This is a genomic window from Kitasatospora sp. NPDC022785, from assembly GCF_055561295.1.
Genome location: NZ_JBVHHB010000018.1, coordinates 134,216 through 188,930, shown reverse-complemented (window position 1 = coordinate 188,930; position 54,715 = coordinate 134,216). Strand labels below are relative to the sequence as shown.

The following is a 54,715-nucleotide window of genomic DNA, read 5'->3' as shown; positions in this document are numbered from 1 at the left end:
CGGCCCCCGGTCTCCCGGGCTCCTCGGCGCTCGCTGCGGGACATACATTAGCGCACTCGGGGGGGTGGTCCGCCAATCGCTTTCCCCGGCCGCCCCGGCGCCCCCGCCCGGCGTGCCCGGCGCGCGCCCGGCACAGCGCACGGGGATGCTGGGGGCACGGACGGTTCGCCGCCCCGAAGGACGGGTAGGGCAATGCGGCAGAGGCCGCCAGGAGAGGGTGGAATCCGATCATGTGGAAGCTGTCGTTGATCGTCGGACTCGCGGCGGGCTACGTGCTGGGCTCGCGGGCCGGACGCCAGCGGTACGAACAGATCGCCAGGGTCACCCGGCAGGTCGCCCAGAACCCCAAGGTGCAGACCGCCGCCGACAAGGCCAAGCAGCAGGCCGGCGCCGCCGCCGTGAAGGCGGCCGACGCCGTTGCGGGCAAGGTCGGGGACCGGCTGCCGAACGCGGTCACCGACCGGGTGTCGTACTTCAACCGCCCCCGGGTGGAGGACGACAGCTGGGGTACCTTCCGGCCGTGACCGGGCGGTGACGGCCGGGCGTCCGCGACGGCTCCGGAGCGGTACCGAACGGGCAACACTTGCCCGGACGGACCGCGCCCGGACGCCCGCTGAGGCATGATCTCGACATGGCCATCGTCGCGGGGATAGACAGCTCGACCGGTCGCACCAGGATCGTCGCGTGCGACACCGAGACCGGCGCGGTGCTGCGGTCCGGCAAGGCCCCGCACCCCTCGCCGGAGGGCCAGGACACCCGGGCCGGCGAGGCCGACCCGCAGATCTGGCTGCACTCGCTCGGCGACGCGGCCGCCGGCGGCCTGCTGGAGGGCGTCCGGGCGATCGGCGTCAGCGCGCAGCAGCACGGCATGATCGGCCTGGACGCCGGCGGCGTGCTGGTGCGGCCCGCGATCCTCTGGAACGACCCGCGCTCCAGCGGCGCCGCGGCCGCCCTCCTGGACGCGCTCGGCGGCCCGGCCGCCTGGACGGCCGCGATCGGCGCCGTCCCCGGCCCGACGTACACCATCGCCAAGCTGCGCTGGCTGGCCGAGTTCGAGCCGGCCAACGCCCGCCGGGTGGCCGAGGTGCTGCTGCCGCACGACTGGCTGGTCTGGCAGCTGCTGGGCCACCCCAAACGGCGTACCACCGACCGGGGCGACGCCTCCGGCACCGGCTACTGGTCGCCGATCACCGGCGAGTACCGGCAGGACCTGGTCGAGCTGGCGCTCGGGCACGAGCTGAAGCTGCCGCACGTGCTCGGTCCGGCCGAGCCCGCCGGACACACCCCCGAGGGGCTGCTGATCTCGGCCGGCACCGGCGACAACATGGCCGCCGCGCTCGGTCTCGGCCTCGAACCCGGCGACGCGGCGGTCTCGCTCGGCAGCTCCGGGACGATCTTCGCCGTGCACGAGCAGGCCGTGGTGGACGCCACCGGGCTGGTCTCCTCCTTCGCCGACGCCACCGGCCGCCACCTGCCGATGGTCGCCACCCTGAACGCCGCCCAGGTGCTCCGCTCCACCGCCGCCCTGCTCGGCCAGGACCTGGAGGGCCTGAGCGAGCTGGCCCTGCAGTCCTCCCCCGGCGCGTACGGGATGGTGCTGCTGCCCTACCTGGACGGCGAGCGGACGCCCGCGCTGCCGCACGCGGCCGGCACGCTGACCGGGATGCGGGCCGAGTCGATGACCCCCCAGCACCTGGCACGGGCCGCCGTCGAGGGCATGCTCTGCAACCTCGCGGACGCGCTGGACGTGCTGCGGGCCCGGGGCGTCGAGGTGAGGCGGGTCTTCCTGCTCGGCGCGGCCGGACGGCTGCCGGCCGTCCGGCAGATCGCCCCGCTGCTGTTCGGCGTCCCCGTGGTGGTGCCGCCGCCCGGCGCCCACGCGGCGCGCGGCGCGGCCCGGCAGGCCGCCTGGGCGCTGGCCGGCACCCCCGAGCCGCCGCGCTGGGAGCTGCCGGAGACGGTCACCGTCACACCGGACGCCGAACAGGACCTGCCGGTCGGCGCGGCGGTACGCCAGCAGTACCGGGCCGCCCGGGAGCAGATCCATCCCGAGACGGCCGGCTGAGACGGGCCGCGGGGTGGCGAGGGCGAGGCTCGTGAAGATGCGTCACCCCACGCCCGGTGGCAGCGTGGAAGGCGACGCGGCTACCGGACCGAAGGGCGGCAGGATCCCATGGCTCTGCACAAGGGAGCCGGCGACGATCGCCGGCTGACCGTAAGCCCGTTCGTCGGCACCGCCGACCCGCTGGGCGCGATGGAGCTGGCGCCGCCGCTGCACCGGCTCGGCGACGGTCCGGTACCGGCCGACACCGCCTACCAGCTGATCCACGACGAACTGATGCTGGACGGCAACGCCAAGCTCAACCTGGCGACCTTCGTCACCACGTCGATGGAGATCCAGGCCACCCGGCTGATGACCGAGTGCCTCGACAAGAACATGATCGACAAGGACGAGTACCCGCAGACCGCGGAGCTGGAGCGGCGCTGTGTGGCCATCCTCGCCGACCTCTGGCACGCCCCCGACCCGGACGGCGCGGTCGGCTGCTCCACCACCGGCTCCAGCGAGGCCTGCATGCTGGCCGGCCTCGCGCTCAAGCGCCGCTGGATGAGCCGCAACGCCGAGCGCTACGCGGCCGGTGCCCGGCCCAACCTGGTGATGGGCATCAACGTGCAGGTCTGCTGGGAGAAGTTCTGCAACTTCTGGGAGGTCGAGGCGCGCACCGCCCCGATGGAGGGCGAGCGCTACCACCTCGGCGCCGAGCAGGCCGTGGCCCTCTGCGACGAGAACACCATCGGCGTGGTCGGCATCCTCGGCTCCACCTTCGACGGCTCCTACGAGCCGGTGGCGGAGATCTGCGCGGCGCTCGACGAGCTCCAGCAGCGGACCGGCCTGGACGTCCCGGTCCATGTGGACGGCGCCTCCGGCGCCATGGTGGCGCCCTTCCTCGACCCCGAGCTGCTCTGGGACTTCCGGCTGCCGCGGGTCGCCTCCATCAACACCTCGGGGCACAAGTACGGCCTGGTCTACCCGGGCGTCGGCTGGGCGCTCTGGCGCGACCGCGAGGCGCTGCCCGAGGAGCTCGTCTTCCGGGTCAACTACCTGGGCGGCGAGATGCCGACCTTCGCGCTCAACTTCTCCCGCCCGGGCGCCGAGGTGATCGCGCAGTACTACACCTTCCTGCGGCTCGGCCGGGACGGCTACCGGGCCGTCCAGGGGGCCTCCCGGGAGGTGGCCATCTACCTGGCCGGGCAGATCGAGGCGCTCGGCTGCTTCCGGCTGCTGACCCGCGGCGAGGATCTCCCGGTCTTCGCCTTCACCACCACCGACGACGTCCCGTTCGACGTGTTCGACGTGTCGCGGCGGCTGCGCGAGCGCGGCTGGCAGGTGCCCGCGTACACCTTCCCGGAGAACCGGGAGGACCTCTCGGTGCTACGGGTGGTCTGCCGCAACGGCTTCTCCCGGGACCTCGCCGACCTGCTGCTCAACGACCTCACCCGGCTGCTGCCGGAGCTGCGGCGCCAGCCCGGCCCGCTGAAGGACCTCGGGGTACCGCCCCGCATGGGCTTCCACCACTGAGCGTTCCCCGGGCGCGTTCCCCCCGGGCACCGCGCGGCGGCGGACAGGGGAAGTGATCGCGGCGGGGAGGGCGGCATGATGCGCCCTCCCCGCCGCGCGTCCCTGCGCTCGGGGCAGCCTCCCCCCGCGAGGCTGCCGCGAGCGGTGTGGGGGATTCGGGACGTCAGGAGCCGGCCTCGGAATCGGTGCCCGGACGAAGGATCCCTGCGCCCGAAACGGACCGGCCTGAGAACTCTGCACGATGGACCTGTGGATGTTCGAGCGGCCACCGGGGGTGTGAGACACTTCCGTCCGTCTCAGCGCCATGACCTGGGGTTTGAGACGGCAGGCCGGTGAGGTTGGAGACGCGGAGACGCCCCCAGGCCCCGGGCCGGTGCCCAACTCGGCCCTGTCCTCGATCCCGCGTTCCCCGTTTCTGATGTTGGGAAGGCCGCATGGCATCCGCTTGGAAGCAACTCCCGGACGAACTGTCCGACCCCGCCCGACGCCTGACGGAGGAACTTCGCGCCGTCAAGGACGCGACCGGGCTCTCACTGTCCGAGCTGGCGGCCCGGACCCACTACAGCCGCGCCTCCTGGGAGCGCTGGCTCAACGGCAAACGGGTCGTCACCGACCAGGCGCTGGACGCGCTGATCGGGGCGGTGGAGTGCGACGGCCCCGCGCTGCGGGCGCTCTGGGCCGGGGCGACGGCACCGGAGGGCACCGCGGATGTCGCTGCGGAGGGCACCGCGGATGTCGCTGCGGAGGGCGCCGCGGAGGGCAGCGCGGAGGCCGCCACGGAGGGCAGCGCGGAGGACACCGCCCCACCGGTGGCCGGGCTCGTGGTCGTGTCTGCCGCCGAGCCCGTGGTGGAGTCTGCCGCGGACCCTCTGGCAGAGGCTGTCGCAGGCGCGGTGGAGGGCTGGGAGCCCGCCACGGCCGCGCCGTGGTGGCGGCGGCCGGCGGCGCTGGCGGCCGGCGCCCTGGTGACGGTGGCGCTGCTGGTGCTGGCCGGGGTCCGGTACACGCACGGCTCCGGGCAGGAGCCTGCCGCCCTCGCGCAGCCCGCCACGCCCACGACCGCGACCACCAGCCCGGCTGCCAAGCCCGCCCTGCCCGGCTCCGCGTGCCAGGCCATCGGCTGCTCGCACAAGGACCCCAAGGCCACCGGCTGCGGTAGCGACGCCCGGACGCTCCAGACCAGCAACATGGGCAAGGTGGTCATCTACCTGCGCTACAGCCAGAAGTGCCAGGCCGCATGGGCCGCCATCACCGAGGGCGAGCCCGGCGACTACTCCACCGTCACCAGCAGCACCGGCGAGACGGAGACGGCGCTGATCCACTGGGGGTACGACAACTACTCGCTGATGGTGAACGCGGCGGACCCGGCCGCGACCTTCCAGGTCTGCGGGCACCAGCCGGCCGGGGACGCCTGCACGCTCGGCGCCTCCGACCTGGCCCACCTGGTCGCCTCCACCCCGATCCCGATCGGCCCGGCCTCGCCGCCGGCGACCCCGAGCGCCACCGCGTCCTAGTCCAGGCAGGACTCCCTAGTCCAGGTAGCCACGGAGTTGCCCGGCGAAGGCGTGGTCGCGGAGTTTGACCAGGGTCTTGGACTCGATCTGGCGGATCCGCTCCCTGGTCACCCCGAACAGCACGCCGATCTCCTCCAGCGTGCGGGGGCGACCGTCGTCCAGGCCGTATCGGAGGTGGACGACCTGGCGTTCCCGCTCGCCGAGCGTCGCCAGTACCGCGTCCAGGTGCTGGCGCAGCAACAGGAAGGTGGCCGACTCGGCGGGCGAGGCGGCGTCGGCGTCCTCGATCAGGTCGCCGAGCGCCACGTCGTCCTCCTCGCCGACCGGGGTGTGCAGCGAGATCGGCTCCTGGGCCAGCCGGATCAGCTCCCGCACCCGCGCCTCGGTCAGCTCCAGTACGACGCCGATCTCGGCCGGGGTCGGTTCGGTCCCGCGCTCCTGGAGCAGCGCGCGCTGCACCCGGACCACCCGGTTGATCAGCTCGACCACGTGCACCGGCACCCGGATCGTCCTCGCCTGGTCGGCCAGGGCGCGGCTCATCGCCTGGCGGATCCACCAGGTGGCGTAGGTGGAGAACTTGTAGCCGCGCGTGTAGTCGAACTTCTCCACCGCCCGGATCAGGCCGAGGTTGCCCTCCTGGACCAGGTCCAGCAGGGTCAGCCCGCGGCCGATGTAGCGCTTGGCGACGGAGACCACCAGACGCAGGTTGGCCTCGATCAGCCGCCGTTTGGCGATCCGGCCGATCACCACCAGGGTGTCCAGCTCGACGGCCAGCGGGTCGGGGGGCGGCGGCACGCGGTTCAGCCGCTCCTCGGCGAAGAGACCGGCCTCGATCCGGCGGGCCAGCTCCACCTCCTCGGCGGCGTTCAGCAGCCGGATCCGGCCGATCTCGCGCAGGTACTGGCGGAGCAGGTCCGCCGCGGGGCCGGTCGCGCCGACGGGGCCCGGGTCGGCGTCGAGGTCGGGTTCGGCGTCATCGGGCGCCGCCTCGGCTTCGGGATCGGTGTCGGGTTCGGTGTCGGCTTCGGCGTCGGATGCGGCTTCAGGTTCGGTGTCGGTTTGGGTTTCGGGGGCCTCGGGGTGGCCCTCCGGGAGGCCCTGCGCGGGCACCCGGGCACCGCCCGGCGGCGGAGAGCCGGCCCGGCCGTGGTCGTCGTGGGGGGCGAGCGGGTCGGTGGTCGGGCGGGTGGTCGCGGCAAGGCCTTGGTCCACGGGCATCCCCTCGGGGCGGGCGCGACTCTGGCGGACCCGCGCTGTACGGAGCTGGGACGCCCTCCAGTGTGGGGTACGCCACACTCCGCGGCCGAGACTCGTGCGCGGACTTTCTCCGACCGGGTGTGGCGGCCCGGTCTCCGGGCGGGCGGGGCGGCCGCGTCTCCAGCCGGGGCGGCGGCGCGACTACAGCGCCGCGGCGCCGCGGCTGCGCAGCTGCTGACCGTACTGCTGGAGCTGCCACAACTCGGTCTGCACCGCGTGCAGCTCCTCCGCCGAGGCCCGGGTGCCCAGCCGCTGGAGGTGGCCACGGACCTCGTTGACCCGCCGCTCCACGGCCAGCAGCCGTAGCTTGACCAGGAACTCCCCCGCGTAGACCGCGTCCGCCTTGCGGCGCGACCGCACCGGCTCCACGGTCAGCTCGGTCACCAGCGACCGCACCTGGTCGTCCGGGGCCGCCTCGCGCACCGCGCTGGTGAAGTCGGCGAGGGTGACCCCGTACGCCGCCCCGCCGGCCTGGCCGATCGCGCGGCGCACGGCGGTGTACGGCGGGGTCGGGAACTCGTCCTCGCCGTAGTGGTCGAAGGCCGGGGCGACCAGGTCCGGGTGCTGGAGTGCCAGCTTGAGCAGCTCGCGCTCCACGAACTGTGCCGGGTCGCGCGGGTTGAGGCGGAAGAGCGGGGTGACGGACCTCGTCGGCTGCGGCTGCTCGGGGCGCCGCTGCTGGCCGTTGGCCCGCGGGTTCTGCTGGCGCTCGCGGTCCCAGCGGGCCAGCTGGGAGATCCGGCGGACCACGAACTGCTCGTCCAGGATGCCGAGCATGCCGGCCAGCCGGACGGCGTACTCGTGCTGGATCGAGCGGTCCTTGATCTTGGCGACGATCGGCGCCGCCTCCTCCAGCGCCGCCGAGCGGCCCTCCGGGGTCTCCACCCGGTGCCGGGCGACGGCCGAACGCAGCGCGAACTCGAACAGCGGGACCGGGTTGTCGATCAGCTCGCGGACCGCGTCGTCGCCCTTGGCCAGGCGCAGATCACACGGGTCCATGCCGCCGGGGCTGACCGCGATGGAGGTCTTGGCGGCGAACTTCTGGTCGTCCTCGAAGGCGCGCAGGGCGGCCTTCTGTCCGGCCGCGTCGCCGTCGAAGGTGAAGACGGTCTCGCCGCGGTACTGGGAGGTGTCCATCAGCAACCGGCGGATGATCTTGATGTGGTCCTCGGCGAACGCGGTCCCGCAGGTGGCCACCGCCGTGGTGACGCCCGCGAGATGGCAGGCCATCACATCGGTGTAGCCCTCGACCACCACCGCCCGGCCCGACTTGGCGATCTCCTTCTTCGCCAGGTCGATGCCGTACAGCACGTGGGACTTCTTGTAGATCGGCGTCTCGGGCGTGTTCAGGTACTTCGGGCCGTTGTCGTCCTCGCGCAGGCGGCGGGCGCCGAAGCCGACCGCCTCGCCGGCGATGTCGCGGATCGGCCAGACCAGCCGGCCCCGGAAGCGGTCGATCAGGCCCCCGCGCTGGCCCTGCGAGGCCAGACCACCGAGCAGGATCTCCTTGTCGCTGAAGCCCTTGCCCCGCAGGTAGCGGACCAGGTGCTCCCAGCCGGCCGGGGCGTAGCCGACGCCGAAGGTCTGCGCCGCCTGCTCGTCGAAGCCGCGCTCGGCCAGGAAGCGTCGGCCGATCTCCGCCTCCGGCGAGGCGAGCTGCTCCTGGTAGTAGGCGGCGGCCACCTTGTGCGCCTCGACCAGGCGGGTGCGCTCGCCCTGCTGGTGGCGGGGGCTGTAGCCGCCCTCCTCGTAGCGGAGCGTGATGTTGGCCTGGGCGGCCATCCGCTCGACGGCCTCGGCGAAGGTGAAGTGCTCGATCTTCATCAGGAAGGCGATGGTGTCGCCGTTCTCCTGGCAGCCGAAGCAGTGGAAGACGCCCTTGGCGGGGTTCACGTAGAAGGAGGCGGACTTCTCGTCGTGGAAGGGGCAGACGCCCTTGTACTCGCCACCGCCACCGTTGGTGAGCTGAACGTAGTCGCCGACCACCACGTCGATGGGCAGTGCGCTGCGCACCGCCTGTACGTCTTCGTCCCTGATCCGCCCGGCCACCCCGGAAGTCTACTGGGGTGGCGCGGGTTACCGGCTGCGCCGGGGCGAGCGGGGCGGCCCGGGTGGAGTGGGAGGCGGGACCGGGGCGGCTTTCCGGCCGTGGGCTTTCCGGCCGGGCCGGGCATCGCGCGGCCCGGCGCGGCGGCAGCGCGGGGGGCTACGTCCAGGCCGCTCCGACCAGCTTGCCGTGCAGGGCGGTGGCCGAGGCGTCGGTGAGGGTGGCGATCTGGTCGATCACCGCGCGGAGGGCGGCGCGGTCGTCGTCCGCCTCCCGGTAGAGCGCGGCGAAGACCGGGTCCAGACCCTCGGGGGCGCGCTGGTTGAGCACGTACGCCAGCTCGGCGATCACGATCCGCTGGCGCGCCCGCAGCTGGGCCTGCTCGTCGCGCTGCATCACGAACCGGACGGCGACCGCCTTCAGCACCGCGCACTCCAGCCGGACGTCCCGCGGCACCACCAGCTCGGCCGCGTACCGGGTGAGCCGGCCGGGGCCGTAGCGAGCGCGGGTGGCCTGCTCGGCGGCCAGGCAGAAGCGGCCGATCAGCTGGCTGGTGAGGTCCTTGAGGGCGGCCCGGGACCGGGCCGAGCCGTCGTAGGAGCGGGGCCACCACTCCTGGGCGAGCAGCCGGTCCAGGGCGTCGGCCAGCTCCTCGGGCTCGGCGTCCCGGGCGTAGCGCTCGGCGACCTTGAACAGCTCGGCACGCTCGCTCGGGGCGCGCAACACGTCCGGGTCGATGTGGCCGGCCTGGAGGCCGTCCTCGACGTCGTGGGTGGAGTAGGCGACGTCGTCGGCCCAGTCCATGACGGTGGCCTCGAAGCACTTGCGCCCGGCCGGGGAGCCGGCCCGCAGCCAGCGGAAGACCGGCAGGTCGTCGGCGTAGACGCCGTACTTCGGCGAGACCGGGTCGAGGGGGTGGGAGCCGTGCGTCCAGGGGTACTTGGTGGCGGCGTCGAGGGCGGCGCGGCTCAGGTTGAGGCCGACGCTGCGGCCGGGCCAGGGGGCCAGCCGGGCGGGCTGCTCGTCCTGCGGGGCGAAGCGCTTGGGCTCCAGGCGGGTGAGGATGCGCAGTGACTGCGCGTTGCCCTCGAAACCGCCGCAGGCCTCGGCGGCCTGGTCGAGCGCCTCCTCGCCGGTGTGGCCGAACGGCGGGTGGCCGATGTCGTGGGCCAGGCAGGCGGTCTCGACGAGGTCCGGGTCACAGCCCAGGGCGGCACCCAACTCCCGGCCCACCTGGGCGCATTCGAGGGAGTGGGTGAGACGGGTGCGGGGGAAGTCGCTGCGCATCGGGGCGACCACCTGGGTGGTGCCGGCCAGCCGGCGCAGGGCGGCGGAGTGGAGCACGCGGGCGCGATCGCGCTGGAACGCCGTCCGGCCGGGGCGCTTGTCCGGTTCGGGCACCCAGCGGGCCTCGGCGGCGTGGTCGTACAGGGTCGGGGCGGCGGTGAGGCGGTGCGCGGTGTCGTCCATCCATCTCCTTGCGTAGTCGTCCGCTTCCGTCACGTGACATACGATCAGTCACCTGTCCTCGGACAGCGGTCAGGGCTTGGCCGTCATGAGGCTCCCGGAGCCGAGTGAGAAGCCTCTCCGTCTCTCGGAGAGGAGGAGTCACATGCCAATTACGGTACGCCGCCCCTCTGACACGCGAGGCGTGCCGCGCTTGAGAGGCACTGTGTGGATCGATGCATCCACGACCGCGTGCCAGCGGCCTACCGGCCGGCGGCACGGTCCGTGCCAGCGGGACAGGCCAGGCGGGGCGATTCGGAGCGCGGGACCGGACACGCCCGTACGCCGGCTCCCCTGGCGGGCCGAGGGGGAGCCGGCGGGTCGGCCGCCCATGGGCGGCGGGGGGGTCAGACGATCGGACGGCCGCTCGCGGTGGTGGCGGGGACCGCCTCGTTGAGGTCCCAGTGCTCGGCGATCAGGCCGCCTTCGAGGCGGAAGACGTCGATGACGGCCCGGCCCTCGTCGCCCGGGGCGGCGGTGAACAGCGAGTGTGCGAAGACCAGGTCACCGTCGGCGGCCAGGCGGCGCAGCTCGAAGCGGAGCTCGGGCAGCTGGGCGCGCAGGCCGTCGACGAAGGCCGTGAGCGCCGCCCGGCCGTCGGGGAGGTTGGGGTTGTGCTGGGCGAGGTCCTCGGCGAGGTAGCGGTCGGCCAGGTCGGTCCGGCCCTGGTTCCAGACGGTCTCCAGGTAGTCCCGGACCAGCGCGCGGGCGGCGCTGAGGTCGGTCGCGGTGGCGAGGTCGGTCGCGGCGCTGAGGTCGGTGGCGGCGGGATCGGTGATGGCGTTCATGGGACGGCTCCTGTTCAGGGCTGGGTGGTACGGGACTTGACGGTGACGGCGGTGACGGGCCTGCTGCGGCCCGGGCCACGGACCGAGAGCAGGTGGGCCAGGCCGGCCAGGGCGAGCGCGGCGAGACCGACGGCGGGCAGCGCGCGGGCGCCGAGGGCGGACAGCAGCGCACCGGCGAGCAGGCTGCCGAGGCTGATGCCGACGTAGAGCATCGAGGCGTTGAGGGCGAGCAGCACGCCGCGCTGGCCGGGGCGGAGAGCGATCAGCCGGGCCTGCTGCGGGGCCTGGTAGAGCTGGCCAAAGAAGGCCCAGACGGCGAAGAGCAGCAGCGCCGCGGCCAGGCCGCGCGGGGCTGCGAGCAGTCCGAGGAAGGCCGCGGCCAGGCCGGCCAGGGTCACCGTGACGGTGACCGCGCCGCCGAGCCGCGCGGAGAGCCGGACGCCGCATGCGTTGCCCAGGACGCCTACCGCGCCGAAGGCGAACAGCACCCCCGTCACGGCGCCCGGTCCGACCGCGAAACGGGCGGCGAGGTAGGCGCCGGCGACCCCGTAGACGGTGAACTGGGCGGCCATGCAGAACAGCGTGGTGAGTACGGTCGCCGCGGCGCCCGGGGTGGCCAGCACGGCCCGGTAGGCGGCGGTGGTCGGCGGCTCCCCCGCCGGAACGGCCGGGACCAGGGCGGCCACCAGGGCCAGCGCCAGCAGGCTCGCGCCCGCCACCCCCGCCAGCGCCCAGCGCCAGCCGACGGCCTCGCCGAGGTAGGAGCTGAGCGGCACTCCGGCGACCGCCGCCACCGTCATACCGGCGAACACGGTGGCCAGCGCCCGGGACCGGCGCTCCTCGGGGACGATCAGCGAGCCCACCGCCGAGGAGGCCGGGCCGAACACGGCGCCACCGAGCCCGGCCACCACGCGGGATGCGGCCAGCACCCCGTAGGAGGGGGCGAGGGCGCCGATCACACCGCCGGCCGTGAGCAGCGCCAGGCCGACCAGGAGCGCCGTCCGGCGGTCCAGCCGGCCGAGCAGGGCGGGGGCGAAGGGCGCGGCCAGCGCGAAGCTCAGCGCGAACACGCTGACCAGGACGCCGACGCTGCCGGGCCCGGTGTGCAGGTCGTGGCCGATCGGCGTGCCGAGGCCGACCACGGCCAGCGAGCTGGTGCCGAGGGTGAAGTAGCCGAGCGAGAGCGCCAGCAGCGCGGCTGCGGCGCGACCGGGGCTTCCAGGCTGCCCAAGCCCGTCGGACCGCCGGGACCTCTCGGATGTCTCGGATGTCTCGGATGCTTCGGATGCCTGGGCTCGCTCGGATAACTCGGGGTGGGTACGCATCGGATCCCCCTTTCCAATACGGTCCGTTGCGTATTGCTATTCCAATACGAGACGCACCGTATGTCAACCCCTTAGGGTGGGCGCCATGACTGGACGACCACGCGACCCCGCCGTCGACGCCGCCATCCGCGCGGCCGTCACCGAGATCGTCGAACGCGACGGCTACCGGGGCCTGAGCATGGAAGGCATCGCGGCACTGAGCGGCGTCTCCAAGCAGACCGTGTACCGCCGTTACCGCAGCAAGGGCGAGGTGGTGCTGGACACCCTCGGCAGCTTCGCCGCGACCGAACTGCCGACGCCGGACACCGGCTCACTGCTCGGTGACCTCACCGTCCTGCTCACCGCGACGTTCGAGGCGCAGCGGACGGTCAGCGGCACGCTGAACCGGGCCCTGGCCGCGGAGGCACTGCAGGACCCGGAGTTCGGCGCCCTGCTCTGGGAGCGGTTGATCGCGGTACGGCGGACGGCCGTACGCGAGTTGCTGGCACGGGGCCGGGAGCGCGGGGAGGTCGTCCACCCGGATGACGACCACCTGATCGACCTCGTGTTCGGCCCGATGTGGTACCGGCTGCTGTTCGACGTTCCGTCACTGACCTGGGACTACGCCGCCGAATTGGCGCGCAGCGTCACCCTGGTGGCCCGGAGCGGCGCGGGGCGTTCGGGGCGTTGAACGCGCCGGGCTGAAACGGCCGGGAGCGGAAGAGTCCGGAGCCGAGAGGCCCGAGGCCCGGGGCGGTCAGCCGCGGACGGCCTTGAGGACGGCGGCGGCCACGCCCTCCTGCCCCTTGGCGTTGGGGTGGATCGCCGCCAGGCCCGACGCCGGGAAGGGCGGCTCCACCCAGCGGTCGGCCGCGCCGGCGCACATGTCGTGGCCGGCCGAGGGGGCGGCGGCGTCCACGAAGACCGCGCCGGCCGACTCCGCGCGGCCCTTGAGCATCGCGTTCAGCTGCTGTTCCTTCTCCGCCAGGAACCCCAGGTCGGCCGCGGCGACGGTACTGCCGAGCACCGGCACACAACTCGCCGGGTCGGCGGGCAGCAGCGCCGGGTAGCCGACCACGTACACCCGGGCCTGCGGGGAACGGCGCTTGACCTCCTGGAGCACCCGGCCCAGCCGCTCGCCGGCCGCGTCGACCTTGCGCTGCACCTGGTCGCCGGCGCCGCCGGGGGTGGAATAGTGCTCCCGGCACGGCGCCTCGGCCCGGGTCGAGCCGATCAGGCCCTTCACCGCGTCGGCCAGGTTCTCCTTGGCGCACTGGCCGACGACCTCCATGAACCCGGCGTCATTGCCGCCGATCCCGACCGTGACCAGCCGGGTGGCCGGGGAGAGTGCGTCCAACTGGGGCGGGTTGGCCCCGCCGTCGGTCTGCTGGGAGTCCGTCAGGTCGCCGGTGCGGGCACCGCTGCAGCTGACGTCGCGGAACTGGCCGTCCGCCAGTCCCAGCGACTTGGCCACCAGAGACGGGTAGTTGACCGCCGAGCGGGCGCAGCCCTTCGGCTCCCCCACCTGCGGGGCGATCTTCAGGCCCGAGGTGTAGGAGTCCCCGAGGGCGACGTACGGGCCGGCGGGTGTCGGGGTCGGGGTGGGCGTCGGGGTGGCCCGCACCGGGCGCGGGGCGTCCGAGGCAGCGGCGCCGGAGCCGTTCACTCCGCCCCCGCCGCTGCAACCGGCCAGCAGCACCGCCAGCCCGGTGGCAAGAACAGCGGCCCGCCCGGCCGCCGGACGAGCGGCCGAACGTGGACGAGCAGCCCAACGTGCGGGCACCGGCATGGAATCCCCCCGGGGGTCGGAACGGCGACGTCTCTCCCTGCGGCGGCCCGTCCCCCGGGCACCTCACTCGCCAACGAACGGGCGGTGTCGGATGACTCCCGCCCGTCCGGTGATTCTTGCAGCCCGAGGCGCGCCCGGCATGCGTCCCGCCCGGGGCCGTACCCGTTCCGCCCGGGGCCGCGCCCGTCCTACTCGGGGCCGCGCTCGTGCTCGGCGAGGAACTGCTCGAAGCGCCGGCCCAGTTCGTCCGCCGACGGCAGGTCGACCGGCTCGGCCAGCAGGCTCTCCCGGCCCTCGGCGCCCGCCACCGCGTCGTACTGGCCCTCCATACCGCGGATCGCCGAGCGCATCTCCCCGTCCCCCTGGGCCAGCTGCTCCTCGATGTCTGCGTAGACCTCGCCGACCCGCTCGCGCAGCCGGGTGCCCGGCAGCACCAGGCCGGTGGCCGACTGCACCGCCTCCAGGATCAGTACCGCAGCCGCCGGGTACTCCGAGCGCGCCACGTAGTGCGGCACGTGCACGGCGAAACCCAGCACGTCGTGCCCGGCCTCCGCGAGCCGGTACTCCAGCAGCGCCTGTGCGCTGCCGGGCACCTGGGCCTGCTCGAACCACTGCGGGTACCCGGCCGCGAGGTCCAGCCGGTTGCCGTGCGGCGTCAGGCCGACCGGGCGGGTGTGCGGCACGCCCATCGGGATGCCGTGGAAGTCCAGGGTCAGCCGGACCTCGAACTGCTCGACCAGCCCGCGCACGGCCGCGGAGAAGCGCTCCCACTCGACGTCCGGCTCGGGCCCGGTGAGCAGCAGGAATGGCGCGCCGGCCGCGTCGTGGACGAGCTGGAGCAGGATCTCCGGCGGGTCGTAGGAGGACCAGTGCTCACGGTCGAAGACCATCGCCGGGCGGCGGGCCCGGTAGTCCACCAGGCGGTCGTGGTCGAAGCGGGCCACCACCTGCGGCGAACCCTGCTCCAACAGGTGGGCCACCACCTGGCCGCCGGCCTCACCGGCATCCATGAAGCCCTCGAAGTGGTGGAGCAGCACCAAACCGGCGCCGGTGTCGGCCAACGCGGCGTTCGCCGCGGCCACGGCGGCCACGCCCTGCTGATCCAGCTCGTACAGCGCCTGGGGATCACGCACCGCGCACCCACACCCCGTTCTCTACTCGTCGACTCGTACCGGCTTCTCCTCGTCTGCAGCGTGCCGGGCCCCGCCGGAATTCCCGCCCTGGCCCTGCCTCGGACCGCCACTGCACCGGTGAACGCCCGGCGGCCCGTCGGAGTGCCCTCCGCGGCTCGCCGGAGTGCCGTCCCGACCATGATCGCACCCGGACGGAAAAGCGCTGGTCACGGGCGCCCACAGGCCCTTCCGGAGGTGTCGGCGGCAGACCGGCGCGCCCATTCGTGTGCTGCGAAGTGACGCACCGCCTTCTGGCGGGTATCGTCCTCTCGCTGCCTCGCATCGTCGCGTCGTCGTCACGTCGTCCGTAACGCCGTCGATCACGACCCGGCCCGGTGTTCGGCCAGCCACCCACGACGCATCTTGCCTTCATCTGGCCGCCTGCTTCCCTTCGCGCTCTCGTTTCCTCCTCGGCCATCTCGCGGACGCACACTGTCCCCTCGCTCATCCCGCCGGACCGGTCCGTCGACCCGTGTCCGTTCCGGCACCGCGCTGCCCGCCTCCGGGCCGCCGCCCCCACCCCGCTCGACCGGCCTCCGGCGTGCACGGGCATGGACGGGCGGTCTCCGGAGCCGGGGCGAAGTCCCCGCAGCCCGCGCCGTACCCCGGCACGGGACGCACCCTCCGACCGATGAAGGACCGAAGGTTCCGTGCCCGTACCTGTCATCCTCACCGGCCGCACCGTGCGGCTGGAGCCCCTCGCCGCGCACCACGCCGAGGCCATCGCCAAGGCCGGCGCCGAGGACCGTACGACCTACGCCTTCACGCCCGTCCCGCACGGCCTGGAAGCGGCCCGCGACTACATCGCGCGCGCCCTTGCCGACCAGGCCGCGGGCCGGTCGCTGCCGTTCGCGACGGTGAGCGTCGCCGACGGCCGGGTCGTCGGCTCCACCCGGTTCCTGGAACTCGACTACTGGCAGGGCCCGGTCGTCTGGCCGCCGGTGCCCGGCGTGCCGTTCGGCGACCCCGCCACGGCCGTCCCTGACGCCGCCGAGATCGGCAACACCTGGCTCTCGCCGCGCGCCCAGGGCACCGGCATCAACACCGAGGCGAAGCTGCTGATGCTGCGGTACGCCTTCGAGGAGTGGGGCGTGCAGCGGATCTCGATGCGCGCGGACGCCCGCAACATGCGCTCCCGGGCGGCCATCGAGCGGCTCGGCGCCACCTCCGAGGGCGTCCGCCGGGCGCACTCGCGCGGGCTGGACGGGGTGGTGCGCTCCACCGCGTTCTACTCGATCCTCGACTCCGAGTGGCCCGCCGTACGGGACATCATCGAGCTCCGGATCGCCGCCGCCACCTCGCCGAGCGCCCCGGACCGGGCGATCAACCAGGAGTGCCTTAGACACGGCGGCGGCGCCGGGCAGCTGATCACGGCCTGAGGGCCACGGGCCGGGGGCACCTCCCGGCGGGCCGTTCGTTCACCGGTGGCGGCGGCCCGCGGGCGGCCGCCGTCCGGCGCGGGCTCAGTGCGAGCAGCCCTCGGCGGCCAGGGCGAGGACCGTCGCCAGCTGCCCGGCGTCGGGGCGACCCTCGTACCGGCCGGGGTGCGCCTCGACCAGCGCCGAAACGGGCCGCCAGCCGCCGCGCGGCACCGGAGCCACCCGGACGTCCCAGACCGCGGAACCGGTCCGACTCCGGTGCAGGTGCAGGACGCCCTCGGTGGTGTAGGACTCCCACATCTGCTCCGTCCCCCCGGGGCGCAGTCCGGCCCTGATCCGCCGCCACTGCTCGTCGGTCCAGACCACGTCCGGAACCGGGCACCGGCGCGGCAGCAGGAGCGGCTTCAGGTGGGTCCGGTCCACCGGCGCGGGGGCCACGCCGCCCGGCACGGGGAAGGCCCACGCGGGGAGCGGCTCGCGGGCGGCCGTCCAGGCGGCCGGAATGCCGACCGTGCCGGTGTGGGCGGCGACCACGCCGCCGGTGATGGCGGCGACGGTGTCCATGTCCCCGCCCGCGCCGATCGCCTCCCAGACCGCCGCCGGGTAGTCGGTGAGCCGGCGGGCCGCGCACCAGAGCGCGAAGGGGACGGTGTCGGCGGCGCTGGTCCGGCTGCCGTTGCCGAGCGCCTCGGCGGCGACCTTCAGGTCCGGCTCGGCGAGCAGGCCGATCGCCTCGGTCAGGCCGTCGCGCACGGCACCGCGCGGGGTGAGCGCGGCGACCGCCGCCAGGAAGGCGTCCGGCGTCATGGTCCCGGTCCGGGCCCGGACCGCGTACGCGGCGGCCACCGCGACGGCGATCGTGCCGTCGACGGCCTGCGGATGGGTGTGGGTGGTCATCGCGGTCTCTGCGGCGGGCAGCACCGCCCCGGCCGGATCGTCCGCGTACAGCGCGCCCAGCGGCGCCACCCGCATCGCGGCGCCGTTGCCGTACGAGCCCTGGCCGTCGAAGAGTTCGGCGGCCAGCGCCCTGGCGTCGCCGCCCTCGCGGATCAGCCGGAGCATCCGGTTGGCGGCCGGGCCGTAGCCGCGGTCGAAGTCGTGCCGGCGGGCGAAGGAGTGGGTGAGGTCGAAGGTGTCGATCGCGCCTCGCTCGGTCCGTGCCGCGTACACCGAGCAGGCCATCTCGGTGTCGTCGGTCCACGGCCAGGGGCCGGGCGGCGCGGTACGGGCGGCGAAGTGGGCCGCGGCGGTGTCGGGAACGAAGAACTGGGCGCCGAGGGCGTCGCCGACGGAGAGGCCGTTGAGCGCGTCGAGCGCGGGGCCGGTGTGAAGGGTCGTCATCGTGCCCCAGCACAGCGCCCGACCGGCGCCGCGTCAACACCGTTTCCCGTCGGTGAAGCGGCGGGCAGGCCCCTGGCCGAGCAGCCTCCCGGGCGCCGAAGCCAACGCCATTCGACGGGCGAAAGGCGGCAGGCGGCAGGCGGCAGGCGGCAGGCGAAAGGGGTAGGCGGTAGGCGACGGGCCGGCGAACTCCCCCTACCGGCCCTCGTGTTCGGCTCCGGCGGCCTCCGCGGCGGCCACCAGGCGCTGGAGTTCGGCGAGATGGCCGGCCAGGGCCGCACGCCCGGCCTTGGTGGCGGCGAGCCAGGTCCGCGGGCGCTTGCCGACGTAGCCCTTCTTCACCGCCACGTAGCCTGCCTCCTCCAGCGCGGCCGCGGCCTTGCTGAGCACCGAGTCGGAGACCTCGCAGTGGTCCCGGACGGCGCCGAACTCGGCCTCCGCGCAGGCGCTCAGGAAGGCGAGGACGGTGAGCCTGGTCGGGTGCTGGAGCAGCGGGTCGAGAGCGGCGGGCATCAGCGCGCCCCGAGCTCGCGCCGGATGCGGGCGTTCAGCCACACCGCCGTCACCCAGAACACCGCGCCGGCCGTGATCCCCACCGCCGCGCCCACCCAGCGGGCGTCGCCGCCGAGCGCGAAGGCGAGCCCCGCCGCCGCCAGCGCCGCCCCGACCAGCTGCAGGAACGCCCGGCGGACCAGATGCCCGAAGACGGGCTCCAGCCGGTGCACGATGCCGCCGCTGCGGGCGGTGACCGCGACCAGGCAGCCGGTCAGCGCGGCGAAGGCCACGGCCAGCACGATGCTCAGCCAGGCCAGGTGCGCGTGGGCGGCCTGGCCGACTCCCGTCCCGTAGAGCGCGAAGGAGACCGCGAAGGCCGGGCCGAACCACGCGGGCAGGGAGCGCGGCGCCTGGGCGGCAGCCCGGGCCCGCAGGGCGAGGCGCAGCGCCTCGGCGGCGGGAAGGTCGTCGGGCCGGACGGGTTCGGCACTGCTCATGGAGTCCCCCTGGAGTCTGCGCGAGGGCACCGCGCTCTCGCCGGTTCCACTATGGCATCTACATTCCAACTTGGAAAGTACTCTCGAAACCGCAGGACTTCCGGCACCGCAGGACTTCCCGTTCGGCAAAGCTCCCGGTTCCGCGGGGCTCCCGGTTCGGCAGGCCAGCCGCACCGGAAACCCTCAGTCCGACAGGGCCCTCAGCAGCGCGCGTCGATCTCCTGGAAGGTGCCGTAGTGGTCGGCCGTCCAGTACTGCTCGCCGGCGTCACCCGTGACGACGCGTCGGGTGCCGCGGTCGCCGGAACCGGGGGTGACGACGGTGAACTCGTGGTAGTAGCCGGAGCCCTTGCGCGGGAGGCGGTTCTCGCGGTTCTCGAAGACGATGCCGTCGGAGCGGTACGGGTACGGGCCGCCCTTGGCGATCAGGCCGAGGGTGTCGCGGGCCTGGCTGGGCAGCTTGGTGCGGCAGACGTCGGCGAGCGCGGGGTCGGTGGGCACCCAGGCGGCGGCCGGCGACGACGGCCCGGGTGCGGACGATGCCGGGGCGGACGGCCGGGGTGCCGAAGGCTTGGGAGCACCCGGGCTCGCGACGGAGGCCGGGCTCGTGGAGGCGGCCACCTTCGGGTGGCTCGTCCCGTTGCCCGAGAGCGCGCACCCGCCCGCGGCGGCGATCGCGCAGATCAGGGCGGCCACGAGGACGAACAGGCGGTTCTTGCTGGTCATGCGCTCCAGCTTGGCAGCAGGCCCGGCCGCGGCCGGGCGGCCACACGCGTGGCCACGGCCACCGGGCGCCGCGGGAAGGGCGCCACGAAAGAAGCGGCCGGGGCGGGAACGGACGCCGTTGTCCGTTCCCGCCCCGGCCGCGTTACGTACGCCGGTTCTCCTGCGCCGAGCTCCGGTGTACGCCCTCCCGAGCGGGAGGGATGCGGTCAGCGACGGGACCGCGCCGTGGTCGGACGGGCCCTCCCCGCCGATGCCTGGCGAGGAGGGCGCCTACCCGCCTCAGCGCGAGTCGCTGCCCGCGGTCTCGATGGCGGCGCGGCCGGCCTCAAGGCGCGCCACCGGGATCCGGAAGGGGGAGCAGGAGACGTAGTCCAGCCCCACCTCGTGGAAGAAGTGCACCGACTCCGGGTCGCCGCCGTGCTCGCCGCAGACGCCGAGCTTGAGGTCGGGGCGGGTGGCCCGGCCGGCCTCGACGGCGTGCTTGACGAGCGCGCCGACGCCGTCGCGGTCGATGGTCTCGAACGGGGAGACCCCGAAGATGCCCTTCTCCAGGTAGGCCGTGAAGAACGAGGCCTCCACGTCGTCCCGGGAGAAGCCCCAGACGGTCTGGGTCAGGTCGTTGGTGCCGAAGGAGAAGAACTCGGCGGCCTCGGCGATCTGGCCGGCCGTCACGGCGGCGCGCGGCAGCTCGATCATGGTGCCGAGCTTGATGTCCAGCTGCACACCGGTGGACTGGGCGACCTCGGCGAGCACGCGCTCGCACTCGTCGCGGACCAGCTCCAGCTCCTGGACGGTGCCGACCAGCGGGATCATCACCTCGGGACGCGGGTCCCCGCCGGCCAGCTTGCGCTCGGCGGCGGCCTCGGCGATGGCGCGGACCTGCATGCCGAACAGGCCGGGGATGACCAGGCCGAGGCGGACGCCGCGCAGGCCGAGCATCGGGTTCTGCTCGTGCAGCTTGTGCACCGCCTGGAGCAGGCGCAGGTCGTTCTCGTTCGGGTCCTTGCGGGCCTCGGCGAGGGCGACGCGCACCGACAGCTCGGTGATGTCGGGCAGGAACTCGTGCAGCGGCGGGTCGAGCAGGCGGACGGTGACCGGCAGCCCGTCCATCGCCTGGAAGAGCTCCAGGAAGTCGCCCTTCTGCATCGGCAGCAGGGTGGAGAGCGCGAGCTCGCGGTCCTTGTCGTTGTCCGCCAGGATCAGGTGCTCGACCTCCTTGCGGCGCTCCTCGCCGAGGAACATGTGCTCGGTGCGGCAGAGGCCGATGCCCTGGGCGCCGTAGCGGCGGGCGCGCCCGCCGTCCTCGGCGTTGTCGGCGTTGGCCCGCACGGCGAGCCGGCGGCGGCCGTCGGCGTGCGACATCAGCCGGTGCACGGCCTGGACGAGGCCGCCCTGGACGTCGGCGCCGGCGTGCAGGGTGCCCTCGAAGTACTCGACCACCGGGGACGGCAGCACGGGTACCTCGCCGAGGTAGACCTTGCCGGTGGCGCCGTCGATGGAGACGACGTCCCCCTCCTCCAGCACCAGGCCGTCGGAGGTGGTCATCCGGCGGCGCTTGGTGTCGACCTCGAGCTCCTCGGCACCGCAGACACAGGTCTTGCCCATGCCGCGGGCGACGACGGCGGCGTGCGAGGTCTTGCCACCGCGCGAGGTGAGGATGCCCTCGGCGGCGATCATGCCGTCCAGGTCGTCCGGGTTGGTCTCGCGGCGGACCAGGATGACCTTCTCGCCGGAGCGGGACCACTTCACCGCGGTGTAGGAATCGAAGACGATCTTGCCGATCGCGGCGCCGGGCGAGGCGGCGAGGCCCCAGGCGATCTGCTTGGAGGCGGCGTCGGGGGCGAACCGCGGGAACATCAGCTGCGAGAGCTGGCCACCGGTGACCCGCATCAGGGCCTCGTCCAGGTCGATCAGGCCCTGGTCGACCAGCTGGACGGCGATCCGGAAGGCCGCGGCGGCGGTGCGCTTGCCCACGCGGGTCTGGAGCATCCAGAGCTTGCCGCGCTCGATGGTGAACTCGATGTCACAGAGGTCGCGGTAGTGGTTCTCGAGCTTCTGCATGATCGCCATCAGCTCGTCGTACGACTTCTTGTCGAGCTGCTCCAGGTCGGCGAGCGGCAGGGTGTTGCGGATGCCGGCGACGACGTCCTCGCCCTGGGCGTTGGAGAGGTAGTCGCCGTAGACACCGACGGCGCCCGTGGAGGGGTCACGCGTGAAGGCGACACCGGTGCCGGAGTCCTCGCCGAGGTTGCCGAAGACCATGGAGCAGACGTTGACCGCCGTGCCCAGGTCGTTCGGGATGCGCTCCTGACGGCGGTAGAGCCGCGCCCGGTCGCCGTTCCAGGAGTGGAAGACGGCGTGGACGGCGAGGTCCATCTGCTCGCGCGGGTCCTGCGGGAAGGCCCGGCCGGTCTCGCGCTCGACGATGCCCTTGAACACCTCGACCAGTTCCCGGAGGTCGGAAGCGTCCAGGTCCAGGTCGTTGGTGGTGCCCTTGGCGTGCTTGGCCTCGTCCAGGGCCTCCTCGAACAGCTCGCCGTCGACGCCCAGCACGGTCTTGCCGAACATCTGGACCAGGCGGCGGTAGGAGTCCCAGGCGAAACGCTCGTTGCCGGACTGCGCGACCAGGCCGACCACCGAGGCGTCGGAGAGGCCGATGTTCAGGACGGTGTCCATCATGCCGGGCATGGAGAACTTGGCCCCGGAGCGGACCGAGACCAGGAGCGGGTTGTCGGCCTGGCCGAGCTTCTTGCCCATCTCCTGCTCGAGCGCGTCCAGGTGGGCGCTGATCTCCTCGTGCAGGGAGGCCGGCTCGCTGCCGGTCTCCAGGAAGACCTTGCAGGCCTCGGTGGTGATGGTGAACCCCGGAGGGACGGGGAGACCCAGGTTGGTCATCTCGGCCAGGTTCGCGCCCTTGCCGCCAAGAAGATCCTTGAGGTCCTTGTTTCCTTCGGTGAAGGAGTAAACAAACTTCTGCTGCGACGGCACGGGTCGGTCTCCTCGCACACGGTTGGCCTGACGCCGGAGAACATACCCATTTCGAAGGCGCTTTTGCGCCGCCAATAGGCCGTACGAGGCCAGTACTCGGTGGTAACCCGGCAGATCGAATGCACATAAAGGCGTTCACCTCTGTTGGTGAAATCGTCCGGATGACGCGAGCTTGCCTTCAACTCTTGAAGGCAAGGAAACCGGAAGATCACACTAACGGGACGGAGGGTAGCGGTCGGCGGTCCACCGCGTTGCCCCGGCTTGATTTCCTGCACCCGGACCGGCCGATCCGTGCCACTCCCCTTCGGGAAGCGATTCACCGCCGATGTGGCCATTTCGTCCCCTGAGTGACCGTCAGTCGCCACCGTATGTGGCAAGCGTCACGAGCGCATCTCGCGGGTCGGGCGTAGTCCTCCTCCGCCGATCGTCGCACTACGTGCGGACGTCCGCTCGTTTCCGTGACATTGATGCACCAAAAAGGAGCCCTCTTGGCCAGATAGGACAAGAGGGCTGGGACGCGGCGGCAATCACCGGTCGAGGGGCGTTTTCGCCACTAAGGACAGATCATCCGCCGGAGGTGTCCGATTCGGCGTCCGCACTGGGCAGAGCGCAGTCGTACGGATCGTCCAACCAGCCTTCCGGGAGAACCACCCGGTTGTTGCCGCTGGTGCGCCCGCGGGGGCCGTCCGCGCCGGCCGGCCAGAGCTGGGACTGCTCCACCTGGGCGAGGGTTTCGGCCAGTCCGGCCAGCGAGGAGGAGTTGGCCAGCCGCACCCGCAGCTCGGAGCCGACCGAGAAGCCCTTGGTGTACCAGGCCACGTGCTTGCGGAAGTCGATCACGCCGCGCGCCTCGTCCCCCAGCCACTCGCCGAGCAGCTGCGCGTGGCGCACCATGGCCCGCGCCACGTCGGCGAAGCTCGGGCGGGCGTAGTCCGTCTCGCCCTCGAAGATCGCCACCAGGTCCTTGAACAGCCACGGCCGGCCCAGGCAGCCGCGGCCGACCACCACACCGTCGCAGCCGGTCTCGCGCATCATCCGCACCGCGTCGTCCGCCGACCAGATGTCCCCGTTGCCGAGCACCGGGACGTGCGCCGGGACGGATTCGCGCAGCCGGGCGATCGCCGACCAGTCCGCGGTGCCGCCGTAGTGCTGGGCCGCGGTGCGGCCGTGCAGGGCGATCGCGGAGACGCCCTCCTCCGCGCCGATCCGGCCGGCGTCGAGGAAGGTGAGGTGGTCGTCGTCGATGCCCTTGCGCATCTTCATGGTCACCGGGAGGTCCCCGGCGTTGGCGACGGCCTCGCGGAGGATCTCGCGCAGCAGGTTGCGCTTGTACGGCAGCGCCGAGCCGCCGCCCTTGCGGGTCACCTTGGGGACGGGGCAGCCGAAGTTGAGGTCGATGTGGTCGGCCAGGTTCTCGTCGGCGATCATCCGGGCCGCCTTGCCGACGGTCACCGGGTCCACCCCGTAGAGCTGGATCGAACGCGGCTTCTCGCTCGCGTCGAACCTGATCAGCTGCATGGTCTTGGCGTTGCGCTCGACCAGGGCCCTGGTGGTGATCATCTCGGAGACGTACAGGCCCTTGCCGCCGCTCTGCTCACGGCAGAGCGTGCGGAACGGCGCGTTGGTGATGCCGGCCATCGGTGCCAGCACGACGGGCGGCCACACCTGCATCGGGCCGATGGTCAGCGGCGCGAACTCGGCGGCGGTCGCGGTGGGTGCGGGCGTGACTGTCATGCGCGGCTGACCTCGGGGACGGGGATTCGGGACTCTTCATTGTCCCCCACCCGCGGATCGGCCCTTCGGCCGTCCGCCCGGCCCGTCCGTTCAGCCCTCGACGGGGTTCACGCTCAGCGCCCCGGAGGTGGACGTGACCTGCACGGTGTCCGGGCTGGCGGGGTTGGACAGCCGCGGATCGATGTGGCCGTTGCCCGACCCGCGGTCGACGCCGAAGCGGTAGCCCGAGCCCTGCGGCAGGGCCAGCGACACCTCGCCCGAGGTCACCCCGACCGCCACCACGTGCGGCGGGCGCGCGAAGCCCAGGTCGACCGCGCCGGAGGTGGCGTGCACCTCGACCCGGGCGGAGGCGAGGCCGGTGGCCCGCACCTCCCCGGACGTCGTCCGCGCGTACACCTGCCCGGAGAGCCCGCTCAGCCGGACCGCCCCCGAGGTGGCCGCCACCCGGACGTCCCCGCTCAGGCCATTGATGTCGATACTCCCGGAGGAGCCCCCGCCGTCCACCGCGGCCGTCGGCGGCACCTCCAGCTCGATCACGGCACCACAGCCGAGGTCCACCACCGGCACCACCTGGTTGCAGCGCATCCTGACGTTGAACACGTCACCGTCGAAGACGGTCTCGACCCTGGGGCTGCGGACCGTCCAGTCCAGATGCTCGGTCACCAGCACCCGGCCGGGCTGCCCCGGCCTGATCTGCACCGCCGCGGAGCCGGTGTCCAGGTGCACCCTGGTCGCCGCGACCGGGTACGAGCGGTCGGACGTCCGCTGCTGCTGCACCACCAGACCCCAGGTCTGCGCGCCGCCGCACACGACGGCCAGCGCCACCACCGACGTCCCGGTGATCCGCCAGGCACGGTGCCCGCGGATCGCCGTCCGGTCCTCCGCCACCGCTACCCGACCTCCAGGAACCGCAGCACCGCGAGCACCCGGCGGTGGCTGGCGTCGGCGGGCGGCAGGTCGAGCTTGGTGAAGATCGAGTTGATGTGCTTGGCAACCGCGCTGTCGCTGACCACCAGGGCGGCGGCGATCGCCGCGTTCGAGCGGCCCTCCGCCATCAGTCCCAGCACGTCCCGCTCGCGCGGGGTCAGCTTCTCCAGCGGGTCCCGGTGGCGGCGGACCAGCAGCTGGGCGACCACCTCCGGGTCCAGCGCGGTGCCGCCCTCGGCGACCCGCTGCAAGGCGTCCACGAAGTCGTCCACATTGGCCACCCGCTGCTTGAGCAGATAGCCCACCCCGCTGGTGTTGGTGGCCAGCAGGTCGGCCGCGTACCGCTCCTCGACGTACTGGGAGAGCAGCAGCACCGCCACCTCGGGCCACTGCCGGCGGATCATCAGCGCCGCCCGGACGCCCTCGTCCGTGAAGCCGGGCGGCATCCGGACGTCCGCCACCACCACCCCCGGCCGGTGCTCCTCCACCGCGGCGAGCAGCTCCTCGGCGTCCCCCACGGCGGCGGCCACCTCGAAGCCCACCGCCTCCAGGACCTTGACCAGACCGACCCTGAGCAGGACCGAGTCCTCGGCGATCACAGCACGCACGGCAACTCCACGGTGATGGTGGTGGGACCCCCGAGGGGGCTGAGAACGGACAGCGAGCCATCGACCGAGGCGGCGCGCTTGCGCAGGCCGGTCAGACCGGTGCCGCGCGAGGCGTCCGCGCCGCCGACACCGTCGTCGCTGACGACCAGGAGCAGCCGGCCGCCGACCGTCCGCACCGAGAGGTCGACCCGGGTGGCGCGGGCGTGCTTGGCGACGTTGGTCAGCGCCTCGGAGACGGTGAAGTACGCGACCGCCTCGACGGTCGGGGCGATCGGCTCGACCAGGGCGACGTCCAGCCGGACCGGCAGCGGGGCGCGGGCGGCGATGCCGGAAAGCGCCGCGTCCAGGCCGCGGTCCTCCAGGACGGCCGGGTGCAGGCCGCGGACCAGGTCGCGCAGTTCGTCGATGGCGGCCTGGGCCTCCTCGTGCGCGTCCACGATCACCTGCATGACCTCGGGGGCCGCGTCCTTGAAGGTGCGCCGGGCCAGACCCAGGTTCATCGCCAGCGACGTGAGCCGCTGCTGGGCGCCGTCGTGCAGATCGCGCTCGATCCGGCGGCGCTCAGCGTCGACGGCGTCGACCAGGCCCGCCCGGCTCTCGGTGATCTCCTCGACCCGGCGCTCCAGCGTCTCCGTCCGGCCCGGGCCGAGCAGCCGGTGGGCCGCGAGCTCCTCCAGTCTGGCCAGCAGGGCCACCACCCACGGCGTCACGGCCAGCAGCAGCACACCGCTCACGGTGTACAGGGCGTTCGCCCCGGCCCACTGCGACCGCAGCGGGTTGCCCGGCGGCATCAGCCAGACCCAGCCGTACACGGTCGCCATGACCAGGCCCGCGCCCCACGCGTACAGCGCCCCCAGCGCGCCCAGCGCCAACAGCGGGCCGGCCAGCAGGTGGTAGCCGACCTGACGCCAGCTCACCCCGGTGCGCAGCCTGGTCAGCAGGCCCGCCGGGGTGTCCGCGGACTGCAGCAGCACCGGCACCTCGACCCCGCGCAGGGTGCGCAGACGGCCGCGCTGGGCCGCCGTCAGCAGCCGCAGGCAGAGCAGCACCAGGGCGGTGACCGGCAGGAAGGCCTTCGGGGTGAGACAGGCCAGCCAGATCGGCACGGCCAGCGGGATGCCGGCGGCTATGAAGCGGGTGTCGCGCCAGGCGGCGGCCGACCACGGCGGCCGCTCGGCGCTCCTGGCGAGCGCACGGCGCAGCGGGGTGGAGGGCATGGCCGACAGCGTAGAGCCCGAAGATCGACTGACGCCATGAAGGGAGCTGGAGAGCGGGGGTGTACCCAGGTACACCCCCGATTCGGGGCGGCGCACTACCGACGCCGGGGGGTGGTGCGCGGAAGTCTTGACGGCATGACGAGCACTGAACCGCACTCCGCCACGCCGCCCCCCGGGCGGCCCGCCCCGGGCACCGGCGCGGCCGACGCCGAAGGTCCGCTGCCGGTCGGTCCGTCCGACCCGGCCGGGCCCGCCGGGCCGCGCGGGCCGTGGGCGGTACGCAGCGTCCGGGCGACGCGGGGGCGCGCGGCACTGGAGGTGTACGAGCACGGCGAGCTGCTGGACGTCCTGGTCGCGGCCCGGCTCACCCCGCAGCTGCTGCGCGGCGCTCGGCGCTGCGCCGTCCCCGGTGCGCGGGTGCGGTACGGGCTGGCCTGGGGGCGGCTGCCGCAGGGCGGTGCGGCGCCCGCCGTGCGGTTCACCGGCGGGTGGCTGCGGGGGGCCGGCGGCCGGGCCGTCGAGGTGCCCGAAGTCGTCACGGTGGCCGGGGAGTTCTGGCTCGCCTGGGCGCGGGGGCGGTTCGGCGGGGTGCTGGTGGAGCATGCGGGCGGCCGCGAGCGGCAGCCGCTGGCGCGGGTCCGCGGCAGTCGGCGGGGTGTGCCGGTCGGCACGGCCGGGGGTCAGCGATGAGCACCGCCGTTCTGGGGGCGGTGCCGTGCTCCCCCACCCGCCCTGCCGCCCCGGCACTGCCCGCGTGGACCGAGCGGGTGCCCGCCTTCGCGGCCCTCGCGCTGCTTCCCTGGCTGGCGGTGCTGGCCGTCAGCCACGAGACCTCGTGGGTCGTCCTCGACCTGCTCGAACTCGCCGCCCTGGTCTCGCTCGACGCGCTGCTGCGGCGCCGCAGCCCGGCCGCGATCCGGCCCGCCTGCGCGGTGGCGCTGCTGCTCGCCGGCGACGCCCTCGCCGACGTCGGCACCGCCGGCACCGGCCTGCCACTGCTCGCCGCCGTGGTGATGGCCGGCTGCGTCGAACTGCCGCTGGCCGCCCTCTGCCTGGCGCTCGGCCGCCGGGCATCGCGCGCCTGACCGGCTACCGCCCGCCCGGCAGCCCCCGCGCCATCAGCTCCATCCGCTCACGGGTCTCCTCGTCCCTGGGCGTGTAAGCGACCAGGCGGGTGCTGGGACGCGGCCCGAGCCAGAGGCTCGTGTAGTCGCAGTGCAGCAGCCCGATGCCGGGGACGAGGAACCGCTTGAGCCCGTTGCCCGGCTTCATCACGTCGTGCCGCTGCCAGGCCGCCTCGAAGTCCGGCGAGGCCTTGCGCAGCCGGGCGAGCAGCGCCTTCCACGCCGGTTCGGCCCTGTGGTCGGCCATCCCCGAACGGAACCTGGCCACCATCCCCTCGCGCCCGTCCTCGTGGTCGACCAGCACCTCCCGGAAGCGCGACGGCGTGAACGCCATCCACATCAGGTTCCTGTCCTCGAAGGGCAGTTCGTCGAGGTTCCCGACGATATGGGTGTACGAGGGGTTGTACGCCAGCACGTCGTACCGGGCGTTGATCACCGCGGCCGGCATCGGCGACATCTGCTCCAGGAGCAACCGGATCGCCGGCGTCACCGTCAGGCACTCCACCACCGGTGACGGATCGTCCGCCGCCGCCAGCGCGAACAGGTGGGCCCGCTCGGCCGGGTCGAGCCGGAGGGCGCGGGCGACCGCGTCCAGCACCTGGGCGGAGACCTGGATGTCCCGGCCCTGCTCGAGCCACGTGTACCAGGTCACCCCGACCGCGGCGAGCTGCGCCACCTCCTCCCGGCGCAGCCCCGGCGTCCGGCGGCGTCCGGTCATCGGCAGGCCCATCTGCTCGGGCGCGATCCGCTCGCGGCGGCTGCGCAGGAAGGCGGCCAGCTCGTGCCGCCGGGCCCCGTCGGGGGAAAGGCCTCCGCGGCCGGTCGCGCGGGACGCTGGGGCGGGCGTGGTGGTGAGGCTCATGCACCCAGCATGCGGCACCCGGAAGCCTGTTGCCAGGTACTTCTTATACCTGGATAACCACACTCTGGTACCAGGTTGTCGGGTGGCGGATCGTATGACCCGTGACCCCACAACTCGCCGTCGCCAAGACCACCGTCGCCGCAACCACCCGGCCCGCCGCCACCACCCCCGGCGTCGCGGTCCAGGGCACCGCCTCGCTCGGCACCGCCGGGCTGGTCACCGTCCTGCTCGGGGCGTTCCTGCCGATGCTCGACTTCTTCATCGTCAACGTCGCCCTGCCCACCATCGACCACGACCTGGCCGCCGGCCCCGCCGTCCTGGAGCTGGTCGCCGCCGGATACGGCATCGCCTTCGCCGTCCTGCTCGTCCTCGGCGGCCGGCTCGGCGACATCTTCGGCCGTCGCCGGCTGTTCGTCGTCGGCGCCGCCGCCTTCGCCCTGACCTCGCTCGCCTGCGGGCTCGCCCCCGGCGCCTGGACCCTGGTCGCCGCCCGCGCCGCCCAGGGCGCCTCGGCCGCCCTGCTCATCCCCCAGGTGCTCGGCACCATCACCGCCGCCACCCACGGCGCCCGGCGCGGCCAGGCGCTCTCCGTCTACGGCGCGGTCGGCGGCATCTCGGTGGTCATCGGGCAGGTGCTCGGCGGGATGCTGGTCGCCGCGGACCTGTTCGGCACCGGCTGGCGCTCCGTCTTCCTGCTGAACGTCCCGTTCGCCCTGCTCGCCCTCGTCCTCGCCGTCCGGTACGTCCCCGAGAGCCGCGCCGAGCGGGCCGCCCGCGTGGACGTCCCCGGCACGCTGCTGCTCACCGCCACGCTGCTCGCCCTGCTCGTCCCGCTGATGGAGGGCCGCGCCGCCGGCTGGCCGCTCTGGTCCTGGCTGCTGCTCGCGCTCTTCCCTGTGTTCGCGGTGGCGTTCGGTGTCGTCGAGCTGCGCGCCGAGCGCCGCGGCGACACCCCGCTGGTGCCGCCCACCCTGCTGCGGATCCCCGAGATGCGGCGCGGCCTCGGCATCGCCCTGCCCTACTTCGGCGGCTTCGGCGGCTTCATGTTCGTGATCGCCGTCGCCCTCCAGCAGGGCCTCCACCTCGGCCCGGTCGCGGCCGGCTGGGCACTCGTCCCGATGGCCGTCGGCTACTTCGCCGCCTCGCTCTCCGGCCCCCGCCTGATCGGCCGCTTCGGCAGCCGCGTCCTCACCGCCGGCGCCGTCGTCCAGGCGATCGGCCTCGCCACCCTGGCCCTCACCGTCCTCGCCGACTGGGCCCACTTCTCCCCGCTCCGGATGGCGCCCGGCGTCGCCCTCGCCGGCATCGGCCAGGGCCTGATCGGCACCCCGCTGTTCCGCGTCGTCCTCTCCAAGGTCCCCGCCGACCGGGCGGGCGTGGGCAGCGGCGTCCTCGCCACCGGCCAGCAGTCCAGCCTCGCCCTCGGCGTCGCCACCCTGGGCACCCTCTACCTGGCCCTCGCCCCGACGCTGGGCATGGACCGTGCCCTGGCCCTCTGCCTCGGCATCCAGCTCCTGGGCTCCTTCACCGTCCTCTACCTGACCACCCGTCTCCCCCGCTCCATCGGCTGACGGCCGCGGACGGCCCGGGTCACACCGGCACGAAGGCGTCGCGCCCGCCCGCATCCTGTGCGGACGGGCGCGACGCCGTTTCAGCCGGGCCCGCCGACGGAGAGCCGGCACCGGCCGTCCGACGTGCAGGAGCGCTTCAGACGGCCCCGCGAGACGGTCTGCGCCAGCCCGACCGCCCAGCACATCGGGCACCCGCGCAGGGCGAGCACGCCGACCGGCAGGAGCAGCAGGGAGACCGGCCCGGCCAGCGGAACGAGCGCGAACGAGCCGGCCAGCGCGCCGAATCCCACCGCGCCACGCGCCAGGTGCCGGGGCAGGGAAGTGCTGGAGAAGTCGGGACGGTCAGTCATCTCTGCCTCCGAAAGCCGGATCGGTCCTGTCCCGCAGCGTCTGCCGGACGGTCGCGCGGGCGCGGTGCAGCCGCGACTTCATCGCGGCGCTGCTCAGGCCCAGCGCATCGGCGACCATCCGCCCGCCGAGGCCCTGCACGTCCCGCATCACCAGGACGCGGCGCTGGTCCGCCGGGAGGGCCGCGATCGCCGCCGCCACCCGCCCGGCCTCCAGACGCTGCAGCGCCTCGTCCTCGGCCGACGGCCCGGCGTCGTCTCCCGCCGGCGGGTGCTCGCGCAGCAGCGTGCGCGCGCGGCGCAGGCACTCGTTGCGCACGATGCGGAACATCCACGACGCCAGGGCACCGGAGGCGCGCAGCATCCCGATCTTGCGGTACAGGATGATCAGTGCCTCCTGCGCCGCGTCCTCGGCGTCCTCCGGCGACGCGCACAACGAGCGGGCGAACCGCTGCACATGCGGGTGCGCGCCCGACACCAGTGCCGCGATCGAGTCGACATCACCGCGCTGCGCGGCGACGACCAACCGCTCGCCCGGCCAGGCGGTGGACTCAGCCACGGCCCCGCCCCCGCCTGCGCAGCACGACCACACTGCACGTGCACAGGAGCACCACGGTGACGGCGACAGCGATACCGACGATCACGACAACCTCCAGATCCGTCCCGACGTTCGTCGGAGACATGTATAGGAGGCACGGGCATCGCCAAAGGATTCACCCCCGGGCCGGTCGGCCGTCGGACGGCCGAGCCGGAGCCTGAACCGGCCTCAGCCGGAGCCGCCGGAGCAGGGGAGCCACGGCGGGAGGGGCGTACCGGTTCAGGTGGCCGGTACCCGTTCCGCGTCGAGCCGGGCGGCGCTGAGGTACTCACCGTCTCCGTGGAGGCGGACGGTCGGGGGAAGGCCGTCGCCGAGGGCGTCGAGGACCTCGCTGCGCGGGTAGCCGAAGAGGTCGATGCCGTGGAGGACCACCGGGCAGGCCGACGGGCCGGCCCCGGTGGCCGGGTCGCGGGTGAGGCTGATGCCGCCCAGGCCGGGGGTGTCCCGGTACCGGCCGTAGCGGTCCACGACGTCGCCGAGGGCGTCGAGCTCCAGCCCCTGGTAGCGCGCGGTGAAGGACCAGCCGGCGCCGCAGACCCACCCCGCGCGCACGTCCGCGACGGTGGCGACGGCCCACTGGGCGGTGCGCTCGTCCGCACCGAGGCGGAGCGTGCCCGCGCGGCCCGGGAGCCGGAGACCCACGCCGGGGAGAAGCTCGAACATGTGGCGATGATCCCGATCGCACGCTCCGCACCGCAAGCGCGTATCAAAGCGTTGGCGCCCCCATGACCCTTTGTGTCAGTATGACGATATGAGCGACACGTACACGGGGGACCCTCTCGACGCCCGCAACCGGGCCGAGCTGGTGGCATCGATCGCCTCCGGCGCGCAGCCGAAGTGGCTGATGTTCTGGGGGCACCGGCCGCAGCGGGACGGGTCGGTCGGGCCGGGGTCACTCAGCCAGTGGTGGCCGTCCGCGTTCACCGTCGACGGGGTGACGTACACCAGCGCCGAGCACTGGATGATGGCCGGGAAGGCCCGGATGTTCGGGGACGACGCGATCGTGCCGCGCATCCTGGCCGCGCGCACGCCCGCCGAGGCGAAGAAGCTCGGCCGGCTGGTCAAGGGCTTCGACGAACCCACCTGGACAGCAGGGCGGTTCGAGCTCGTCGTCCGGGGCAACGTCGCCAAGTTCGGGCAGGACGAGGCCCTGGGCGCCTACCTCCTCGGCACGCAGCAGCGCGTCCTCGTCGAGGCCAGCCCGGTGGACCGGCTCTGGGGCATCGGGCTCGCCGCCGCCGACGACCGCGCGCAGCGGCCGGCCGACTGGCGCGGGGAGAACCTGCTGGGCTTCGCACTGATGGAAGCCCGCACCAGGCTGGCGAAGTGAGCACCATCGCCACCGTCCTGGACGGCACGGTGGCGGTGTCGACGGTCGCGGCCCTGGCCGTCGCGCCACGGGCGTCGAAGCGGGAGCGGCGGCCGGGGCGCGGGGGGTTCGGGCCGGACGCCGTGCTCGCGGTCGTCGTGGCGCTGATCCTCCTCAACCAGCTCGCCTTCGCCGTCTACGTCCAGCGGGTGCACGGCGGCGACCCGTCCTTCATCGCGCGGTACCTGCCGCCCGGCTGGTTCGCCGTGCCCCGCGGCAATCCGGTCGTCGACGGCCTCGCCGCACACACTCCCGCACCGGCGGTGCTCGCGCCGTCCGTCCTCCGCGTCCAGGCGTTCCTCGAACTGCCGCTCGTGCTCCTGACGTTCGCCGCCGTGCTGCGCCGGCTGGACGGATCGCTGTACCGAAGGGTGTTCCTCTCACCGCTGGTCCCGCTCGCCGCCTCGTCGTACACCGTCGCGTTCTGTGCCGTCGAGTGGGACCTGCGCAACCCGTACACGACCGACGACCTCCTCGTCCGCGCGGTCTCGGCCCTCGTCACCCCGGTCCTGCTGGCCAGGCTGGCCGCACGGGAGAAGGAGCCCGAAGGACGGCACGTCACCGCACCCCGCCTCCTCCTCTTCGCCCTCGAACTCTGGGCGTACGACGCCCTGATGCTCACCCTCTACGACACCGCGCTGCTCTACAACCTCGCCCGCCTCGCCGACCGCCTCCCCACGGCCCTCGCCGCGCTCACCGTCCTCACGGTCACACGCCTCACGGTCACGCGCCTCGCACCACGGCCGGCCCACCCCACCGGCCCGCGCACAACGGCGCTCGCGGGCGCCCTGCGCGCCGGGCTCGTGCTCTTTCTCGCCCCCGCACTCGCCGTCCGGTACGCCGGGAGCTTCGGCACGCCCCAACTCGCCGCAGGAGCCGGTGCCGTGGTGCTCATCGCCGCCACCGCCCGCTTCGCGATCCGGCTGGCACTGCCTGCCGTGGCGGGTATCGCCGCAGGCTGGGCGGCCGTGCACTGGTCCGTGTCCGCGTACTACGAGGCGGCCCTGCTCCAGGCGGCGACCGCCGCACTGCTCGCCACCGTCGCCGTCTGTGTGCTCCTGGACACCATTCGCAAACCATTGGATGCACTTTCGTAACTCAGTTGCCGTATACCGACGCCAGGATGACTCGCAGTCAGGGTCTAGATGGACAGGGTGCGGCGATCATGCGAATACGGAACACAGAACAACCCACAGCTCAGCGGGCCGGCGAGAGCGAGCAGGACGCTCTGGAACTCAGCGCGGAGCTGGACGAGTTACTGCGGGCGAAGCAGTACGCCAACCAACGCGAACGCCGGCTCATGGAGTCCGTCCGCTCCCTGCCGGAGCGGCAGCGCCCGGACGGGGAGCTGTTACGGCAGCTGGCCCAGGCACGGACGCTGCGCGAGGGCCTCGGCGCGCGCTGCCTCGAACTGAGCGATCAGCTCACGGCGTTGGAGGACCGGCTGCGCCAGCCCGCCCCGCGGCAGAGCGGCCCGACCCCCCGTCAGCCCACCGGGGCCCGGTTCGCGGACGGCGCGTACGAGGAGGCGCCCGCCCCCGCAGTGCCACAACCTGCTCCCCCGGCGCCCGCCGCCACCGGGGCCCGCTTCGGCAACCCCAGGCCCCTGGCCAGGGCCCAACCCCGGTCCACCTCCCAGCCCCGGCTCCGGCCTGCGGACACCGCGGCCGCACCCCCGGCGCCCCCACCACCTCCGCCGGCACCCCAGGCACCTCAGGCGCCCCGGGCCTCTCAGGCCCCCGAGGCACCCCAGGCCCGCCGCCGCTCCCCCGCCGAACTCGCCGCCCTCGCCGAGCGGGTCACCACCCTGCACCGCCAGGGCGCCACCCACGAGAGCACCGCGCTGCTGAACGAGGCGGCCGCCCTCCTCCTGCCGCCCGACACCGCCCACCTGGCGGGCCTGCTCGCCAGGAGCGGCCCGCCCGGCGCCTCCGTCCGGCTGGCCCGCGAGGCGGCGCAGAGCACCCCCGCACAGGCCGCCGGCACCCTCGCCGAGCTGCGGCAGGCGGGCCTGGCCGCGGAGGCCGCCGAGCTGTTCCACGCGCTCTGGAACTACCCGGCCGCCGCCCTGCCCGCGCTGCTGGCGGCACTGGAGCGGGCCGGGCAGCACGCGGACGCCGCCACCCTGCTGTGGGAGTGGGGTTCCGCGCCGGCCGCCGAGCTGGCCTCGCTCGCCACCGCGCTGGAGCGGGACGGCCGTTCCGGCGACGCCCGGACGCTGCTGCGCCAGGCCGCGGGCCGGCCCACCGGCGACCTCACCGCGCTGGCCACCGCCCTCCCCGCACCACTGCCCGCCGTCCTGCTGCACGAGCTGGCGGCGCTGCGCCCGCCGGCCGAGCTGGTCCGGCTCGCCGCCGCCCTGGAGGCGCACCGGGAGCTGTACGCCGCGCTGCTTGCCGTCCTGACCGAGGAGGAGGGACGTCACCGCACCACCCTCGCCGCCCTCCGTGCGGCCGGCCTGCCGACCACGACCGCCCCGGCGCGCTCCCGCTGGGGACGCCGGTAGGCGGCAGCCGGCCGGCAGTGGACAGCAGGGAGCCCCCGCCCGCCCGAAGGCGGACGGGGGCTCCCCGTCGGACCGGCGTCAGCAGCCGATCAGCCGCGCGGCCAGGTACGACTTCACCTGGTCCAGCGAGACCCGCTCCTGCGACATGGTGTCGCGGTCGCGCACGGTCACCGCGTTGTCCTCGAGGGTGTCGAAGTCGACGGTGACGCAGAACGGCGTGCCGATCTCGTCCTGACGGCGGTAGCGCTTGCCGATCGCGCCGGCGTCGTCGAACTCGACGTTCCACGCGGTGCGCAGGTCGGCGGCGAGGCCGCGGGCCTTCGGCGAGAGGTCGGCGTTGCGCGAGAGCGGCAGCACGGCGACCTTGACCGGGGCCAGGCGCGGGTCGAGCCGCATGCCGACGCGCTTCTCCATGACGCCCTTGGCGTTGGGCGCCTCGTCCTCGAAGTAGGCGTCGATCAGGAAGGCCAGCATGGCGCGGTTGAGGCCCGCCGCCGGCTCGATGACGTACGGGAAGTACCGCTCGCCGGACTCCTGGTCGAAGTACTTGAGGTCCTGGCCGGAGGCCTCGCTGTGCACCGTGAGGTCGTAGTCGGTGCGGTTGGCGACGCCTTCGAGCTCGGAGAACTCCTGGCCGCCGAAGTTGAAGCGGTACTCGATGTCCACCGTGCGCTTGGCGTAGTGGGAGAGCTTCTCCTTCGGGTGCTCGAAGAAGCGCATGTTCTCGGTCCGCAGGCCGAGGTCGACGTACCAGTCCCAGCGCTGCTGGAGCCAGTAGTCGTGCCACTGCTCGTCCTCGCCCGGCTTGACGAAGAACTCCATCTCCATCTGCTCGAACTCGCGGGTGCGGAAGATGAAGTTGCCGGGGGTGATCTCGTTGCGGAAGCTCTTGCCGGTCTGGGCGATGCCGAACGGCGGCTTCTTGCGCGAGGTCGTCTGGACGGCCTTGAAGTTGGTGAAGATGCCCTGCGCCGTCTCCGGGCGCAGGTAGGCCAGGCCACCGGCCTCCTCGGTGACGCCGAGGTGGGTCTTCAGCATGCCCGAGAACTCACGGGGCTCGGTGAAGGAGCCCTTGGTGCCGCAGTCGGGGCAGTTGATGTCCTTGAGGCCGTTCGGCGGCGGGAAGCCGTGCTTGGCCTCGTACTTCTCCTCCAGGTGGTCGGCCCGGTGGCGCTTGTGGCAGGAGAGGCACTCGGTCAGCGGGTCGTTGAAGGTGGCGACGTGGCCGGAGGCCTCCCAGACCTCGCGGGCCAGGATCACCGACGAGTCGAGGCCGACGACGTCCTCGCGGGCCTGGACCATCGCACGCCACCACTGGCGCTTGATGTTCTCCTTCAGCTCGACACCCAGCGGTCCGTAGTCCCAGGCGGCACGAGTGCCGCCGTAGATCTCGCTGCAGGGGTAGACGAAGCCACGGCGCTTGCTCAGGCTGACGATCGTGTCGATCTTGTCGGCGGCCACAGTGCTCTCTTCAGTACGACGGCACGGTCAGGGCACGGCTGGTTGCGCGTACCCGAATACCTCAGGTTACCGGCCATACGGGTACGAGGTTCAAATCGGTATTGCCCACCCTCCCCCGCCCATCGGAATCCCCCGTCCTCTCCCACTCATCGCCACCCCCTGTTCACCCGTCCGAGTGATTTGACAATCATTTCCATCTAACCTGAGAATGGTTGTCATGATGATCCGACGACCCGCACGCACCGCCATAGCCCTGACCGCCACCGCCCTCTCGGGCACCCTGCTCCTGACCGCCTGCGGCGGGGACAGCAGCGCCAAGGGCACCGGCGGCAAGCTGGACGTCGTCGCCTCCTTCTACCCGATGGAGTACCTCGCGTCGCAGATCGGCGGGGAGCACGTCAAGGTCACCGACCTCACCGCGGCCGGCGTCGAGCCGCACGACCTGGAGCTCACCGCCAAGCAGGTCGGGAGCCTCCGGAAGGCCGGCGCCGTCGTCTACCTCAAGGGCCTCCAGCCCACCGTGGACAAGGCCGTCGCCGGCTCCGGCGCCAAGCACGTGATCGACGCCACCGCCGCCAGCCCGCTGGTCGACCACCACCTCGACGAGGGCCACTCCGAGGGCGACGGTCACGACCACGCCGAGGCCGCCGGCGACCCGCACATCTGGCTCGACCCGACCCGGTACGCGGCGGTCGCCAAGAGCGTCGGCGCCGGGTTCGCCGAGGCCGACCCGGCGCACGCGGCCGACTACCGGAAGAACACCGACGAGCTGGTCGGCCGGCTCACCGCCCTGGACCAGGAGTTCCGGGACGGCCTGAAGGACGCCGGCAGCAGGACGTTCGTCACCAGCCACGCCGCCTTCGGCTACCTCGCCGAGCACTACGGCCTCACCCAGGTCGCCATCAACGGCGTCGACCCGGAGTCCGAGCCCACCCCGGCCCGCCTCGCCGAGGTCCAGAAGGCCGCCAAGGACAACGGCGCCACCACGGTCTTCTTCGAGACCCTGGTCAGCCCCAAGCTCGCCGAGACCGTCGCCAAGGACCTCGGCCTCAAGACCGCCGTCCTGGACCCGCTGGAGGGCGTCAAGGACCCCTCCAAGGACGACTACCTGACGGTGATGAAGCGGAACCTCGCCAACCTCCGGGCCGCCCTCGGCGCGACCACCAGCTGACGGGACGACAGCACCCATGACCCACCCGACACCCCCGGCCGTCCGCCTCCGCAACGCCGTCGCCTCGCGCGGCGGCCGGCCGGTGCTGCGCGGCGTCGACCTCACCGTGGAGCCCGGCGAGGTCGTCGCGCTGCTCGGCGCCAACGGCTCCGGCAAGTCCACCACCGTCAAGGCCGTGATCGGCGCCGTCCCGCTGGACCGGGGCGGCCTGGAGCTGTTCGGCACGCCGTTCGCCAAGTTCCGCGCCTGGCACCGGATCGGGTACGTCCCGCAGCGCACCACCGCCGCCTCCGGCGTCCCGGCCACCGTCCGCGAGGTGGTCTCCACCGGACGGCTGCCGCAGCACGGGCTGCTGCCGTTCCGCCGCAGGGACCGCGAGGCGGTGGACCGCGCGCTCGCCGCCGTCGGCATGCTGGACCGGGCCGGGGACGGCGTCGCCGACCTCTCCGGCGGCCAGCAGCAGCGGGTGCTGATCGCCCGCGCCCTGGTCGGCTCCCCCGACCTGCTGATCATGGACGAGCCGATGGCCGGCGTGGACGCCGCCAGCCAGCAGGTGCTCGCCGACACCCTGCGCTCCGAGGTCGCACGCGGCGCCGCCGTCCTGCTGGTGCTGCACGAACTCGGGCCGCTGGAGCCGCTGATCGACCGCGCCGTGGTGCTCCGCGACGGCTGCGTCGCCCACGACGGCCCGCCCGTCCCCAACACCGGGCTGCACGCACTCCCCGGCCACGACCACGTCCACCCGCACGCGGACCTCCACCACACCCAGGGACTGCTGGCATGACCGAGATGCTCAGTTACGACTTCATGCAGCGGGCGCTGCTCGCCGCCGTGCTGGTCGGCATCACCGCGCCCGCCGTCGGCATCTACCTGGTCCAGCGGCGCCAGGCGCTGATGGGTGACGGCATGGGCCACGTCGCGATGACCGGCGTCGGCCTCGGTTTCATCTTCGACACCAGCCCGGTCTGGATGGCCGTGCTGGTCTGCGTGCTCGGCGCCGTCACCATGGAGCTGGTCCGCTCGCGCGGCAACCAGCGCGGCGACATCGCCCTCGCGATGCTCTTCTACGGCGGCATGGCCTGCGGCAAGCTCCTGGTCTCCAAGTCCGCCCAGGCGGGCGCCGGCTCCCTGGAGTCCTACCTGTGGGGCTCCATCCTGACCGTCGCCCCCGCCGACCTCGCCACCATCGCGGCCCTCGGCGCCGTGGTGATCGCCGTCACCGTCGGCCTGCGCCGCCAGCTCTTCGCGATCTGCCAGGACGAGGACTTCGCCCGGGTCACCGGCCTGCCGGTGCGCCTGCTCAACCTGCTGCTCGCCGTGATGGCCGCGGTCACCGTCACCGTCGCCATGCGGGTGGTCGGCCTGCTGCTGGTCAGCGCGCTGATGGTGGTCCCGGTGGTGGCCGCCCAGCAGCTCACCCGCTCCTTCGCCGCCACCCAGGCCGCCTCGATCGGTCTCGGCGTGGTGGTCGCCCTGGCCGGCGTCACCGGCTCCTACCAGCTGGACGTCCCCTCCGGTCCGGCCATCGTGCTGCTCGCCATCGCCGTGTTCGCGGTCTTCAGCGCGATCGCCGCCCCGCTGGCCCGCCGCCGGCACCGGTCGGCGGCCGACTCCGGACCGCAGGTCTGCGACGTCCAACTGCCCGGACAGGGCCCGACCGACGCGACCACACCGGAGCGGAGAGCGGGGCTGGCACAATGAGGTGCGAGACGCCCACACCCCCAGGAGGACCCACGGTGACCACCGCAGGCCCGTCGCCGCGCGCCCGCTCGACCCGGCAGCGTGCCGCCGTCTCGGCGGCCCTGGACGAGATCGAGGACTTCCGCAGCGCGCAGGAGCTCCACGACATGCTCAAGCACCGGGGTGACTCGGTGGGCCTGACCACGGTCTACCGCACCCTGCAGTCGCTCGCCGACGCGGGCGAGGTGGACGTGCTGCGCACCGCCGACGGCGAGGCGGTCTACCGCCGCTGCAGCAGCGGGCACCACCACCACCTGGTCTGCCGGCACTGCGGCGCCACCGTCGAGGTCGAGGGGCCGGCCGTCGAACGCTGGGCCAACTCGGTCGCCACCGAGCACGGCTTCAGCGACATCGCGCACACCCTGGAGATCTTCGGCACGTGCGCGGAGTGCGCCAAGAAGGCCTGATCTCCGTACGCCGAAGGGCCCGTGGGACTCCCACGGGCCCTTCGGCGTGCGCCCCGACGCGTCCGCCCCCCCGGGGGCACGCGTGCGCGGGCGTGCGATCAGCGCTGCGCCGGCAGCTCCGGGGCCACCTCGTTCGGGATCGCCCCGCCGAAGCGCCGGTCGCGCATCGCGAACTGCTCGCAGGCCCGCCAGAGGTCCCGGCGGTCGAAGTCCGGCCAGAGCACGTCCTGGAACACGAACTCGGCGTACGCGGACTGCCAGAGCAGGAAGTTGGACGTCCGCTGCTCGCCGCTCGGGCGCAGGAAGAGGTCCACGTCCGGCATGTCCGGGTGGTACAGGTACTTGGCGATGGTCTTCTCGTTGACCTTCTTCGGGTCCAGCTTCCCGGCCGCGACATCGGCCGCGATGGCCGCCGTGGCGTCCGCGATCTCGGCCCGGCCGCCGTAGTTGACGCACATGTAGAGCGTGACGGCGTCGTTCTCCTTGGTCTGCTCCTCGGCGACCTGGAGCTCCTGGACGACGCTCTTCCAGAGCCTGGGCATCCGGCCGGCCCAGCGGATCCGCACGCCCATCGCGTCCATCTCGTCGCGGCGGCGGCGGATGACGTCCCGGTTGAAGTTCATCAGGAACTTCACCTCGTCGGGCGAGCGCTTCCAGTTCTCGGTGGAGAACGCGTACAGCGAGATGTTCTTCACGCCGAGCTCGATCGCGCCCTTGAGGACGTCCAGCACCACGGACTCGCCGACCTTGTGGCCCTCGGTGCGCGGCAGCCCGCGCTCCTTGGCCCAGCGGCCGTTGCCGTCCATCACGATCGCGACGTGGCCGGGGACCAGCTCGCCGGGGATCTTCGGCGGCTCGGCGCCACTGGGGTGCGGGGTCGGGGGGAGGTACTCGCCCCCGGCCTTCGGCCGGGGGGACCCCCAGCTGCCGTCGCCGCCGCCGAAGAGCCGTCGCGCTGCCATGTGCTCACTTCTCCACGTATCTCATCGAGCGGATGCCCCGCTCCAGGTGCCACTGCAGATAGGCCGCGACCAGGCCGCTGCCCTCCCGCCAGTACCTCGGCTCGCAGGTGTCGGCCGTCTGCCAGTCCCCTGACAGCAGCGCCCCGAGCAGTACCAGTGTCTCAGGGGAGGGTACGGCACATCCGGGCACTCGGCAGTCCCCGCAGAGCACGCCACCCGCCTGGAGCGAGAAGAACCGGTTCGGGCCCTCCAGCCCGCACTTGGCGCAGTCGGTGAAGCTCGCGCCGTACCCGTTCACCGCGAGCGAGCGGAGCAGGAAGGCGTCCAGCACCAGGTGCGACTCGTGCAGCCCGGCGGCCAGCGTGCGCAGGCCGCCGACCAGCAGCAGGTACTGCTGGACGGCCGGCTCGCCCTCGTTCTCGGCGAACCGTTCCGCCGTCTCCAGCATGGCCGTCCCGGCGGTGTAGCGGCCGTAGTCGGTCACGATGGAGCCGCCGTACGGGGCGATCGTCTCCACCTGGGTGCAGAGCGGCAGGCCGCGGCCGACCAGGTCGCTCCCGCGGCTGAAGAACTGCACGTCCACGTGCGAGAACGGCTCCAGCCGGGCGCCGAACTTCGACTTCGTCTTGCGGACCCCGCGCGCCACCGCACGCACCTTGCCGTGCTGGCGGGTGAGCAGGGTGATGATCCGGTCGGCCTCGCCGAGCTTCTGCGCCCGGAGCACGACGCCGTCGTCCCGGAACAGGCTCATGCGGCGCCCTCGCGGCCTGCGACGGGCGGTCGGGCGTCGAACAGTGTGGACATCCCACCATTGTCGCGCAGGAACGGCGGCAGCCGTGTGGCCCGCACCCGGGCCCGTGGGGGAGGTGCCCGGAGGGTGCGGGTCACGGCGGGCCCGGGAGTGGGGGCACCGCCCGGCCGACGGCCGGGGGCGGGTCGGGCCCGGTTTGTGGGGGTCTGCGGGGTCCTGCGGGGGTGGGGCGGGAGGCGGAGCCCGGAGCCTAGCGCGAGGCGCGGGTCGCCGCTTCCAGCAGCGCCCCGACCGTGGCCTGCGGAAGGTCCAGACAGCGCCCGACCGCGGCCAGCGCCTCGCGCTCCTGCGGCAGGTAGCGCCCGTCGGCGAGGGCGATCGCCGCGCCCTGGAGCAGCAGCCGCTCCCGCCCCTGGTGGGCGAGGTGCGGGGCGAGCGGTTCGAGCACCGCGTGCAGCTCCACGGCCAGGCCTCCGGCCTCCCCCAGCCTCCGGCCGGGAGGTGCCACCACTTCGTGGGCGTCGTAGAGCTCCCCGCCGAGACCGGAGAGCGCGGCCAGCGCCGCCAGCACCTGGGCCTCGCCGCAGTCCTCGAAGCCGGCCTCCCGGACGGCCGCGCAGGCCGCCTCGCGGGCCGCCCGGTGCGCGGTGCCCCCGGCCGCCAGCAGGGCGAGCGCCACCGTGTACTGGGCGTCGCGCAGCATCGCGCCGAGGCGGACGCAGGTGGGCTGTTCCAGGCTCTCCACCCCGTACCGGCCGTGGCAGGTGGTGCACTGCACGCTGCCGAGGACCGGGCCGAGCGGCAGTACCGGGGTACCGAGCAACCGCAGCCACCGCCGGCCGTGCTGCCGGCGGTAGTTGCGGTCTCCGCCACAGCCCGGGCAGAAGAAGTCACCGAGAACGTCAGTCCGCCACCGCGGGCGGACACCCCACAACCCTGTCACGGCGCCACTCCCCAGACATGGCAGGCGGCCTGCACAACAATGGGCAGGTCACGCGACCGGACACCGAGGCCGTCCCACCGACCCGGCTTTCCGGTGCGTCGATGTTGCCATGGTTACCGGCACGTGTCAGTACCTCGAACGACCCGGGACCCGAAAAAATGTGGCGCAGGACACAGCGTGTACGCCCTCCCCCGCCCGGGGCCGCCGGAAAGGCGACCGGGCCGCCCCGGAGGACGGCCCGACAGCTACCACTCGTACGAACTACCCGCGCTGCACGCGGTTGACGGCGCTGATCATCGCCTTCAGCGAGGCCAGCACGGTGTTGCCGTCGATGCCGACGCCCCACAGCACCTTGCCGTCGACGGCGCACTCGACGTACGCGGCCGCCTGGGCGTCGCCGCCCTCGCTCAGCGCGTGCTCGGCGTAGTCCAGGACCCGGACGTCCACGCCGATCCGGGCCAGCGCGTCGGCGAACGCGGAGACGGGGCCGTTGCCGGTACCGGCCAGGGTGACCGGCACCCCGTCGACCACGGCCTCGGCGGTCAGCGCGTCCCGGCCGTCCTCGGTGGTCAGGCTGCGCGAACCGGCCAGCGAGATCCGGCCCCACGGGTTGTCGGTGGTCGGCAGGTACTCGTCCTGGAAGACCGCCCAGATCGCGGCCGGGGTGACCTCGCCTCCCTCGGCGTCGGTCTTGGCCTGGATGATCCGGGAGAACTCGATCTGCATCCGGCGCGGCAGGTCCAGCTTGTGGTCGTTCTTCAGGACGTACGCGACGCCGCCCTTGCCGGACTGGCTGTTGACCCGGATGACCGCCTCGTACGTCCGGCCGACGTCCTTCGGGTCGATCGGCAGGTACGGCACGCCCCAGGTGTGCTCCTCCACCGGCACACCGGCCGCCTTGGCGTCGGCCTCCAGGGCGTCGAAACCCTTCTTGATCGCGTCCTGGTGCGAACCGGAGAAGGAGGTGTACACCAGGTCGCCGGCGTACGGGTGGCGCGGGTGCACCTCCATCTGGTTGCAGTACTCGGCGGTGCGGCGGACCTCGTCGATGTCGGAGAAGTCGATCTGCGGGTCGATGCCCTGCGAGAACAGGTTCATGCCCAGGGTGACCAGGTCGACGTTGCCGGTCCGCTCGCCCTGGCCGAACAGGCAGCCCTCGATCCGGTCGGCGCCGGCCATGTAGGCCAGCTCGGCGGAGGCGACGGCGGTGCCGCGGTCGTTGTGCGGGTGCACCGACAGGCAGACGTGCTCGCGGCGCGACAGGTTGCGGGACATCCACTCGAACTGGTCCGCCTGGACGTTCGGGGTCGCCCGCTCGATGGTGGCCGGCAGGTTCAGGATGATCTCGCGCCCCTCGCCCGGCTCCCAGACGTCCATCACCGCCTCGCAGACCTCCAGCGCGAAGTCCAGCTCGGTGTCGACGAAGATCTCCGGCGAGTACTGGTAGCCGAAGACGGTGTCGTCGCCCAGCAGCTTCTCCGCGTACTCCATCACCAGCCGGGTGCCCTCGGTGGCGATCGCCCGGGTGGCCGCCCGGTCGTTGCGGAACACCACCCGGCGGAACAGCGGCGCCGTCGCGTTGTACAGGTGGACGGTGGCGCGCGGGGCGCCGACCAGCGACTCGACGGTCTTCTCGATCAGCTCCTCGCGGGCCTGCGTCAGCACCGAGATGGTGACGTCCTCCGGGATCGCCCCCTCCTCGATCAGCGAGCGTACGAAGGCGTGGTCGGTGGCACCGGAGGAGGGGAAGCCGACCTCGATCTCCTTGTAGCCCATCTTCACCAGCAGGTCGAACATCTTGCGCTTGCGGGCCGGGGACATCGGGTCGATCAGCGCCTGGTTGCCGTCCCGCAGGTCGGTGGAGAGCCAGCGCGGCGCCTTGGTGATCACCTGCGACGGCCAGGTGCGGTCCGGCAGGTCGACGGTGTCGAACGGCAGGTAGCGCCCGTGCCGCATGCCCGCGGGCTGCTGGCGCACGGTCGCGGCGGTGATCGGGGTCGGACGGTCGACGAACGCGCGACCGGCGGGGATGGACGCGGCGGAGCTCTGCTCGGTCATGGAGGTGACTCTCGGCTTCCTGTGATGCGGGGCGTGTCGGGGTGAGGTGGACACCCGACTGGCCGGCCTGCTGCCGCTCGCGACCCCTCGTTGGGCCGCAGGATTACTACGCGCACAGCACAGTCCCCGCGGCGAGGGAGCCGGCCCTGGTGGACTACAGGCCCTCGACGCGGCAGCTAAGAAGAAGCAGCCCGTTGCGCATGATGTCGTCCAGCGTAACCGAGGACCGCGCGCCCCCGAAGTGAACCGGGCGGACATTCCACCCCTTGAGACGGAGCGACTTCGGTCCGCGCCGGTGACAACACGTCATGCTTGCCTCACTCTTGGCCACATGACCGCTGAACCGGCGCTCTGCGCGATCGTTCCGCCCTATGTCCTGGACCGCCTCGCCGAGGACGGTCACGAGCCCGCCGCCCGCTCCCTCGCCCTGGACGCCGTGCACCGCACGGCCCGCCTCACCGCCGTCCCCGCCCCACCCGCCACCGGCCGCCTGGACCGGGTGATCGGGGACGCCGGCCACACCGAACGACTGCCCGGCCGCACCGTCCGCAGCGAGGGCCAGAGCCCAGTCCAGGACGAGTCCGTCAACCACGCCTACGACGGCCTCGGCGCCACCTTCGAGCTCTTCGCCGACGCGTACGGGCGCCGCTCGATCGACGACCAGGGCCTGCGCCTGGACGCCACCGTGCACTACGGCCTGCACTACGACAACGCCTTCTGGGACGGCCGGCGGATGGTCTTCGGGGACGGCGACGGCGAGGTGTTCGGCGACTTCACCGCCTGCATCGACGTCATCGGCCACGAACTCACCCACGGCGTCACGCAGTTCACCGCGGGCCTGGAGTACAGCGGGCAGTCCGGAGCGCTCAACGAGTCCGTCTCCGACGTCTTCGGCTCGCTGGTCAAGCAGTACGCGCTCCACCAGGACGCCGCCGACGCGGACTGGCTGATCGGCGCCGGGCTGCTCGCGCCCGGGGTGCAGGGCGTGGCGCTGCGCTCGATGAAGGCGCCCGGCACCGCGTACGACGACCCCCGGCTCGGCAAGGACCCGCAGCCGGCCCACCTGCGCGACTACGTGCGAACCGCCCAGGACAACGGCGGCGTGCACATCAACTCCGGCATCCCCAACCACGCGTTCTACCTGTTGGCCACCGCGCTCGGCGGGCCGGCCTGGGAGCGGGCCGGGCGGATCTGGTACGACACGCTGACCGGCCGGCGGCTGCCGTCCGACGCCGGCTTCACCGCCTTCGCCCGGGCCACCGTGGCGGCCGCCAAGGCCCGCTACCCCGAGCCCTCGGTGGCCGACACGGTGACGGCGGCCTGGGCGAAGGTCGGCATCAGCACCGGCTGAGCCCGTTGAGCCGACGTTGAGCCGGGCTTGAGCCGGGCTTGAGACCGCAAAGGTCAAGGTCCGGAAAAAGCCCGGCAAACAACCATCCCTGCGTAGCACCATGGACACCATGCGTATCCAGGTGACCCGGACCGGCGGCCTTGCGGGGCGCGCCCTCCACGCGGAGCTCGACACCACCGAGCGGACGGACGCCCCGCACGTGCACGCGCTCGCCCGCGAAGCCGTCGCGGGCGGGCTGCGGTCGCCCTCGTACGGGGTGCCGGACGGCTTCCACTACGAGATCACGGTCGACGGCCGGACGGTGCACTGCGCCGACCCCAAGCTCACCGACTCGCAACGGGAGCTGGTCTCGCTGGTGCTGCGCGAGGGTGCGTAGGCCCTCGGGCGGGGTGCGGGGGCCTGGGCCCGACGGAAGGTCCCGACCGGACGGCGAAGGCCCGCCCGGAGACGTCCGGGCGGGCCCTGTGTCGTGGTCCGGGCAGGTCAGAAGCCCAGCTTGCGCAGCTGCTTCGGGTCCCGCTGCCAGTCCTTGGCCACCTTGACGTGCAGGTCCAGGTAGACCGGCGTGCCGAGCAGCGCCTCGATGTGCTTGCGGGCGGTGGTCCCGACGTGCTTGAGCCGGGAGCCCTTGGCGCCGATCACGATCGCCTTCTGGCTCTGCCGCTCGATGTAGACGTTGGCGTGGATGTCCAGCAGCGGACGGTCCGCCGGGCGGCCCTCGCGCGGGATCATCTCCTCGACCACCACGGCCAGCGAGTGCGGCAGCTCGTCCCGGACGCCCTCCAGCGCCGCCTCGCGGATCAGCTCGGCGACCATGATCTGCTCGGGCTCGTCGGTGAGGTCACCGTCCGGGTAGAGCGGCATGCCCTCCGGGAGCAGCTTGGTGATCAGCTCGGCGACCAGGTCGACCTGCTTGTCGCCGACGGCCGAGACCGGGATGATCTCGGCCCACTCGATGCCCAGCTCGACGCCCAGCTGATGGATGGCGATCAGCTGCTCGGCCAGCCGCTTGGAGTCGACCAGGTCGGTCTTGGTGACGATGGCCACCTTGGGGGTCTTCTTGATCTCGGCGAGTTCCTTGGCGATGAACTTGTCGCCGGGGCCGAGCTTCTGGTCGGCGGGCAGGCAGAAGCCGATCACGTCGACCTCGGCCCAGGTGGAGCGGACCAGGTCGTTGAGACGCTCGCCGAGCAGGGTGCGCGGCTTGTGCAGACCGGGGGTGTCGACCAGCACCAGCTGGGCGTCGGGGCGGTGCACGATGCCGCGCACGGTGTGCCGGGTGGTCTGCGGACGGTCGGAGGTGATCGCGACCTTCGTCCCCACCAGGGCGTTGGTCAGGGTCGACTTGCCCGCGTTGGGCCGGCCGACGAAGCACGCGAAGCCGGAGCGGTACGAGGAGGAAGGGGCACTCATGCGCTCCATTCTCCCTGATCACCGGGAGCGCGACGGACGCGGCCGCCCGAACGGCGTCCGATCAGCCCTTGTCGCCGCCGCCGAGCGAGGCCAATCCCATGATCAGCACCAGCAGCAGGAAGGCCACCGAACCCCAGAGCCAGAACGGCGAGCCGGTCTCCTGCCACTTGCCCATGCCCATCACGCCCAGCAGCAGCCCCGCGAAGAACGCGTACGGCCCCATCTCCCCAGCCCCCTCACCGCAACCCACTCCCGGTGAGATTATCTGCCGAACGCAGACGGCATCGAGGGCGTATCGAAGCCGGCGCCGAGGGCGGTGTCGAGGACTGTTTCCCAGGCGGCATCACACACGGCATCGCAGGCGGCATCACACACGGCGGAGCGCCCGGGGTTTCCGCCCCGGGCGCTCCGAACGCCGTACCGCTCAGCGGGCCTCGGCCGCTCGGCACGCCGTACCGCTCAGCGGGCCTCGGCCGCCACCTTCAGGGCCCCGTCCGGCCCGGCCAGCAGCACCGGCGTCCCGGCCCCGCCGAGGTCCCGCACCGCGGCCAGGTCGGCCTCGGCCGGCTCGCCGGCCTCGCTCACCACGGCCGCCGCCTCCAGCGACCTCGCACCGCTGGCCACCGCCATCGCCACCGCCGTCTGCAGCGCGCTGAGCCGCAGCGACTCCAGCGCGACCGTCCCGGCCACGTAGGTGCGCCCGGTCTCGTCACGCACCGCGGCCCCCTCCGGGACGCCGTTGCGGGCGCGGGCGGAGCGGGCCAGGGTGATGATCTTCTTGTCTTCGGGGTCGAGCTCGACGATGTCACTCATGCCGCCGAGCATAGGCCCGGGGCCAGGCCCCGGGGCGGGCCGGGCTCAGTGGCCGATCGGGTTCGGCGGCCCGGGCCGCATCACCTTGACGAAGGTCTTGGGACCGGACGGCATCGGCTCCTCGTCCGCCGACCGCTGTCGCCAGTACGGGTTGTCGTGCGGCAGGTGGCTGCTGACCCGGCCGTACATGCCGAAGGTCACCACGACCATGCCGAAGATGAACGCGAAGATCACGTTGGACATCCGGAAGTTGAGGATGTTCGCTTCCGGCCTGCCGAGCACCGCCAGGCCGTAGAAGCCGGAGAGCACGAAGAGCCCGCCGACCACCATGTTCAGGTTGGAGGCGAAGTTCCCGCCGATGACGGCCCCGCCGACCAGGATGGCGCCCACCACGATGGAGAGGATGCTCAGCGCCCCGTTGGTCGAGAGCCCGGCGATGTGGTCGCCGTGGGTGGACAGGAAACCCGGGTGGTCCAGCAGTCCGAGGATCCCGAACACGATCAGGAAGACCCCGCCGAGCCCCGCTCCGATCCGCCAGACCATGAGGAGTTTGTGGTCGACGGGCAGTTCGTCTTGCAGCTTCATGGTGACCTCCACCATGGGACGTCGGACGGCCTCCACCCGCGCTGCTCCGCCCACGGAGCGGCGCACGGCCGGGCCGGTCAGCTGTAGGGGTGGCTCCCCTGCATGTGGGGCACCTCGTGCATGTACAGCGAGCCGCACTGCTGGCAGCAGCGCAGCCCGGTGCCCCACTCCTCCTCCGCCCGGGTCTCGGCGTCGGTGTCCATGGTGCGGCCGCAGAGGGCCGTCGCGGGTTCGGCGGCCCGGACGACGTGCCAGGACTTCGCCCCGGCCGACCGACCCTGCGGGCCGTACTCCGCACGCAGTAGATGACTCATGTACCCATGGTCGTTCGGCCGGAGCCCGGACGCTACTCGCCGGCCTATTCGCCGGTCTCCGCGTCCGCCAGGGACGCCCGGCGGACCGGGAGGGCCACCATCGAGCCGATCCGGTTGCGGCGCCCTGCCGAGCTCTCCGCGGTGAGGCGGATCGCGGTCAGGTCGGTGGCGGCGTCCTCCGGCAGCGGGATCTCGCAGGCCGAGCCCGGGATCGGCACCCGGCCGAGGTGCTTGGCGAGCAGACCGCCGACGGTCTCGACGTCCTCGTCCTCCAGCTCGATGCCGAACAGCTCGCCGAGGTCCTCGACCAGCAGCCGGGCGGTGATCCGGTACGAGCCGTCGCCGAGGTCCTCGACCGGCGCGATCTCCCGGTCGTACTCGTCGGTGATCTCCCCGACGATCTCCTCCAGGACGTCCTCGATGGTGACCAGCCCCGCGGTGCCGCCGTACTCGTCGATCACGATCGCGACGTGCGAGCGGCGCTGCTGCATCTCGCGCAGCAGGTCGCCGGCCGGCTTGGAGTCCGGGACGAAGACGGCCGGCCGCATCACGTTCCCGACCTCCTCGGACTCCGCCTCCCGGTTGATGTGGGTGCGGCGGACGAGGTCCTTGAGGTAGATGATGCCGACCACGTCGTCCTCGTTGTCGCCCACCACCGGGATGCGCGAGAAGCCGGAACGCAGCGCCAGGGTGAGCGCCTGACGGACGGTCTTGTGCCGCTCGATCATCACCAGGTCGGTGCGCGGCACCATCACCTCGCGGACGATGGTGTCGCCCAGCTCGAAGACGGAGTGCACCATCCGGCGCTCCTCGTCCTCGATCACGTCGTTCTTCTCGGCGAGGTCGACCAGGGCGCGCAGCTCCGCCTCGGAGGCGAACGGCCCCTCGCGGTAGCCCTTGCCGGGGGTCAGCGCGTTGCCGAGCAGGATCAGCAGCCGCGGGATCGGGCCGAGCACGCCGGCCAGCGGCAGCAGCACGAAGGAGGCCGCGGTGGCGGTGGTCAGCGGGTGCTGGCGGCCGATCGTGCGCGGCGAGACGCCGACCGCCACGAAGGAGACCAGCACCATCACGCCGAACGCCAGCAGCACGGCCTGCCAGGTGGTCTCCAGGTTCCGCACGCAGACCACGGTGACCAGGACGGCCGCCGCCATCTCGCTGGCCACCCGGATCAGGGTCGCCAGGTTGAGGTAGCGGATCGGGTCGGAGGCCAGCGTCAGCAGCCGGGCCGAGCCGCGCCGCCCGGCCCGGACCGCCTCCTCCGCACGGAACCGGGAGACCCGGGAGATGCCCGCCTCGGCGCACGCGGCCAGCCAGCCGAGGACGACCAGCAGCACGGCACCCAGGATGAAGCTCGTACTCTCACCACTCACGGGGGTCGGGCTCCGCGCTCAGTGGGTGGTGGGGGCCGGCGAGATGCCGCCGAGGCCGCGGCCGGCCCGCCAGCCGTCGAGGATCGCCTTCTGGAGGCCGAACATCTCCTCCTCCTCGTCCGGCTCCTCGTGGTCGTAGCCGAGCACGTGCAGCACGCCGTGGACGGTGAGCAGCTGCAGCTCCTCGTCCATCGAGTGCTGGGACGGGGCCGCCTTGCCCTGCTGCTCCGCGACCTCGGGGCAGAGCACGATGTCGCCGAGCAGGCCCTGCGGCAGCTCCTCGCCCTCCTTGCCGGGGCGCAGCTCGTCCATGGGGAAGGACATCACGTCGGTGGGGCCCGGGAGGTCCATCCACTGGATGTGCAGCTCCTCCATCGCCGCACCGTCCACCAGGATCACGGACAGTTCGGACTGCGGGTGGATCCGCATCTTGTCCAGTGCGTAGCGGGCGACGTCGAGGATGGCTTCCTCATCGGCGTCCCAACCGGACTCGTTGGCGATGTCGATCGACATGACGGGCTGGTTACTCAGCTTTCGGTGCGATGGGACTGACGGGGTGCGCGCGGTGCGGCCGGCTTGCCGGGGCGCCGCTGGCCGGGCTTGCGGGAGGGCCGTGGTGCGCCCTCCTCGGCCTCCTGGAGGGCGTCCCAGCGCTCGTACGCGTCCACGATCCGGCCGACCAGCTTGTGGCGGACCACGTCGGTGCTGGTGAGGACGGAGAAGTGGATGTCGGGCACGTCGGCCAGGATCTCCTGGACGACCTTGAGACCGCTGCGGGTGCCGCCCGGGAGGTCGATCTGGCTGGTGTCGCCGGTGACGACCACCCGGGAGTTGAACCCGAGGCGGGTGAGGAACATCTTCATCTGCTCGGGCGAGGTGTTCTGGGCCTCGTCCAGGATGATGAAGGCGTCGTTGAGGGTGCGGCCGCGCATGTAGGCGAGCGGCGCGACCTCGATGGTGCCGGCCGCCATCAGGCGCGGGATGGAGTCCGGGTCCATCATGTCGTGCAGCGCGTCGTAGAGCGGGCGCAGGTACGGGTCGATCTTCTCGTAGAGGGTGCCGGGCAGGAAGCCCAGCCGCTCCCCCGCCTCGACGGCCGGACGGGTCAGGATGATCCGGTTGACCTCCTTGGCCTGGAGGGCCTGGACGGCCTTGGCCATCGCGAGGTAGGTCTTGCCGGTACCGGCCGGGCCGAGGCCGAAGACGATCGTGTGCTTGTCGATCGCGTCGACGTAGCGCTGCTGGTTGAGGGTCTTGGGGCGGATGGTGCGGCCCCGGTTGGACAGGATGTTCGCGGTGAACACCTGGGACGGCGCCGGGCTGTCCGGGTCGTCCACGGCGCTCCGGAGCATGGCGATGGAGCGCTCCACGGAGTCCTCCGTCAGGGGTTGGCCGGTGCGCAGCACCAGCAGCATCTCGTTGAAGAGCTGCTGGACGAGGGCGACCTCGGCGCGCTCTCCGGTGGCGGTCACCTCGTTGCCGCGGACGTGGATGTCGGCGGCGGGGAAGCCCCGCTCGATCACACGGAGCAGTGAGTCCGCGGTGCCGAGCAGGGTGACCATCGGGTGCTTCTCGGGGATGACGATCCGGGCGCTGGTGCGGCCGTCGTCCGCCGGTTCGGGGCGCGACTGTCCGTTCGTACGGGTCTGCGATGTGTCACTCATAGGTCGGCGCTGGGCCTGCCTCATCCCATCCGTGTCTCGTGGGCCGCTCGGTCTCTCCGGGGCACCAGGGTACGCCGCGCACGTGATCGCTGCGGCGGGCGGCGGGGCCGCACCCGACGATGCTCCGGCAGATCGCGGGGCGGCGCGAGCGGTTTTCCGCACCGTTCACGGGCCGCCCACGGCTCCGCCCCGTCCGGTCACGGCCGGCGCCGGGGCGGGACGGGCACCCTGGCGAGGTCCTCGGCGAGCACGATGGTGCCGTCGAAGTGCTTGCGGGCGTCGGCGAGGTGCTGGCCGAGGTCCGGGTAGCGCTGCGAGAAGTGGGTCAGCACCAGGGTCTGCGCGCCGGCCTCGGCGGCGACCTTGGCGGCCTGGCCGGCGGTCAGGTGACCGTGGTCCTCGGCGAGCCGGACGTCGGCGTCGGTGAAGGTCGACTCGATGACCAGCAGGTCGGCGCCCTCGGCGAGTTCGTGGACGCCCTCGCAGAGCCGGGTGTCCATCACGAAGGCGAACTTCTGGCCGAGCCGGGGCTCGCTGACCTGGTCCAGGGTGACGCGCACGCCGTCCACCTCGATCGCGCCCCGGTGCTGGAGCCGGCCGACGTCCGGCCCGGCGATGCCGAGGGCGGCGAGGCGCTCGGGCACCAGCCTGCGGCCGTCCGGCTCGGTGAGCCGGTAGCCGAAGGACTCGACCGGGTGCGAGAGCCGGACGGCGTCCAGCGCGAAGCGGGCACCGGGGACGGGCAGCGGGCCGCGCTCCTCGATCGGGCGGGGGCGCAGCACGGCCGTCTCGTGGTAGGCGGTGGCGTACCGCAGCCGCTCGAAGTAGACCTCCCCGGACGCCGGGAAGTAGACGTCCACCGGCTGCGGGACGCGGTCCAGGTTGATCCGCTGGATCACCCCGGCGAGCCCCAGGCTGTGGTCGCCGTGGAAGTGCGTGACGGCGATCCGGGTGATCTGGGTGGCGGAGACCCCGGCGTGCAGCATCTGCCGCTGGGTGCCCTCGCCGGGGTCGAACAGCAGGCCCTCGCCGTCCCAGCGCAGCAGGTAACCGTTGTGGTTGCGGTGCCGGGTCGGCACCTGGCTGGCGGTGCCGAGGACGACGAGTTCGCGCTGGGACACGCCGGTCAGACCATGCGCTCGGTCATCGGGATCCCGCCGAGCACGTGGACGTGGGCGTGGAAGACGGTCTGGCCCGCGCCGGCGCCGGTGTTGAAGATCAGCCGGTAGTCCTTGATGCCCTCGTCCTCGGCGACCCGGCCGGCCTCGGCCAGCAGCTCGCCGGCGATCTGCGGCTCGGCGGCGGCCAGTTCGGCGGCGTTCGGGTAGTGGACGTGCGGGATGACCAGGATGTGGGTCGGGGCCTTCGGGGCGATGTCCCGGAAGGCGAGGATGCGCTCGGTCTTGCGCACCACGGTGGCCGGGATCTCGCCGGCCACGATCTTGCAGAACAGGCAGTCGGGCTGCGGCTCGCCGGCCATCGGGGTCTCCTCGCGGTGTCTCACGGTGTCGTGTCGCACGGTGTCGGTCGGGGCGTACGGCCGCATGCTAGCCGAGCCGGCCGGTCGCCTGCTGGTACTCGCGCAGGTGCTTCCAGCGGACCACGCGGACCGCGAGGACCTCGCCCTCGTCCTCGAAGTCCTCGGTGAGCAGCGAGATCGCGAGGATGACGAAGCCGATCATCCAGCGCTTGGTGAGCCGCCAGGTGTGCGGCCGGCTGACGTCCTTCTTGCGGATCACCCGGAGGGCCATGACCCCCTTGCCCACGCTGAAGCCGGTGAGCCGGGCGAGCAGCACCTGGTTGGCGTAGGAGACGCCGAAGCCGACGCCGAGCAGGGCGCCGAGGTAGGCACCGGTGTGGACGGTCTTCGGGCCGCCGGCGGCCTTGGCCGCGACGAAGCCCAGGACGACCGCGAGCAGGCAGTCGATGACGATGGCGGGGAAGCGCCGGAAGCCGCTCGCCTCCTTCGGCTTGGGCACGCGCCCGGCGTAGGGGTGCTGCTGCCCTTGGGGCTGCCCGCCGTGGGGGTTCCCGTGGGCCGGCGGCCGGCCGTACTGCGGCTGCCCGTACTGCTGCGGCTGCTGGCCGTATGGCGATTGCTGCCCGTACTGCTGCTGGCCGTACCCCGGCTGCTGCCCGTACGGCTGTGGCTGGCCGTACGGCGGCTGCCCGTACCCCGGCTGCTGCCCGTACGGCTGTGGCTGGCCGTACGGCGGCTGCCCGTACCCCGGCTGCTGCCCGTACTGCTGTTGCCCGTACGGCTGTTGCCCGCCGTACTGCGGCTGCGGATAGCCCTGTGCCATGTGCTCCCCCGTGAGCTGTCGATCGGCCGACGATCGGACTCGATCAAGAACAGCCCCGCATCCTACCCAGCCCTGCGGAGTGGGGGGGGGGGGCGGCGGGGGCCCCCCCCCCCCCGCGGGGCGCGGGCCCCCGCCCCGCCCCCCCCCGCCCCGCCCGGGCCGGGCGG

54 protein-coding genes are annotated in these 54,715 nt (G+C 73.1%); 18 read left to right on the top strand and 36 right to left on the bottom strand.

The window, feature by feature from the left end; translation table 11 throughout:
• Positions 1-230 precede the first annotated feature (230 nt).
• The 4 genes from ACZ3YO_RS26025 to ACZ3YO_RS26010 all read left to right on the top strand — a co-directional run bounded on the left by ACZ3YO_RS26025 (position 231) and on the right by ACZ3YO_RS26010 (position 5,091).
• Positions 231-524 carry a hypothetical protein gene (locus ACZ3YO_RS26025; protein ID WP_465573585.1) on the top strand — a complete coding sequence of 98 codons (294 nt, stop codon included), beginning with the start codon at positions 231-233 and terminating at the stop codon, positions 522-524.
• Between the two features lie 107 nt (positions 525-631).
• Entirely contained in the window at positions 632-2,065 is a 1,434-nt protein-coding gene (locus ACZ3YO_RS26020; protein WP_465573582.1) for an FGGY family carbohydrate kinase, read from the top strand.
• A gap of 108 nt (positions 2,066-2,173) precedes the next feature.
• Positions 2,174-3,577 (top strand): glutamate decarboxylase, encoded by a 1,404-nt coding sequence (locus ACZ3YO_RS26015; protein WP_465573579.1) that lies wholly within the window; start codon positions 2,174-2,176, stop codon positions 3,575-3,577.
• Positions 3,578-4,011: 434 nt separating this feature from the next.
• Complete coding sequence (locus ACZ3YO_RS26010; RefSeq protein WP_465573576.1) at positions 4,012-5,091, top strand: helix-turn-helix domain-containing protein; 1,080 nt, start codon at positions 4,012-4,014, stop codon at positions 5,089-5,091.
• A 15-nt stretch (positions 5,092-5,106) separates the two neighbouring features.
• Here the strand turns inward: ACZ3YO_RS26010 and ACZ3YO_RS26005 are convergent, their stop codons facing one another.
• The 5 genes from ACZ3YO_RS26005 to ACZ3YO_RS25985 form a co-directional block, all read right to left on the bottom strand.
• Positions 5,107-6,309 (bottom strand): RNA polymerase sigma factor, encoded by a 1,203-nt coding sequence (locus ACZ3YO_RS26005; RefSeq protein ID WP_465573573.1) that lies wholly within the window; start codon positions 6,307-6,309, stop codon positions 5,107-5,109.
• Between the two features lie 180 nt (positions 6,310-6,489).
• Positions 6,490-8,397: a DNA primase gene (dnaG, locus tag ACZ3YO_RS26000; protein ID WP_465573571.1), complete on the bottom strand. Its 1,908-nt coding sequence runs from the start codon at positions 8,395-8,397 to the stop codon at positions 6,490-6,492.
• Positions 8,398-8,554: 157 nt separating this feature from the next.
• A complete protein-coding gene (locus ACZ3YO_RS25995) occupies positions 8,555-9,865 on the bottom strand; it encodes a deoxyguanosinetriphosphate triphosphohydrolase (protein ID WP_465573568.1) in 1,311 nt (436 codons plus the stop codon).
• 383 nt (positions 9,866-10,248) lie between these two features.
• The gene (locus tag ACZ3YO_RS25990; protein WP_465573565.1) at positions 10,249-10,689 is read right to left on the bottom strand and encodes a nuclear transport factor 2 family protein; all 441 of its coding nucleotides are present in this window, start codon (positions 10,687-10,689) and stop codon (positions 10,249-10,251) included.
• Between the two features lie 14 nt (positions 10,690-10,703).
• Positions 10,704-12,014, bottom strand: a complete 1,311-nt coding sequence (locus ACZ3YO_RS25985) for an MFS transporter (protein ID WP_465573562.1) — start codon at positions 12,012-12,014, stop codon at positions 10,704-10,706.
• Positions 12,015-12,099: 85 nt separating this feature from the next.
• Here ACZ3YO_RS25985 and ACZ3YO_RS25980 point away from each other — a divergent pair, with 85 nt between their 5' ends.
• Complete coding sequence (locus ACZ3YO_RS25980; protein WP_465573559.1) at positions 12,100-12,684, top strand: TetR/AcrR family transcriptional regulator; 585 nt, start codon at positions 12,100-12,102, stop codon at positions 12,682-12,684.
• Positions 12,685-12,750: 66 nt separating this feature from the next.
• On the opposite strand, the gene ACZ3YO_RS25975 is transcribed toward ACZ3YO_RS25980, so the two are convergent.
• Both ACZ3YO_RS25975 and ACZ3YO_RS25970 read right to left on the bottom strand, forming a co-directional pair.
• The gene (locus tag ACZ3YO_RS25975) at positions 12,751-13,659 is read right to left on the bottom strand and encodes an SGNH/GDSL hydrolase family protein (protein WP_465573556.1); all 909 of its coding nucleotides are present in this window, start codon (positions 13,657-13,659) and stop codon (positions 12,751-12,753) included.
• Positions 13,660-13,970: 311 nt separating this feature from the next.
• Positions 13,971-14,915 carry a PAC2 family protein gene (locus ACZ3YO_RS25970; RefSeq protein ID WP_465548786.1) on the bottom strand — a complete coding sequence of 315 codons (945 nt, stop codon included), beginning with the start codon at positions 14,913-14,915 and terminating at the stop codon, positions 13,971-13,973.
• 689 nt (positions 14,916-15,604) lie between these two features.
• On the opposite strand from ACZ3YO_RS25970, the gene ACZ3YO_RS25965 reads away from it, so the two are divergent.
• The gene (locus ACZ3YO_RS25965) at positions 15,605-16,333 is read left to right on the top strand and encodes a GNAT family N-acetyltransferase (RefSeq protein WP_465548785.1); all 729 of its coding nucleotides are present in this window, start codon (positions 15,605-15,607) and stop codon (positions 16,331-16,333) included.
• An 84-nt stretch (positions 16,334-16,417) separates the two neighbouring features.
• Here ACZ3YO_RS25965 and ACZ3YO_RS25960 read toward each other — a convergent pair whose 3' ends face one another.
• The 9 genes from ACZ3YO_RS25960 to ACZ3YO_RS25920 form a co-directional block, all read right to left on the bottom strand.
• Positions 16,418-17,674: an ADP-ribosylglycohydrolase family protein gene (locus ACZ3YO_RS25960; RefSeq protein WP_465573553.1), complete on the bottom strand. Its 1,257-nt coding sequence runs from the start codon at positions 17,672-17,674 to the stop codon at positions 16,418-16,420.
• 195 nt (positions 17,675-17,869) lie between these two features.
• Positions 17,870-18,187 (bottom strand): transcriptional regulator, encoded by a 318-nt coding sequence (locus ACZ3YO_RS25955; protein ID WP_396323258.1) that lies wholly within the window; start codon positions 18,185-18,187, stop codon positions 17,870-17,872.
• On the bottom strand, positions 18,187-18,666 hold the full coding sequence (locus ACZ3YO_RS25950; RefSeq protein WP_465573550.1) for a hypothetical protein: 480 nt from the start codon (positions 18,664-18,666) through the stop codon (positions 18,187-18,189). The genes ACZ3YO_RS25955 and ACZ3YO_RS25950 overlap by 1 nt, the downstream gene beginning before the upstream one ends.
• 200 nt (positions 18,667-18,866) lie before the next feature.
• Entirely contained in the window at positions 18,867-19,391 is a 525-nt protein-coding gene (locus tag ACZ3YO_RS25945; protein ID WP_465573548.1) for a ribonuclease domain-containing protein, read from the bottom strand.
• Between the two features lie 279 nt (positions 19,392-19,670).
• Positions 19,671-22,379 carry a pyruvate, phosphate dikinase gene (gene ppdK / locus ACZ3YO_RS25940; protein WP_465573545.1) on the bottom strand — a complete coding sequence of 903 codons (2,709 nt, stop codon included), beginning with the start codon at positions 22,377-22,379 and terminating at the stop codon, positions 19,671-19,673.
• 564 nt (positions 22,380-22,943) lie between these two features.
• Positions 22,944-24,113 carry a tRNA dihydrouridine synthase DusB gene (gene dusB, locus ACZ3YO_RS25935; protein WP_465573542.1) on the bottom strand — a complete coding sequence of 390 codons (1,170 nt, stop codon included), beginning with the start codon at positions 24,111-24,113 and terminating at the stop codon, positions 22,944-22,946.
• 90 nt (positions 24,114-24,203) lie between these two features.
• Positions 24,204-25,001 (bottom strand): DUF4097 family beta strand repeat-containing protein, encoded by a 798-nt coding sequence (locus ACZ3YO_RS25930; protein WP_465573540.1) that lies wholly within the window; start codon positions 24,999-25,001, stop codon positions 24,204-24,206.
• A gap of 2 nt (positions 25,002-25,003) precedes the next feature.
• Positions 25,004-25,648 (bottom strand): response regulator, encoded by a 645-nt coding sequence (locus tag ACZ3YO_RS25925; RefSeq protein WP_148645238.1) that lies wholly within the window; start codon positions 25,646-25,648, stop codon positions 25,004-25,006.
• Entirely contained in the window at positions 25,636-26,865 is a 1,230-nt protein-coding gene (locus tag ACZ3YO_RS25920) for a sensor histidine kinase (protein WP_465573537.1), read from the bottom strand. The genes ACZ3YO_RS25925 and ACZ3YO_RS25920 overlap by 13 nt, the downstream gene beginning before the upstream one ends.
• A gap of 135 nt (positions 26,866-27,000) precedes the next feature.
• Between ACZ3YO_RS25920 and ACZ3YO_RS25915 the strand changes: the two genes are divergently transcribed.
• A complete protein-coding gene (locus ACZ3YO_RS25915) occupies positions 27,001-27,555 on the top strand; it encodes a hypothetical protein (RefSeq protein ID WP_465573534.1) in 555 nt (184 codons plus the stop codon).
• Positions 27,552-27,950 (top strand): hypothetical protein, encoded by a 399-nt coding sequence (locus ACZ3YO_RS25910; RefSeq protein ID WP_465573532.1) that lies wholly within the window; start codon positions 27,552-27,554, stop codon positions 27,948-27,950. Before ACZ3YO_RS25915 ends, ACZ3YO_RS25910 begins: the two co-directional genes overlap by 4 nt.
• A 4-nt stretch (positions 27,951-27,954) precedes the next feature.
• Here the strand turns inward: ACZ3YO_RS25910 and ACZ3YO_RS25905 are convergent, their stop codons facing one another.
• Complete coding sequence (locus ACZ3YO_RS25905; protein ID WP_465573529.1) at positions 27,955-28,851, bottom strand: helix-turn-helix transcriptional regulator; 897 nt, start codon at positions 28,849-28,851, stop codon at positions 27,955-27,957.
• 101 nt (positions 28,852-28,952) lie between these two features.
• Between ACZ3YO_RS25905 and ACZ3YO_RS25900 the strand changes: the two genes are divergently transcribed.
• A complete protein-coding gene (locus tag ACZ3YO_RS25900) occupies positions 28,953-30,422 on the top strand; it encodes an MFS transporter (RefSeq protein WP_465573526.1) in 1,470 nt (489 codons plus the stop codon).
• A gap of 80 nt (positions 30,423-30,502) precedes the next feature.
• Here ACZ3YO_RS25900 and ACZ3YO_RS25895 read toward each other — a convergent pair whose 3' ends face one another.
• The 3 genes from ACZ3YO_RS25895 to ACZ3YO_RS25885 form a co-directional block, all read right to left on the bottom strand.
• The gene (locus ACZ3YO_RS25895; protein WP_465548773.1) at positions 30,503-30,772 is read right to left on the bottom strand and encodes a hypothetical protein; all 270 of its coding nucleotides are present in this window, start codon (positions 30,770-30,772) and stop codon (positions 30,503-30,505) included.
• On the bottom strand, positions 30,765-31,328 hold the full coding sequence (locus ACZ3YO_RS25890) for an RNA polymerase sigma factor (RefSeq protein ID WP_396323245.1): 564 nt from the start codon (positions 31,326-31,328) through the stop codon (positions 30,765-30,767). Before ACZ3YO_RS25890 ends, ACZ3YO_RS25895 begins: the two co-directional genes overlap by 8 nt.
• Before the next feature lie 258 nt (positions 31,329-31,586).
• Entirely contained in the window at positions 31,587-32,030 is a 444-nt protein-coding gene (locus ACZ3YO_RS25885) for a hypothetical protein (RefSeq protein ID WP_465573522.1), read from the bottom strand.
• 88 nt (positions 32,031-32,118) lie between these two features.
• Between ACZ3YO_RS25885 and ACZ3YO_RS25880 the strand changes: the two genes are divergently transcribed.
• The 3 genes from ACZ3YO_RS25880 to ACZ3YO_RS25870 all read left to right on the top strand — a co-directional run bounded on the left by ACZ3YO_RS25880 (position 32,119) and on the right by ACZ3YO_RS25870 (position 35,242).
• Entirely contained in the window at positions 32,119-32,697 is a 579-nt protein-coding gene (locus tag ACZ3YO_RS25880) for an NADAR family protein (RefSeq protein ID WP_465573520.1), read from the top strand.
• Complete coding sequence (locus ACZ3YO_RS25875) at positions 32,694-33,833, top strand: hypothetical protein (RefSeq protein ID WP_465573517.1); 1,140 nt, start codon at positions 32,694-32,696, stop codon at positions 33,831-33,833. Before ACZ3YO_RS25880 ends, ACZ3YO_RS25875 begins: the two co-directional genes overlap by 4 nt.
• A 68-nt stretch (positions 33,834-33,901) precedes the next feature.
• Positions 33,902-35,242 (top strand): hypothetical protein, encoded by a 1,341-nt coding sequence (locus ACZ3YO_RS25870; RefSeq protein WP_465573515.1) that lies wholly within the window; start codon positions 33,902-33,904, stop codon positions 35,240-35,242.
• A 78-nt stretch (positions 35,243-35,320) separates the two neighbouring features.
• Here ACZ3YO_RS25870 and ACZ3YO_RS25865 read toward each other — a convergent pair whose 3' ends face one another.
• Positions 35,321-36,703 (bottom strand): glycine--tRNA ligase, encoded by a 1,383-nt coding sequence (locus tag ACZ3YO_RS25865; protein WP_396323240.1) that lies wholly within the window; start codon positions 36,701-36,703, stop codon positions 35,321-35,323.
• 217 nt (positions 36,704-36,920) lie between these two features.
• On the opposite strand from ACZ3YO_RS25865, the gene ACZ3YO_RS25860 reads away from it, so the two are divergent.
• From ACZ3YO_RS25860 to ACZ3YO_RS25845, 4 genes are read left to right on the top strand one after another with little or no spacing between them, the layout of a single operon-like run.
• The gene (locus ACZ3YO_RS25860) at positions 36,921-37,874 is read left to right on the top strand and encodes a metal ABC transporter substrate-binding protein (protein WP_465573512.1); all 954 of its coding nucleotides are present in this window, start codon (positions 36,921-36,923) and stop codon (positions 37,872-37,874) included.
• A gap of 16 nt (positions 37,875-37,890) precedes the next feature.
• Positions 37,891-38,658 (top strand): metal ABC transporter ATP-binding protein, encoded by a 768-nt coding sequence (locus ACZ3YO_RS25855; RefSeq protein ID WP_465573509.1) that lies wholly within the window; start codon positions 37,891-37,893, stop codon positions 38,656-38,658.
• Complete coding sequence (locus tag ACZ3YO_RS25850; RefSeq protein ID WP_465548766.1) at positions 38,655-39,575, top strand: metal ABC transporter permease; 921 nt, start codon at positions 38,655-38,657, stop codon at positions 39,573-39,575. Before ACZ3YO_RS25855 ends, ACZ3YO_RS25850 begins: the two co-directional genes overlap by 4 nt.
• Positions 39,576-39,610: 35 nt before the next feature.
• Positions 39,611-40,021 carry a Fur family transcriptional regulator gene (locus ACZ3YO_RS25845; RefSeq protein ID WP_465573506.1) on the top strand — a complete coding sequence of 137 codons (411 nt, stop codon included), beginning with the start codon at positions 39,611-39,613 and terminating at the stop codon, positions 40,019-40,021.
• Between the two features lie 98 nt (positions 40,022-40,119).
• Here ACZ3YO_RS25845 and ACZ3YO_RS25840 read toward each other — a convergent pair whose 3' ends face one another.
• The 4 genes from ACZ3YO_RS25840 to leuA form a co-directional block, all read right to left on the bottom strand.
• Positions 40,120-40,983 carry an isoprenyl transferase gene (locus tag ACZ3YO_RS25840; protein WP_465573503.1) on the bottom strand — a complete coding sequence of 288 codons (864 nt, stop codon included), beginning with the start codon at positions 40,981-40,983 and terminating at the stop codon, positions 40,120-40,122.
• A gap of 4 nt (positions 40,984-40,987) precedes the next feature.
• A complete protein-coding gene (gene recO, locus ACZ3YO_RS25835) occupies positions 40,988-41,734 on the bottom strand; it encodes a DNA repair protein RecO (RefSeq protein WP_396323235.1) in 747 nt (248 codons plus the stop codon).
• A 250-nt stretch (positions 41,735-41,984) separates the two neighbouring features.
• Positions 41,985-42,677 carry a TerB family tellurite resistance protein gene (locus tag ACZ3YO_RS25830; RefSeq protein ID WP_465573500.1) on the bottom strand — a complete coding sequence of 231 codons (693 nt, stop codon included), beginning with the start codon at positions 42,675-42,677 and terminating at the stop codon, positions 41,985-41,987.
• 261 nt (positions 42,678-42,938) lie between these two features.
• Complete coding sequence (gene leuA, locus ACZ3YO_RS25825; RefSeq protein ID WP_465573497.1) at positions 42,939-44,735, bottom strand: 2-isopropylmalate synthase; 1,797 nt, start codon at positions 44,733-44,735, stop codon at positions 42,939-42,941.
• A gap of 331 nt (positions 44,736-45,066) precedes the next feature.
• On the opposite strand from leuA, the gene ACZ3YO_RS25820 reads away from it, so the two are divergent.
• Both ACZ3YO_RS25820 and ACZ3YO_RS25815 read left to right on the top strand, forming a co-directional pair.
• Entirely contained in the window at positions 45,067-46,086 is a 1,020-nt protein-coding gene (locus ACZ3YO_RS25820; RefSeq protein ID WP_465573494.1) for a M4 family metallopeptidase, read from the top strand.
• Between the two features lie 109 nt (positions 46,087-46,195).
• Positions 46,196-46,462, top strand: coding sequence for a protealysin inhibitor emfourin (locus ACZ3YO_RS25815; RefSeq protein ID WP_396323231.1), 267 nt, complete (start codon positions 46,196-46,198; stop codon positions 46,460-46,462).
• A gap of 107 nt (positions 46,463-46,569) precedes the next feature.
• Here ACZ3YO_RS25815 and era read toward each other — a convergent pair whose 3' ends face one another.
• The 11 genes from era to ACZ3YO_RS25760 all read right to left on the bottom strand — a co-directional run bounded on the left by era (position 46,570) and on the right by ACZ3YO_RS25760 (position 54,548).
• Positions 46,570-47,499, bottom strand: coding sequence for a GTPase Era (gene era / locus ACZ3YO_RS25810; RefSeq protein WP_148645217.1), 930 nt, complete (start codon positions 47,497-47,499; stop codon positions 46,570-46,572).
• 61 nt (positions 47,500-47,560) lie between these two features.
• Positions 47,561-47,722 carry a hypothetical protein gene (locus ACZ3YO_RS25805; protein WP_153882821.1) on the bottom strand — a complete coding sequence of 54 codons (162 nt, stop codon included), beginning with the start codon at positions 47,720-47,722 and terminating at the stop codon, positions 47,561-47,563.
• A gap of 236 nt (positions 47,723-47,958) precedes the next feature.
• On the bottom strand, positions 47,959-48,312 hold the full coding sequence (locus ACZ3YO_RS25800) for a cytidine deaminase (RefSeq protein WP_396323229.1): 354 nt from the start codon (positions 48,310-48,312) through the stop codon (positions 47,959-47,961).
• Between the two features lie 45 nt (positions 48,313-48,357).
• Complete coding sequence (locus ACZ3YO_RS25795) at positions 48,358-48,897, bottom strand: DUF4383 domain-containing protein (RefSeq protein ID WP_465548761.1); 540 nt, start codon at positions 48,895-48,897, stop codon at positions 48,358-48,360.
• 77 nt (positions 48,898-48,974) lie between these two features.
• Positions 48,975-49,211, bottom strand: a complete 237-nt coding sequence (locus ACZ3YO_RS25790) for a hypothetical protein (protein ID WP_396323227.1) — start codon at positions 49,209-49,211, stop codon at positions 48,975-48,977.
• Between the two features lie 44 nt (positions 49,212-49,255).
• Positions 49,256-50,581 carry a hemolysin family protein gene (locus ACZ3YO_RS25785; protein ID WP_396323226.1) on the bottom strand — a complete coding sequence of 442 codons (1,326 nt, stop codon included), beginning with the start codon at positions 50,579-50,581 and terminating at the stop codon, positions 49,256-49,258.
• 18 nt (positions 50,582-50,599) lie between these two features.
• The gene (ybeY, locus tag ACZ3YO_RS25780) at positions 50,600-51,094 is read right to left on the bottom strand and encodes an rRNA maturation RNase YbeY (RefSeq protein ID WP_396323225.1); all 495 of its coding nucleotides are present in this window, start codon (positions 51,092-51,094) and stop codon (positions 50,600-50,602) included.
• Between the two features lie 14 nt (positions 51,095-51,108).
• The gene (locus ACZ3YO_RS25775; protein WP_465573449.1) at positions 51,109-52,245 is read right to left on the bottom strand and encodes a PhoH family protein; all 1,137 of its coding nucleotides are present in this window, start codon (positions 52,243-52,245) and stop codon (positions 51,109-51,111) included.
• Positions 52,246-52,442: 197 nt separating this feature from the next.
• Positions 52,443-53,366, bottom strand: a complete 924-nt coding sequence (locus ACZ3YO_RS25770; protein ID WP_396323223.1) for a ribonuclease Z — start codon at positions 53,364-53,366, stop codon at positions 52,443-52,445.
• Positions 53,367-53,371: 5 nt separating this feature from the next.
• On the bottom strand, positions 53,372-53,725 hold the full coding sequence (locus tag ACZ3YO_RS25765) for a histidine triad nucleotide-binding protein (protein WP_465573446.1): 354 nt from the start codon (positions 53,723-53,725) through the stop codon (positions 53,372-53,374).
• 67 nt (positions 53,726-53,792) lie between these two features.
• Positions 53,793-54,548, bottom strand: coding sequence for an RDD family protein (locus ACZ3YO_RS25760; RefSeq protein WP_465573443.1), 756 nt, complete (start codon positions 54,546-54,548; stop codon positions 53,793-53,795).
• Between the last annotated feature and the right edge of the window lie 167 nt (positions 54,549-54,715).

Coding starts and splice junctions, on each gene's coding strand:
- ACZ3YO_RS25765 (WP_465573446.1), bottom strand. CDS start 53,725: ATGGCCGGCGAGCCGCAGCCCGACTGCCTGTTCTGCAAGATCGTGGCC.
- ACZ3YO_RS25885 (WP_465573522.1), bottom strand. CDS start 32,030: ATGTTCGAGCTTCTCCCCGGCGTGGGTCTCCGGCTCCCGGGCCGCGCG.
- ACZ3YO_RS25990 (WP_465573565.1), bottom strand. CDS start 10,689: ATGAACGCCATCACCGATCCCGCCGCCACCGACCTCAGCGCCGCGACC.
- ACZ3YO_RS25945 (WP_465573548.1), bottom strand. CDS start 19,391: ATGACCAGCAAGAACCGCCTGTTCGTCCTCGTGGCCGCCCTGATCTGC.
- ACZ3YO_RS25790 (WP_396323227.1), bottom strand. CDS start 49,211: ATGAGTCATCTACTGCGTGCGGAGTACGGCCCGCAGGGTCGGTCGGCC.
- ACZ3YO_RS26015 (WP_465573579.1), top strand. CDS start 2,174: ATGGCTCTGCACAAGGGAGCCGGCGACGATCGCCGGCTGACCGTAAGC.
- ACZ3YO_RS25795 (WP_465548761.1), bottom strand. CDS start 48,897: ATGAAGCTGCAAGACGAACTGCCCGTCGACCACAAACTCCTCATGGTC.
- recO (WP_396323235.1), bottom strand. CDS start 41,734: ATGAGCCTGTTCCGGGACGACGGCGTCGTGCTCCGGGCGCAGAAGCTC.
- ACZ3YO_RS26025 (WP_465573585.1), top strand. CDS start 231: ATGTGGAAGCTGTCGTTGATCGTCGGACTCGCGGCGGGCTACGTGCTG.
- ACZ3YO_RS25895 (WP_465548773.1), bottom strand. CDS start 30,772: ATGACTGACCGTCCCGACTTCTCCAGCACTTCCCTGCCCCGGCACCTG.
- ACZ3YO_RS25915 (WP_465573534.1), top strand. CDS start 27,001: ATGACGAGCACTGAACCGCACTCCGCCACGCCGCCCCCCGGGCGGCCC.
- ACZ3YO_RS25760 (WP_465573443.1), bottom strand. CDS start 54,548: ATGGCACAGGGCTATCCGCAGCCGCAGTACGGCGGGCAACAGCCGTAC.
- ACZ3YO_RS25995 (WP_465573568.1), bottom strand. CDS start 9,865: ATGGACGACACCGCGCACCGCCTCACCGCCGCCCCGACCCTGTACGAC.
- ACZ3YO_RS25985 (WP_465573562.1), bottom strand. CDS start 12,014: ATGCGTACCCACCCCGAGTTATCCGAGCGAGCCCAGGCATCCGAAGCA.
- ACZ3YO_RS25920 (WP_465573537.1), bottom strand. CDS start 26,865: ATGCCCTCCACCCCGCTGCGCCGTGCGCTCGCCAGGAGCGCCGAGCGG.
- ACZ3YO_RS25955 (WP_396323258.1), bottom strand. CDS start 18,187: ATGCCCGCCGCTCTCGACCCGCTGCTCCAGCACCCGACCAGGCTCACC.
- ACZ3YO_RS25815 (WP_396323231.1), top strand. CDS start 46,196: ATGCGTATCCAGGTGACCCGGACCGGCGGCCTTGCGGGGCGCGCCCTC.
- era (WP_148645217.1), bottom strand. CDS start 47,499: ATGAGTGCCCCTTCCTCCTCGTACCGCTCCGGCTTCGCGTGCTTCGTC.
- ACZ3YO_RS25950 (WP_465573550.1), bottom strand. CDS start 18,666: ATGAGCAGTGCCGAACCCGTCCGGCCCGACGACCTTCCCGCCGCCGAG.
- ACZ3YO_RS25870 (WP_465573515.1), top strand. CDS start 33,902: ATGCGAATACGGAACACAGAACAACCCACAGCTCAGCGGGCCGGCGAG.
- ACZ3YO_RS25960 (WP_465573553.1), bottom strand. CDS start 17,674: ATGACGACCCTTCACACCGGCCCCGCGCTCGACGCGCTCAACGGCCTC.
- ACZ3YO_RS25860 (WP_465573512.1), top strand. CDS start 36,921: ATGATGATCCGACGACCCGCACGCACCGCCATAGCCCTGACCGCCACC.
- leuA (WP_465573497.1), bottom strand. CDS start 44,735: ATGACCGAGCAGAGCTCCGCCGCGTCCATCCCCGCCGGTCGCGCGTTC.
- ACZ3YO_RS25880 (WP_465573520.1), top strand. CDS start 32,119: ATGAGCGACACGTACACGGGGGACCCTCTCGACGCCCGCAACCGGGCC.
- ACZ3YO_RS25910 (WP_465573532.1), top strand. CDS start 27,552: ATGAGCACCGCCGTTCTGGGGGCGGTGCCGTGCTCCCCCACCCGCCCT.
- ACZ3YO_RS26020 (WP_465573582.1), top strand. CDS start 632: ATGGCCATCGTCGCGGGGATAGACAGCTCGACCGGTCGCACCAGGATC.
- ACZ3YO_RS25850 (WP_465548766.1), top strand. CDS start 38,655: ATGACCGAGATGCTCAGTTACGACTTCATGCAGCGGGCGCTGCTCGCC.
- ACZ3YO_RS25800 (WP_396323229.1), bottom strand. CDS start 48,312: ATGAGTGACATCGTCGAGCTCGACCCCGAAGACAAGAAGATCATCACC.
- ybeY (WP_396323225.1), bottom strand. CDS start 51,094: ATGTCGATCGACATCGCCAACGAGTCCGGTTGGGACGCCGATGAGGAA.
- ACZ3YO_RS25820 (WP_465573494.1), top strand. CDS start 45,067: ATGACCGCTGAACCGGCGCTCTGCGCGATCGTTCCGCCCTATGTCCTG.
- ACZ3YO_RS26010 (WP_465573576.1), top strand. CDS start 4,012: ATGGCATCCGCTTGGAAGCAACTCCCGGACGAACTGTCCGACCCCGCC.
- ACZ3YO_RS26005 (WP_465573573.1), bottom strand. CDS start 6,309: ATGCCCGTGGACCAAGGCCTTGCCGCGACCACCCGCCCGACCACCGAC.
- ACZ3YO_RS25775 (WP_465573449.1), bottom strand. CDS start 52,245: ATGAGTGACACATCGCAGACCCGTACGAACGGACAGTCGCGCCCCGAA.
- ACZ3YO_RS25905 (WP_465573529.1), bottom strand. CDS start 28,851: ATGAGCCTCACCACCACGCCCGCCCCAGCGTCCCGCGCGACCGGCCGC.
- ACZ3YO_RS25840 (WP_465573503.1), bottom strand. CDS start 40,983: ATGGCAGCGCGACGGCTCTTCGGCGGCGGCGACGGCAGCTGGGGGTCC.
- dusB (WP_465573542.1), bottom strand. CDS start 24,113: ATGACAGTCACGCCCGCACCCACCGCGACCGCCGCCGAGTTCGCGCCG.
- ACZ3YO_RS25805 (WP_153882821.1), bottom strand. CDS start 47,722: ATGGGGCCGTACGCGTTCTTCGCGGGGCTGCTGCTGGGCGTGATGGGC.
- ACZ3YO_RS25980 (WP_465573559.1), top strand. CDS start 12,100: ATGACTGGACGACCACGCGACCCCGCCGTCGACGCCGCCATCCGCGCG.
- ACZ3YO_RS25855 (WP_465573509.1), top strand. CDS start 37,891: ATGACCCACCCGACACCCCCGGCCGTCCGCCTCCGCAACGCCGTCGCC.